Origin of the sequence: Chromobacterium haemolyticum (genome assembly GCF_009936155.1) — a bacterium.
In the GTDB taxonomy this organism is placed as follows: domain Bacteria; phylum Pseudomonadota; class Gammaproteobacteria; order Burkholderiales; family Chromobacteriaceae; genus Chromobacterium; species Chromobacterium haemolyticum.
Genome location: NZ_AP019312.1, coordinates 4,807,912 through 4,865,582 on the forward strand (window position 1 = coordinate 4,807,912; position 57,671 = coordinate 4,865,582).

Consider the following 57,671-nt stretch of genomic DNA (forward strand, 5'->3'; position numbering starts at 1 on the left):
GTCAGCATGCGTCAGTAAGCATGATTCCCGCTGGTGCGGGTGATGACTGGGGACTATTATTTCACATGAAGATAAACTAACTTCAAGCCGTGCTAATCTCTGCGCCCGGTAGTCATCCAGTTGTCACCCACACATCAGGAACCGTCAGTGATGCAACAAGCACCAGACCAGATTGACCGTATCGTCGCCCTGTGGCGCGAGGTTCGCCCGGACTTGGACCCGTCCTCCACCGAAGTGGTCGGCCGCATTGTGCGAATGGAGTATTTCGTCACCCGCCGCGTGCTGCACGATTTGGCGCGCCACAATCTGAATGTCGGCGAGTTCGACGTGCTCGCCGCGCTGCGCCGCGGCGGCGAACCGTTCCAGCTGTCCCCCAACCAATTGCAGGGCATGGTGCTGATTTCCTCCGGCGCGCTGACCAACCGCATCAACCGGCTGGAAGAAGCCGGCCTGGTGACCCGCTCGCCGGACCCGACCGACCGCCGCGGCGTTATCGTGACGCTAACGCCCAAGGGCTTCGAGGTGATCGAGGACGCCGTCGGCAATCATCTGTCGGCCGAGGCCGAACTGATCGAGATGCTGGACTCGGAAGAACGCGCCACGCTGGCGCGCTTGCTGAAAAAAATGCTGCAGACCCAGGAGGATTGAGATGCGCGCGTCCTCCTGTAGCTTGCCGCGCTGAGCGGACAAAAAAAAACCGGCCTGGATTCCAGAGCCGGTTTTATTACAGCCGCGCTTCAGCGCACCAGCGACGGTGCCGCGCCCGCCGCCGCCGTTTTCACCGGCAGCGGCGCCACCCAGTGCCAGCGGCCTTTCCAGGCCCCCATCACCAGATTGGGATATTCAGCCCGACCCAGGCTGCCGTTGTAACGGCCCAGCGCGCGGAACAGATTGCCGCGCTCGATATCCAGGTAGTAACGCAGAATGGTGCAGCCGTAGCGCAGATTGGTGGTGAGATCGAATAGGTTGTGCTGCGCATTCCCTATGCTGCGCACCCAAAACGGCATCACCTGCATCAGCCCGCGCGCGCCGGCACCGGAGATCGCGTACTTGTTGAAGCCGCTTTCCACCTGGATCAGGCCCAGCACCAGTTGCGGGTCCAGGCCGGCCCGTGTGGCCTCGTAGTGGATGGCGGTGAGCAGGCGCTCCCGCGTCCATTTGTCCGGAATCCGCTTGGCCAGCCGGCTGGACATTTCACCCAACCAGGCGTCGGCTTCGCGCTGGTCGTCGAACACCAGCCGAGGCGCGTTGGCGTCCGACACCGAACGGCGCATGGTGGAAGCGACGTTGGCGGCCAACGCCTCTTCCTTCTGCGCGCCGGCCCACGCTGGCATCGCTGCCAGCGCGGCCAACAATACAACGATGCCGGATCGGATCATAAGGCGGTCACAGCTCCAGTTTGGCTAGCACTTGTTCCAGCATAGCATCCGCTGCCAACGCGCTGGCTTCCGTGTCGCGACGATGCTGGTACTCGACCTTGCCTTCCTTCAGGCCGCGGTCGCCGATGGTGACGCGATGCGGCGCGCCGATCAGCTCCCAATCGGCGAACATCGCGCCCGGACGTTCGCCGCGGTCGTCCAGAATCACGTCCACGCCCTTGGCCAGCAGGCCTTGGTACAAAGCGTCGGCGGCGGCCTTCACCTCGGTGGAGCGGTCATAGCCCACCGGGCAGATCACCACGGTGAACGGCGCGATGGCGTCCGGCCAGATCATGCCCTTGTCGTCGAAGTTCTGCTCGATGGCCGCGCCCAGGATGCGGGTGACGCCGATGCCGTAGCAGCCCATTTCGAACGGTTTGGGTTTACCGTCCTCGTCCAGGAAGGTGGCGTTCATCGCTTCCGAATACTTGGTGCCCAAATAGAAGACATGGCCCACTTCGATGCCGCGCTGGATCGCCAGCTCGCCCTTGCCGTCCGGCGAGGCGTCGCCGGCCACCACATTGCGGATATCCATCACTTCCGGCTCCGCGCAATCGCGGCCGAAGTTGACGCCGGTATAGTGCTGGTCGTCCTCGTTGGCGCCGGTAATCATGTCGGCCATCTTGGCGACGGTGCGGTCGGCGATGACGCGGCCCTTGAAGCCCACCGGACCCAGCGAACCCGGATTGGCGCCGAAGGCGGCCTTGATCGCGCCGGGGGCGGCGAAGGTCAGCGGCGCCTTGATGCCGGCGATTTTCTCGGCCTTGACCTCGTTCAGCTCATGATCGCCGCGCACCAGCAGCAGCACAGGCTGATCGTCGTCGCCGTCCACCACTACCGCTTTGACGGTTTGCTTGATGTCGACCTTCAGGAAGTCCACCAAGTCGGCGATGGTCTTGACCTTGGGCGTATGCACCTTGGTCATGGCCGCGCCGGCGGCCGCGCGCTCGCCGGCCGGCGCCACGGCTTCGGCCAGTTCGATGTTGGCGGCGTAGTCGGAGTCCGGGCAGTAGACGATGGCGTCCTCGCCGGTGTCGGCGATCACCTGGAATTCATGCGAACGGTCGCCGCCGATCGCGCCGGTGTCGGCGGCGACGGCGCGGTAGCTCAGGCCCAGGCGGTCGAAGATGCGGCAGTAAGCGGCGTACATATTGTCGTAGCTGACGCCGGCGGCTTCGGCGCTGCGGTCGAAGGAGTAAGCGTCCTTCATCGTGAACTCGCGGCCGCGCATCACGCCGAAGCGCGGGCGGCGCTCGTCGCGGAACTTGGTTTGGATCTGGAAGAAATTCTTGGGCAGCGCGCGGTAGCTGCGCAGCTCGTTGCGGGCGATGTCGGTGATCAGTTCCTCCGCGGTGGGCTGCAAGGCGAAGTCGCGCTCGTGACGGTCCTTGAAGCGCAGCAGCTCCTCGCCCATTTTGTCCCAGCGGCCGGTTTCCTGCCACAAGCCGGCCGGCTGCACCACCGGCAGGCTGACTTCGATCGCGCCCGCGCGGTTCATCTCTTCGCGCACGATGTTTTCCACCTTGCGCACGCTGCGCAGGCCCATCGGCATCCAGGAGTAAATGCCGGCGGCCACTTTGCGGATGAAGCCGGCGCGCATCATCAGCTTCTGGCTGGCGATGTCGGCGTCGGCGGGGGCTTCCTTCAGGGTGGAAATGAAAAACTGCGATGCGCGCATGATGCGTCCTTGGTAATACGGTGTAATGAGGGCTTGATTGTAGCGTTTGCCGCGCCTCGCGGCCAAGCCTTGCGCCGGCATCGCCGTTTTGCGCTATAAAGATGCGTGTCCCGCCTCCCGCCGGCTACTCCAGATGCGCCCGCCGCGCAAGCGGACAGCCCGGATTCTGTCGTTTTACGAGAACACATCTCGGCTCTTGCGCGGCCTTTGCTTGGCTTACCCTGACCTCTGGAGTAATCTGCGCGCTCAAGAACCATCGATATTGCTGTGCAGCAATATACGGTGACGAACAATTCCATTGGATGCATATGCAGGATCACAACAAACAGGCCATGGCAGGCCTGACCCTGGCCGCCTTGGGCGTGGTATACGGCGACATCGGCACCAGCCCGCTGTATACCCTGCGCGAATGCTTCACCGGCCAGGGCATCCCCACCACGCCTGAAAACATCTTCGGCATTTTGTCGCTGATCTTCTGGTCGCTGATTTTCGTGGTTTCCATCAAATACGTGGCTTTCGTGCTTCGCGCCGACAACCGCGGCGAAGGCGGCATCATGGCGCTGATGGCGCTGGCCCGCCATTACACCACCCACGCCGCGCGTTGGAAGATCGTTCTGCTGGGCTTGTTCGGCGCGGCGCTGTTCTACGGCGACGCCATCATCACCCCGGCGGTGTCGGTCTTGTCCGCGGCGGAAGGCATGGAGCTGATTTCGCCGGCGATGGAAAGCTATGTGCTGCCGATGGCCATCGGCGTGCTGACCGGCCTCTTCCTGCTTCAACGCTTCGGCACCGCCAGCGTCGGCCTGCTGTTCGGCCCCATCATGCTGATCTGGTTTTCCGTTCTGGGCCTGCTGGGCCTGCATCAGATCGTGCAAGCTCCGCAGGTGCTGCAGGCGCTCAATCCCTATCACGCGCTGCACTTCATCGGCCACAACGGCTGGGGTTCCTTCCTGACCCTGGGCTCGGTGGTTCTGGCGCTGACCGGCGCCGAGGCGCTATACGCCGACATGGGCCATTTCGGCAGCTCGCCGATCCGCCGCGCCTGGTTCAGCCTGGTGCTGCCTGGCCTGGCTCTGAATTATTTCGGCCAAGGCGCACTGCTGATGCAAAACCCTGCCGCCATCAAAAACCCCTTCTTCCTGCTGGCGCCGGATTGGGCGCTGCTGCCCTTGATCGTCATGGCGACGCTGGCCACGGTGATCGCGTCGCAAGCGGTGATTTCCGGCGCCTACTCGCTGACCCGCCAAGCCATCCAGCTGGGCTACTGCCCACGGCTGGAGGTGCAACACACCTCGGAAAAAGAGATCGGCCAGATCTACATGCCCTTCATCAACTGGGCTTTGCTGATCGCGGTGATGGTGGTGGTGCTGACCTTCAAGACCTCGTCCAGCCTGGCCGCCGCCTACGGCATCGCCGTCACCGGCACCATGCTGATCACCACTTGCCTGTTCTTCGTGGTGGCGCGGGTCAACTGGCGCTGGCCGTTGCCGCTGGCGCTGGGCGTCACCCTGATGTTCGCCACCATAGATCTGGGCTTCTTTAGCGCCAACATCCACAAAGTGGCCGACGGCGGCTGGTTGCCGCTGGTGCTGGGCATGGTGATCTTCACGCTGATGAGTACCTGGAAGCAGGGCCGCGAGCTGCTGTTCACCCGCCTGCGCGACCAGGCGCTGCCGCTGGACAGCTTCATCGAAAACCTGGAAGCCTACCCGCCGACGCGGGTGCAGGGCACCGCGGTGTTCCTGACCAGCACCCTGCACGGCGTGCCGCACGCGCTGCTGCACAACCTCAAGCACAACAAGGTACTTCATGAGCGAGTGGTGTTGATGACGGTGCGCACCGAGGACGTGCCCTATGTAGCGGCGGAGGAACGGCTGGAAATCGTGCAGATGTCGGCCTCGTTCTGGCGCGTGGTGGCTCGCTACGGCTTCAAGGAAGATCCGAACGTACTGCAGGTGCTGGAAGATTGCACGGCCCAGGGTCTGGCTTTCGAGCTGATGGACACCTCCTTCTTCCTGTCGCGCGAGACCATCGTGTCCACCGAACGTCCAGGCATGTCGCGCCTGCGCGAAAAGCTGTTTGTGTGGATGAGCAAGAACGCGATGCGCGCTACCGACTTCTTCCAGGTGCCCACCAACCGGGTGGTGGAGCTGGGCGCGCAAGTCGAGCTGTAATCCCTCCCGCCCTGCTCACAAGCCGGACCGGCCTTGCCCGTCCGGCTTTTTCGCGGCTGGCTTGACTCTAACGCGACAGACCGCTATCCGCCTCCGCCCGCGGCCAATCGAAAAATGGCCCCGGATCCGTCTTGCGCCCCGGCGCGATGTGCTCGTGACCAATGATGGCGCTAAGCGGCAGCCTGCGCCGCAATGCCAGCGCCAAGGCTTTTAACGTCCGATATTGCGCCTCGCTGAATGGCTCGAAATCGCAGCCTTCCAGCTCCACTCCAATGGAAAAATCGTTGCAGCGTTCGCGCCCTCGCCAATTGGACACGCCGGCATGCCAAGCGCGCCGCGTCACAGGCACAAACTGCTGCAGCTCGCCGGAACGGCGGATAAAGAAATGGGAAGACACGCGCAAATGCTGGATTTCGGCGTAGAACGGGTGCTCGTCCGGGTTCAGCCTATTCTGGAACAACTGCTCCACGCCCAACCCGCCGTAGCGATACGGAGGGAGGCTGATGTTGTGGATCACCAGCAGTTCCGGCGCCATGTCCTCGCCGCGTTCGTCGTGATTGGGCGACGGTATCCAGCGCGCGCCGTCCAGCCAGCCGTCCTCCAATAGCTGGAAAGCCGGCGGCGGGGCCGGCTGATAATTCAGACGCCACAGCATCAAGCCGTCCGGCGTGGACCAGCGCTGCTCGGCGACGAAGCCGGCCTTGCGATACAAAGACAACGCGGCGATATTGACCTCGGCGGTATCGACGCTGACCTCGCTCTCGCCCACCAGCGCCCGGTTCAGCAAGCGGTAGCCCCAGCCGGCGCGCAACTGTTGCGGATCCACCACGACTCTTTCGATATGCAGCCCGCCATCCTCGCGGCGCGAGGCCACCAGCACCCCGCGCAGGCTCTCGCCCTCGAACGCGCCCCAAACCGCGTCGGCGCAGGCCTGCGCAGCGGCAAGGTCGGTCCACATCACTGGCAGATGCGGATAAGACAGCCATTCCGCCTCCAAACGGTGGGCGGCCAACTGCAGGCTCAAGGCGCGAGCGGCCAACGCCGCGTCGCTCAAATCCAGGCGTTTCACTTCAAACGGGGCTTGCATCCAACCTCCTGCGGCGCTGCGCTGGCGCGCGCAACATTCTAGTCATCGGAACAGTCCAATATCTCTCTTGTTTTCTGCCCGGCAGCGGGGTATCAAGAACAACCGGGGCAACCAAACCTCGGCATTCTACCGCTCCCGCGGAGCCGCCGGCGCGCGTTGCCTTGAGCCGGATCATGGCCGCCGCCCGCGCCATGCCGCAGAATGCAGCCCGTCACCCACTACAGGAGAACGCCGATGCTGACCCTGGACACCTTGAGCAGCGCCGCCGCGCCCAGCTTCGAACAGCCGCTGGAAATGCTGCAGGCCTGCCACGACAAGATTCGCCGCTTCTGCGACCAACTGGATCAACTGCCTTCTTACATTGAGCAGCACGGCGTCGACGAGGCCGCGCGCAACACGATAGACGGCTTGGTCCGCTACTTCGATCTGGCCGGCCCCGCTCATCACAGCGACGAGGAGGACGAATTGTTCCCGCTGATTCTGGAGCGGGTGCCCACCGCCGCCTCCCGGCTGGAGCAACTGAGCGCAGAACACGGCTATCTGCATTCCTGCTGGAACGCCATTCGCGACGATCTTCTGGCGCTGCGCGACGGCAAGATTCACAGCATCAGCCGCAACGAGTTGGAGGAGTTCGCTCGCCAGTACCGCGAACACGCCACCGCCGAGGAAAGCTGGCTGTTTCCCACCGCCGCCTCCGCCATAAGCGCCGAGGAGATGAGCGCCGCCGGACAGCGCATGGCGGCGCGCCGGATGCAGCAAGCCGCCTGAACGGCTGCCGCCGCCCGGCCGCAAACGCAAAAAAAAGGCTGACCAGCGCGGTCAGCCTTTTTATCTTTGCGCACTCAGAACCTGTTTACGATCTCGCGAGCAAGAGCGAGACAAGGCGAAAACGGCTGAAAAAGCGGAGTGTACACACCGTACATGAGCATTTTGAAGCCGCTTTCAACGCTGTATCGCCGACGCGCAGCAGATCGTAATCCGGTTCTCAGAACCTGTTTACGATCTCAGGTGGTCAGCTTCAGCAACTGCTCGAACGCGTCCTCGAACAGCTTCAAGCCATCCTGCTGCAGCTTCTCGCCGGCGGCGGCCAGATCCACGCCGGACGCGCCCACCGCGTGCAACAGGGTCTGCGCCTCGTCCATGCCTTCCGGCAACGTCAACGCCGCCTGGCCGTGGTCGCGGAAGGCCGCCAGCGTGCCGTCCGGCACGGTATTGACGGTTTCATCACCGATCAGGCTCTCCACGTAAAGCACGTCCGAGTAGGCGGCGTTCTTGGTGCCTGTGGACGCCCACAGCAGGTATTGCGGACGGGCGCCGGCGGCTTTCAACGCGGCGAACTCGGCGCCGTGGAAGCGCTCGAGATAGCGAGCGTAAGCAGCCTTGGACAGCGCGATGGCCACTTTGCCCTTGTGGGCCTCCGCCACTTGCGGGTCCAGCAGGCTGTCGACGCGGGACAGGAAGAAGCTGGCCACCGCCTTGACGCCGGACACGTCCTTGCCGTCGGCGTGACGAGCGGACAGGCCGGCGATGTAGGCGTCCCACACCGCTTCCACTTGCGGCAGCGAGAACAGCAGGGTGATGTTGACGTTGACGCCTTCGCGGGTCAGCGTCTGGAAGGCACGGATGCCGGCGGCGGTGGCCGGGATCTTGATCATGGCGTTGGGACGGGCGATTTCCGCCCACAAGCGCCGCGCCGCGGCGAGAGTCCCGGCCTCGTCGTTGGACAGCTCCGGCGACACTTCCAGGCTGACGTAGCCGTCGTTGCCCTGGCTGGCATCGTATTGGCCGCGCAGCAAGTCGCAGGCGGCCTGGATGTCCGGCACCACCAGCGCTTCGTAGCGCGCCTCGGCCGACAAGCCGGCGTCCGCTTTCAGACGGGCCAGGTCGGCCTGATAGCTGGCGTCGCCGCTGATCGCCTTATAGAAGATCGCTGGGTTGGACGTCACGCCGGCGATGCCGTCGTCGGCCAGCAGGCGCGCCAGTTCGCCGGAGGCGATCAGTTCGCGAGACAGATTGTCCAGCCAGACGCGCTGGCCGAACGGACGGATGGATTGCAGTCGATTCATGGTGGAACGATCCAGAATAAAGTCGGGACGGGCCCGGCATCGCCGAGCCGGCCGGTGGCCGCCGCGCCATAGAGCCTGTTCAGAGTCTCGCGCACAGGGGCGAGACAAGACGAAAACAGCCGAGGAAGCGAAATGCACATACGGTACATGAGCATTTCGAAGCGGATTTCAACGTCGTATCGCCGAAGCGCGGCAGACTTTGAACAGGTTCTAAAATCGGCGGGCTGAAACGGACATCCTAACCCGCTTGGAGCGGCGCGCCAAGAGCGCCGGCCCAAGCTTGCAAGAATACGCCTCATGCGGCCCCAGCGGCGCGGCGCTCAGGCCGCTTGCGAGCCGCTGCGGCGGTCGCGCGGGAACACCGCGGAGAACACGCTGCCCTTGTCCGGCTCGCTTTTGATCTCCAGCCGGGCGTGATGGCGGGCCAGCACGTGCTTGACGATGGCGAGCCCAAGACCAGTGCCGCCGCTGCCGCGCGAACGGCCGCGGTCCACCCGGTAGAAGCGCTCCGTCAACCGCGGAATATGCTCGCGCGGAATACCGATGCCGGTATCCGCCACGGAGAAGCGCAGCTGCTCGCCCTCTTCCCTCCAGCTCAGCGTGATGCAGCCGCCTTCCGGCGTGTAGCGCACCGCATTGGATACCAGATTGCCAAAGGCCGAATGCAGCTCTTGCGGACTGCCCCACAGCCAGGCGTCGCTGTGCCGGTCCAGCTTGACCTGATGGCGGCCGTGGGACAGGCCTTCGGCTTCCACCATCAGCGTGTCCAACATGTCCTGCATGTCCACTTTTTCCGATACCGTCGCCTTGGGGCTATTCTCCAGCTTGGACAGGGTCAACAGATCTTCAACCAGGCTTTGCATGCGCCGCGATTGCTCCAGCATCATCGGCAGAAACTGGCGGAAGGTGGCGTCGTCCACCTGCGGCAGATCGCCCAGCGTCTCCAGAAAGCCGCCCACCACGGTCAGCGGCGTGCGCAGCTCGTGCGAGACGTTGGCGACGAAATCCTTGTGCACGGTTTGCACCCGTTCCAACTGGGTGATGTCGCGGGTCAGCAGCAATTTGCGGGTGGAATCGAAAGGGACCATCTGCAGCGAGATCACCAGTTCGCGCGGCTGCACGAAATTGAGCACCAGCGGTTGGCTGAAGCGCGCCTCGTTCATATAGGCGTGAAAGGCCGGCTGGCGAATCAGGTTGAGGATCTGATTGCCGACATCCCGCTTGCGGTCCAGGCCCAGATGCTCCACCGCCATCGGGTTGATCCATTCGATGCGGTCATGCTCGTCCAGCACCACCACCCCGTCCGGCATCGCCTCGCCGGCGTTGATGAAACGCTCCAGCGCGTGGGTAAGCTTTTTCTGGCTCTGGCTCTGGGTGCGGGTGGTGCGGTACAGGGTCATGAAGATGGTGTGCCAGACGCCGAAACCGTCCGGCACCCGCTCCGGGGTCGGCCGCTGCAGCCAGCGCAACAACAACGCGACATGGTAGAGATTGAAGGCCAGCCAGCCGCCCAGGCAGATGGCCACCGCGATCAGTCCGTCTTCCGCCGACGATCCCAGCCAGAAGCCCAGGCCAATGACGGCGGTCGCCAGCAGCGAGGCCAGCGTGCGTTTCAGAAATTCAGGCATCAGGCCTCACTGCTGGGTGGAGAAGCGGTAACCAGTGCCGCGTACGGTCTGGATCAGCGCGTCGTGGCCAGTGCCCTCCAACGCGCTGCGCAGCCGGCGGATGTGCACGTCCACGGTGCGCTCTTCCACGAACACATGATCGCCCCACACCTGGTCCAGCAACTGGGAGCGCGAATGCACGCGCTCGGGATGGGTCATGAAGAAGTGCAGCAGGCGGAATTCGGTGGGGCCCAGATCAATGACGCCGCCGTTGCCGGTGACGCGGTGGGTGACCGGATCCAGCCGCAAGCCTTGCACGTCCACCGCGTCGTCGGTCATCTGCGGCGCGCGACGGCGCAGCACCGCTTTGATGCGCGCCAGCAGTTCGCGCGGCGAGAACGGCTTGGTGATGTAGTCGTCGGCGCCGGTTTCCAGGCCTGTGATCTTGTCCTGCTCGTCCGAGCGAGCGGTCAACATGATGATGGGCACGTGGCGGGTACGCTCGTCCGCGCGCAAGCGCTTGGCGATGTCCACGCCGCTGGCGCCCGGCAGCATCCAGTCCAGCAGCACCAGATCCGGCAGCGCGTTGCGCACCAGCGTCAGCGCCGCTTCGGCGGTGCTGGCTCGCAGCACATGGTGGCCGGCCTGCGCCAGGTTGAAGGCAATCAGCTCCTGGATTGCCGGTTCGTCTTCAACAAGCAAGATATTGGCTGGCATGGTTGATCCATTCCCGTTTGAGTGTGTGGCAAGGATAAAAACGGGTGATTACAAAAATATGACATTTCGTCAAACTTTCCCACTTTGGCGCAGATTATTTTAACGCGCCAGCCGTAGACGCCGCTGAAACCAAAAAAAACGGGCCTGTTGCTGTGAACAGGCCCGGAATGGTCGTCGTCAATACAGATTTGATCTGACTAGAGACCAGGGACAAAGAGATCACCAGGACAGTTTCAAATGAGAGCGTTTTGGGACAATTCTCATCCGCAACGGATCTGGACAGGCGAGCCGCGGGACAGTGCGGCCAACCCTGATACGGCCAGCATTTTACGTAGCAAACAGGCGTTTTGATTAGATGGTTGATTGGATTTTAAGCCATTTCACCTTATTTTATATGTTTGTTTCGTCATATTTCCTTACAATCGAAACATGGATAAATTTGATAGAAAAATCATCGCCGCGCTACATGAAAACGCCCGCATCAGCTTCGCGGAGCTGGCCCGAAGGGTGAATCTGTCGCCGCCGGCGGTGGCGGACCGGGTGAGCAAATTGGAGCGCGGCGGCGTGATCACCGGCTACCGCGCCACCATCGATCCCAACAAGGTGGGCATGCCCATCTGCTGCATGATAGAGCTGACGGTCAAACACCTGGAGTACTTCGCGGTGATAGAAGAAATCCGCACCATGCCGGAGATCATCGAATGCATGTCGGTGACCGGCACCAGCGGACTGATGATGAAGGTGGTGGTGGACAATATGCCCACCCTGCAGGCGCTGATCGCGCGGCTGATGCAGTTTGGCGACACCAAGACTTCTATCGTGATCGAGGTTCCAGTGCCGCCGCGGCTGCCGGATTTGCAACAGGACGAATAATCCGGCGCGGTTTTGGGCCTGACAATGAAAAACGGACAGGCAAGCCTGTCCGTTTGAAAGAGCGGAACGCCTGTCGGCGCTTACTTGGCGGCCTGCCAGGCCACTGCTGTATCGATCATGCGGTTGGAGAAGCCCCACTCATTGTCGTACCAGGCCAGCACTTTGACTTCGCGGCCGCCGATGACGCGGGTCAGCGTGGCGTCGAAGGTGCTGGACGCCGGGTTGTGCAGGAAGTCGCAGGACACCAGCGGCAGCGTGTTGACGCCAAGCACGCCCTTGAGCGGCCCCTTGGCGGCGTCGCTGATCAGCTGATTCACTTCTTCCTTGGTGGTGTCTCGGCCGGCGGTGAAGGTCAGATCCACCAGCGAGACATTGCTCACCGGCACGCGCACGGCGAAACCGTCCAGCTTGCCTTTCAACTGAGGCAACACCAGGCCCACCGCGGCGGCGGCGCCGGTTTTGGTCGGGATCATGGACACGGCGGCGGAACGGGCGCGACGCAGATCCTTGTGATCGGTGTCCAGCAACACTTGGTCGTTGGTGTAGGCGTGCACTGTGGTCATCAGGCCGCGCTCGATGCCGATGGTGTCGATCAAGGGCTGCACCATCGGAGCCAGACAGTTGGTGGTGCAGGAGGCGTTGGACACGATGGTCATCGCGCTGCTCAACTGCTGATGGTTGACGCCGTACACCACGGTGGCGTCCACGCCTTCGCCGCCAGGAGCGGAGATCAGCACTTTTTTGGCGCCCGCCTGCAGATGGGCGCCGGCTTTTTCGCGAGTGGTGAACAAACCGGTGCATTCCATCACCACGTCCACGTTCAATTCTTTCCACGGCAGCTCGGCCGGGTTGCGGATGGCCAGCAGCTTGATCTTCTTGCCGTTGACCACCAGGTGGTCGCCGTCCAACGCCACGGACGCGGCGAACGGGCCATGCACGCTGTCGTAGCGGGTCAGGTGTTCATGCAGCTCCGGCGAGGCCAGATCGTTGATGGCGACAATCTCGATGTCCTGATCGGCATAGCGCTCTTGCCATGCACGCACAATCATGCGGCCGATGCGGCCGTAACCATTGATAGCAACTCGCAACGTCATGATGCATCCTCCAAGTTGAAATGGCGCAAGGTCATCTTCCCGTGCCCTGCGCCACCACTGTCCGCCTGATTCGGCTTGTAATCAACTCGCTACATAAGTAGTGGGCGAATTACCAACATCGCCAGTGCGGAAATTCCGACCAAACTTGCCGTGCGTCAAATTCCGCCGGCCGTCGCCCGGCATCGAACAGCGCCTCAGCCCTGCAATACGGCGGCGTAATCGCCGGCGTCGCTATTCAATACTATATGCAATAGCGTGCCGGAAAAGGCGGTAACGCCGCTGGCGCCCAACTGCTGCAAGGCCGCCTGATCCACCAGGGCCGCGTCGGCCACTTCCACCCGCAAGCGGCTGCCGGCCACGGCTTCCACCTTGCGCACATTGTCCGCCCCGCCCAGCGCCGTCAGCCAGCGTTCGCGATCAATGCCCACCACTTCGCCCAAGGCCCGCGCCGGCGCCGCCTCGCTCGTTTGAACGGCGGCCGCGGTTTCAGCGGCGCCCAGCGCAACGCGGATTTCGTCGGCAATCAGATCCGCCTCCGGCCCCAGCACCACTTGCACGCTGCCGGCGGCCGGCTTGATCAGGCCGCGCGAGCCCAACGCCTTCAGCGCGGCCTCGCTCACTTTGTCGTTGCTGGCCACTTGCAAGCGCAAACGGGTGGTGCAGGCATCCACCGATTTCAGGTTGGCGGCGCCGCCCAGCGCGGCGATAAAGGCGCGCGCGCGTTCACTGCCGGCCGCCACCGCAGCCACAGTCACCATCGCGTCTTCGCGGCCAGGGGTCTTCAGATCGAATTTCTTGATGAAGAACACGAACAACACGTAGTAGAGCGCGAAGTAGCCGATGCCCACCGGGACCAACAGCAAGGGGTTGGTGGACAAACCGAAGTTCAGCATGTAGTCGAACAGACCGGCGGAGAAGCCGAAACCCAGCTTGATGTTGAGCGCGTGCATCAAGGCCATGGCCAAGCCCGTCAGCACCGCGTGGATGGCGTACAGCGCCGGCGCCAGGAACATAAAGGCGAACTCCACCGGCTCGGTGACGCCGGTCAGCATCGCGGTCAGCGCCATCGAGAACAGCAGACCGCCGACGGCTTGCTTGTTCTCCGGCTTGGCGGTGCGGTACATCGCCAGGCAGGCGGCCGGCAGGCCGAACATCATCACCGGGAAGAAACCGGACATGAACATGCCGGCCGTCTTGTCGCCGGCGAAGAAGCGGGTCAGGTCCCCGTGCACCACCTTGCCGGCGGCGGCGGCGAAATCGCCCACCTGGAACCAGACGATGGTGTTGAGAATGTGGTGCAGGCCGGTGACGATGAGCACGCGGTTGAGCACGCCGTAGACGAAAACGCCGATCTCGCCGGCGCCGATCAGCCAGCGCCCAACGCTATCGATGCCGACCTGCACCGGCATCCAGACATAGCCCAGCACCGCGCCCAGCAGCAGCATGGAGAAGCCGGTGACGATGGGCACAAAACGCTTGCCGCCAAAGAAGGCCAGGTAGCTGGGCAGCTTGATGTCCTTGTAACGGTTGTACAGCGCGCCGGCCACCAGGCCGGACAGAATGCCGGACAGCACGCCCATATTGAGCTTCTCGTCTATCACCTTGAGTACCGCGGTGATCACCAGATAGCCAATGGCGCCGGCGAGGCCGGAGGTGCCGTTGTTGTCTTTGGCGAAGCCCACGGCCACGCCAATGGCGAAGATCAACGCCAGATTGCCGAAGATGGCGTCGCCTGCCTGAGCCATCATCTTGATGTTGAGCAGGTCCGGCTGGCCCAGGCGCAGCAGCAGGCCGGCCACGGGCAAAACGGCGATCGGCAGCATCAGGGCTCGGCCCAGCTGCTGAATGCCAGCGAATTTATTGTCAGAGGTACTCACGTCTCGTCTCCCAGTGTATGGACGCCGATGGGGGCATGGCGCTCCAGGCTGCTACCTTCTTGTGTGTCTGTGCCGCTCGCCGCCGCGTGTCCCCGCGGCATGCGATTACTTCAAAATCACCTCAGAAACCTTGAACGGCCTTGCGCGCCGGACCGGTCAGGCCTCCGGCCACCATTCGGCGGCCTGCGCGCGCACTTCGGCGGCGGAATCCAGCCTCAACAGCTGCTCGACGCGCTTGAGGCAAGCCTGCTGATCCAGCGCCCTCACCCTGGCCTTGATCTCCGGCACCAGGCCTGGGCTGACTGATAGTTCGGCCACGCCGAGGCCGATCAGCACCGGCGTGGCCAGCGGGTCCGACGCCAAGGCGCCGCACACGCCCACCCATTTGCCGTGCAGGCTGGCGCCGGCCACCGTGCGTTCTATCAACCGCAGCAGCGCCGGGTGCATTGCGTCCAGGCTGGCCGCCAGCGAGGCATTGCAACGGTCCATCGCCAGCGTGTATTGAGTCAGATCATTGGTGCCGATGGACAGGAAGTCCGCCTCGGCGGCGAGTTGGTCGGCCAGCAGGGCGGCGGACGGCACTTCCACCATCACGCCCAGCTGCGGCCGTTCGCTCAGCCCCATTTCCTCGGCCAGCGAGTCGATGCGCCGACGCAAACGCCGCAGTTCGCCAACGTCGGCGATCATCGGCACCAAGATGCGCAACAGGGATAGAGGGCGCAGCATCAGCAGCGCGCGCAGTTGTTCATCCAGCATCTCCGGGTGGGCGAAGCCGGTGCGGATGCCGCGCAGGCCCAGCGCCGGGTTAGGTTCCGGCGGCAAGGTCAGATAGGGCACTTCCTTGTCTCCGCCCACGTCCAGCGTGCGGATGATGGCGACGCGGCCCTGCAATTCGTCCAGCACCGCCTGATAGGCGTTGGCCTGCTCGTAGCGGTCCGGCGCGTCCCGACGATCAATGAACAGGAACTCGGTGCGCAACAGACCCACGCTGTCGGCGCCGTGGCGCACCGCTTCGCGCGCGTCCTCTTCGTTGGCGATATTGGCGGCGACTTCAACGCGCACGCCATCCAGTGTCACCGCGGCGCCGTCGGCGTCGGCCCGCATGTCGGCGCGGCGGCGCTCGCGTTCGGCCATGGTCTGCCGCGCGGAGGCCAGCGCGGCGGCGCTCGGCGCCGGATCGCAACCGCCTTGGCTCGCGTCCAGCAGCACTTCGCTGCCGGCGTCTAGCCGCAATACCTGCGGCCCGCAGGCCACCAGGGCCGGAATGCCGAGCGCGCGCGCCAGAATGGCCACGTGGCCGGTGGCGCCGCCGGCGGCGGACAGTATGCCGGCCACTCGGTCGCGCGGTAGCCGGGTCAGTTCGGAAGGCGCCAGATCTTCGGCCACCAGGATGGAGGCCGGATACAATTCAGGCTCGCTTTGGGCGTCGCCCAACAAGGCTTTCAGCACCTGACGTTCAATGTCTTTGAGATCGGCCACCCGTTCGGCCAGCAAGGGGCTGCCCAGGCTGGACAACACCCGGCACTGCGCCCGCACCGCTTGGCGGAAGGCGTGGCCGGCGCTGTGGCCGGCGGCGATGTCTCGTTCCGCCGCGCCCCGTAATTCCGGATCGTCCACCAGCGCCAGATGGGCGGAGAAAATGTCGCTCTGCGAGGTTTGGCCGCGCCGCAGCGCGTCGTCAATGGCGGCGGCGATGCCGGCGCTGACCTCGGTCAGCGCGTGGTTCAGCTGATCGCGCTCGCTGTCGGCGTTGACCGCGAACTCCGCCACTTGCGGTTCGAAGGCGTCGAGGCGCACCACCTGGCCGATGGCCAGGCCCGGCGCCGCGCAAACGCCGCCTATCCAGCCGGCCGGCAGCGAACGCGACGAGACGCTGGCCAAGGGCGCGGGCGCGCCATGGCCGGAATCGGTGCGGGTTTGCAGCGCGGCGATCACCGCAGCGGCGGCCGCAGCGGCGTCCTCGCCCTGCGCCAACACCGCCACATCGTCGTCCTCGGCCACCCCCAGCCCCATCAGCGCCACTACGCTGCGGGCATTGGCGGCCTGACCGTTGAATTCCACCTGTACGCTGGAACGGTATTGACGCGCCGCGTTCTGCACCAGGGCCGCCGGCCGCGCGTGCAGACCACCGGCGTGACGCACCGTGGCCTGACCGCGGCTTTCCGCGCCACTGGCGCGGGGAAGATCGTCTACGGCCGCGCCGCCGGACAGCGTTAGAAACACGCTTTGCCCGGCCTGCTGCCAGCCCTCGGCCCGGCTTTTCAATGCGTAAGCCTCGCCGTTGGCGATCACCACCATGGTCAGCAAGGACGGCGCGCGCCGCGCCACTGCGTCCAGGTCCACTTCGATCAGGGGCTGGCCCTGACTGACTGAGTCGCCGGCCTTGATCAACGGCTTAAAGCCCTCGCCCTCCAGCTTGACGGTGTCGATACCGATGTGGATCAGCACTTCCGCGCCGTTGGCCGCGCGCAAGGTCAAGGCGTGGCCGGTGCGCGCCAATTGCGCCACCACGCCGTCACAGGGGGCCAGCAGGGTGCCGGACATCGGCTCGATCGCCAGGCCGTCGCCCATCATCAAACCGGCGAATACCGGATCGGGCGCACGGCTCAGCGGCACGGACGGCCCATCAAACGGGGCCAGGAGTTCGAGCGTAGCGGACATGGGGGGAGCGTCTCCATTCTTACTTATGTATCGTCTCCGCGGCCGGCGCCGGTTCCGCTGGGCGCCGTTCGCGACGCGCCCCGATTCGATGGCCGATCAGGACGCGGTTTCAAGCGTTGCCGGACTCAGCGCGTGCAAGTCACCTTGGACAGATGACGCGGCACGTCCGGATTCAGGCCGCGCGCCTCGGACAAGCGCGCCGCCATCAGATAGAAGCTCTGAATCGCCAGCAAAGGATCCAACGCTTCGTCGTCGGCCAACGCCAGGGTCAGATCCCGGCTGACGATATTTTCCGGCGCGGCCAGCAACACCTTGGCCCCGCGGCCGCGCATTTCCTCGGCCAGATCGATCAAGCCTTGTTGCTCCGGCCCGCGCGGCGCGAAGATCAGCAAGGGATAGCCGTCGTCGATCAAGGCCATCGGACCGTGCTTGATCTCGGCCCCGGAGAAGGCCTCGGCCTGAATCGCGCAGGTTTCCTTGAATTTGAGCGCGGCTTCCAACGCCACGGCGAAGCCCAACCCGCGGCCCACCACCATGATGCGTTCGGCGTCGCGCAAAGCGTCCACCGCCGGCGTCCAGTCCTGGCGCGTGGCTTCGGTCAAACGCTGCGGCAGGTTGGCCAGCGCGGCCAACAGGGCGTCGTCCGCCTGCCAGTGGGCCACCAGGCGCGCCACCGCGGACAAAGAGGTGATGTAACTCTTGGTGGCGGCCACGCTTTTTTCGTCGCCGGCGCACAAGGGCACCACCCATTCGCAGGCGGCGGCCAGCGGCGATTGATGCTTGTTGACCAAGGCCGCGGTGCGCGCCCCGGCGGCGCCCAGCGCTTTCATGGTGTCGATTAGGTCCGGACTCTGGCCGGACTGGGACAAAGCCACCGCCAGTTGGCCTTTCACCGCCAGCGGCGCGCGGTGCAGCGTCACCAGCGACATCGGCAGGGACACCACCGGCACGCCCAGCCGTTGCATCGCCAGATAGGCGAAGTAATTGGCGGCGTGATCGGAACTGCCGCGTGCAACGGTCAGCGCCAGGCTGGGGCGCTCCACCGCCAGCGCGCGCCCCAGCGCGGCCAGCGCTTCATCGGCGTACATGTGTTGCGCGGCCACCGCCTCGGCGGCGTACAGCGCTTCTTCAAGCATCAACGAGGCCAATTTGTTCTCCCTCTACGTAGACTTGCTGCAAATTCAAATCCGCATCCATCGCCACAATGTCGGCCCAGGCGCCGGCGGCGAGCCGGCCGCGGTCGGCCAGGCCCAGGTAGTCGGCCGGGTAAAGCGACAGCCTGTGCGAAGCGTCCGCCAGCGGCAGGCCGATGGACACCAGGTTGCGCAGCGCCTGGTCCATGGTCAGCGTGCTGCCTGCCAAAGTGCCGTCGGCCAGGCGTACGCCGCCCATGCATTTGGTCACCGAGTGCGAACCCAACTTGTATTCGCCGTCCGGCATGCCGGCGGCGGCGGTGGAATCCGTGACGCAGTACAGGCGCGGAATCGAGCGCAGAGCGGCGCGGATCGCGCCCGGATGGACGTGGAGCAGATCCGGGATCAGTTCCGCGTATTCGGCGTGGGCCAGCGCCGCGCCCACCATGCCGGGCTCGCGGTGGTGCAGCCCGCTCATCGCGTTGAACAGATGGGTGAAACCGGACGCGCCCTGCTCCAGGGCCTGCACGCCGTCTTCGTAACTGCCCAGAGTGTGGCCCAGTTGCACCTTGACGCCCTGCTCCGCCAGTTGGCGGATGATGTCCATGTGGCCGGCGATTTCCGGCGCCAGCGTGATCAGCGACACCGGCGCCAGCGAACGATACCAGTCCACCTGCTCCATCACCGCGCGGCAGGCGTCGTCGGGCTGAGCACCCAGTTTGCCGGGGTTGATGTAAGGGCCTTCCAGATGCACGCCCAGAATGCGGGCGCCGCCGGGCTGGCGTTCGCGACAGGAGGAACCGAGCGCGCGCAGCACCTGCTCAATGTCGATCGGCGGCGCGGTCATGGTGGTGGCCAGCAAGGAGGTGGTGCCGAAGCGGGCGTGCAGCCTGGCCACGCGCTCGGCGGCGCGGCCGCCCTCCATGATGTCGACGCCGCCGCCGCCGTGGACGTGAAGATCGATGAAGCCCGGCAGCAGATAGCGCTCCACCGCGCGCCCGGAGGCCAAGCGCGCGTCTATAGACTCGATGCGGCCATCGGCAGCCAGTTTCAATTCGCCGTCCATCCAGCCGGATTCGGTCAGGATGCGTCCTTGCAGCACTCGGTGTTGGGTCATCGTCTCAGTTCGGCAACAAAATCGTAGTAGTCGTTACGGCAATAGGTATCGGTCAATTCAATCGCGATGTTCTCAGCGTTGAAGCCGATGCGGGTAATCAACAGCATCGCCTCTCCGGGGCGGATGCCGGCCAACGTGGCGATGTCGCCAGAGGCGTTCACCGCGCGGATATGCTGCAACGCGCGCACCACCGAGTGGCCACTGGCATCCAGGTGGGCGTACAGCGAGGTGCCCACTTGCTGCGGCTCCGGCAGATAAGCCACCGGCAGCGTTGTCATCTCTATCGCCATCACCACCCCGTCGGCCAGCCGCTGGCGCTTCAGCCGCGACACCTGCGAGGTGGGCGACAGCCCCAGCTTGATCACTTCTTCATTGCTGGGCGCGAACACGCCGCGCTCCAGCCACACCGACGACGGCACGAAGCCGCGTTGGCGCAATTGTTCGGTAAATCCGGTCAAGCGAGACAGCGGCTGCTCCAGCCGCGGCGTGATGAAAGTGCCCGAGCCCTGGCGTCGGCGTATCAGGCCTTGCTCCAGCAGCACATCCATCGCCTTGCGCGCGGTAACGCGCGAAATGCCCAGTTCTTCGGAAAACGTGCGCTCCGACGGCAGCGCCTCGTCCGCCTGCCACCAACCGGCGTTGATGGCGTCGGCCAGTTTCCGCGACAGCTGCAGATACAGCGGCGTGGTCAGGGTTTCATCCGGTTTCAATGCAAGCCAGCGATTTTCCATGGGTTGTCTGCAAGTGGTCTGAAAACCCCAGTGTATAACCTGTCTCCCCGGCTGGCATCTTCCGCGCTGGCGCGTGTCGATTCCGGCCTTCCGGCTTACCGCGAACGTTAATACCACATTAATACCACGTCAATACCATTTTATTGACGCGCATTATTGTCGACTTGCTGCATGGCAGCAAAACGACAAACGAATGATTTGGCAGGGGAAAATGTGAAATCAATGTGTCGTGACCGGCGGGACAGGTCTGGGAATGAGCATTTTTTGCAAGAATCAAGCGGATACAAGACCACACAGTAAGTATGGCAATAGTACCTTTTGCCAAACTTACATTAAAAATAGTCGTCTTATTTTAAATCATATGTCATTCATATGATGATTGGACTGCCTGGCAAACTGCCAGGCACTTGCATACCACTCGTAGCTCAAAGGAGTCAGAATGAAACCACAACTGCGCCTTCCCGCCGCTCTCGCCCTGACCTGCCTCAGCGCGCCGCTCTGGGCCCACGGCACCATGGAAGTGCCGATCAACCGCACCTACAACTGCTTCAAGGAAGGCGCGGAATCACCGAAGTCCGCCGCTTGCCAGCAAGCCAAACTCGTAGGCGGCACCCAGGCCATGTACGACTGGAACGGCATCAACCAAAACCCCCAGGGCGACAATCACGCCGCAGTGGTGCCGGACGGCAAACTCTGCGCAGGCGGCCAGGACAAGTTCAAGGGCTTCAACCTGGGCCGCACCGACTGGCCGAAAACCAAGCTGGTGCCGGACGCCAGCGGTAACTACGAGTTCGTTTACCACGCCACCGCGCCACACTCGACCAAGTACTTCAAGTTCTACGTCACCAAGAACGGCTGGGATCAAACCAAGCCGCTGAAGTGGTCTGACCTGGATCCGCAGCCCTTCCACACCGTGACCGGCAATCCGCCGCTGGACGCCAACAAGCGCTACCACATGGTGGCCAAGCTGCCGGCCGGCAAGAGCGGCCCGCACATCATTTTCAATGTCTGGAAGCGCGCGGACAGCGAAGAAGCCTTCTACTCGTGCTCCGACGTGATCTTCGGTGACGGCACCAACCCGCCGGAACCGCCGCCGGTGACCAATCCGTGGAAGGAAATCGGCAAGGTGACCGCTTATGAAAACCTGCCGAACAACAGCACCGCCACCTTGCGCGTGTTCGACGCCAGCGGCCGCGACGCCGAAACCATCCCGGTCAAACTGGACGCCGTCAGCGGGCAAATGACCAACTGGCCGTATGAGCTGGGTGTGAAAGTGAACGCAACTTCCAAGGCGATTCGCATCGGCGTGATGAATCAGAAGCAACGCACGGTAAGCATCACCCCGGAACATAGCGCCACCGCCAACCGCGTGTATCTGAACGACAGCTACAAGGGCTACACCTACCAGATCGACCTGAAGAAGGGCGACGGCGGCATCAACCCGCCGCCGGTGGGCGATACCTGGAAAGAGGGCCTGTCCTACACCGCCGGCCAGATCGTCAGCTATCAAGGCAAAAAGTACCGCTGCCTGCAGCCGCACACCGCCTGGGCCGGCGCGGGCTGGACTCCGTCCACCCAACCCGCCTTGTGGGCGCCGGCTTAAGCCGTCCCGCTCGGCGCGGGCTAAGAACGTGTTTACGATCTCGCGAGCCAAGGCGAGACACGGCGAAAACGGCTGAGAAAGCGAAATGGTCAAGTGGTACATGAGCATTTCGAAGACGTTTCCAACGCTCTTGTCTAACAGTCCCGCCAACGCGCAGCAGATCGTAAACAGATTCTAAGAGCGTGACGCGCTGAACCGCCGGCCTTCCCCCTCTGGGCAGGCCGGCCTCCTCCACCTCTCCTGTCGCAGGCCCATTCTTTGAATGGCGGCCACCCCATGCCCGCAACGCAGGCAGGACGGCTGCCGCGCGTCGCCTGCCGGGATTCGCTAGAAAGCCGGTTCCGATGGAAACCTCGACCCAGACCTACCCGCCCCTCGCTGCCTGGCTGCACTGGATTTGCGCCGTCGTGATCCTGTGGGCGATGATCAGCGGCTTCGCTCTCGCCTCCGGCGCGCTGCCACCCGCCGTCTCCGCGGCGATTCCGCCGTTCAACGTCGCGCTGACCACCCTGCTCATGCCTGTCTTCCTGCTGCGCATCGCCTACCGCGCCAGCTTCCGCATGCCGCCGCCCGCCGACATCCCGCCGGCCAAACACCGGCTGGCGCGCCGCGCCCACGCACTGCTCTATCTGCTGAGCAGCCTATCGCTGGCCAGCGGCTGGCTGATGATGGAACGACCGGTCGACTTGTTCGGCCTGCTCACTCTGCAACCCAGCCTGGAACCAGGCGCGGCCACGCGCGCGCTGGCCAAGCTGCACTTCGCCAGCAATGTTCTGCTAGCCCTGCTGCTGAGCGCCCATATCGGCGCGGTAATCCAGCACCAGCGCCGGGGACGGCGTTTGTTGCGGCGCATGTCGCTGTTAACAAGCTAAAACCTCTCCGGCAAGAGTAAGAGCCTGTTCAAAGTCTGCTGCGCTTCGCCACGTATCACGAAGCGCGGCGGACATGGAAGCGCTGCTAGCGCCGCCAGCTGATCAAAACCACCGCCGCCACGATCACGCTCATCGCCAACATCTCGTGCAGACCGATATGCTCGCCGAGGAAGACCACGCCCAGCAGAACCGCGATCACCGGGTTGACGTAGGCGTAGCTGGTGGCGGCGGCCGGCGACACCGTTTTCAGCAGGTGCAGATAGGCGCTGTAAGCGATGATGGAGCCAAACACCGCCAGATAGAGCAAAGCCAGCCAGCCGGACAACGGCGGCATCGCCAACAATTTCTCGCCGTAGACCTGGCTGGCCAGCAGCAAAGCCGCGCCGCCGAAGATCATCATCCAGGCGCTGCCCATCGGTCCCTTGGGCTGAGTCAGATGGCGACTCCAGGCCGAACCCAGCGCCCAGCCGGCGGAAGCCAGCAACAGCAAGGCCGCGCCGCTGGGGCTGGCCTTCAGATTGGCCCCCATGTTCAACAGCACCATGCCGCACACCCCCAGGCCGATGCCGGCCCACTCCACCTTGCGCGCCTTCTGGCCGAACATGCGCGCGAACAGCAAGGTGAACAGGGGAACAGTGGCGATCACCAATGCGGCCACGCCGGAGGACACATCTTTCTCCGCCACCGTGACCAGGCCGTTGCCCACTGCCGGCATCAGCACGCCCAGCAAGGCGGCGCCGCCCAGTTCGCGCGCGTTAGGCATCGGGTATTTGCGCACGCACAAATAAGCCAGCATCAGCCAACCGGCCAAGGAAAAACGCAAGCCGGCCATCATCATCGGCGGCCAGGATTCCACGCCTATGCGTATGCCCAGATAGGTGGAGCCCCAGATCACGTACAGGGCGAAGAAAGCGGCTAGGGTCAGCGGGGGAATGCGCGAAAACGGCATGGTGCGGCTCAAGAAAGTGGAACCAAATACCATGCCGTATGGGAATGTCCGTGGCAAGCCCAATTTTGCCGCGGACGCGGCCTCACTTAGCGTGTGGCCAGGCGCTGCAGGATGTTGGAAAACTCTTCCATATAGCTGTCGAAACGGGTGGCCAGCCGATCAACGTCGGTGGCGAAGCGGTTGTAGGCCACCACCGCCGGAATGGCCGCGAACAGGCCGATGGCCGTGGCCACCAGCGCCTCGGCGATGCCCGGCGCCACGGTGGACAAGGTGGCCTGACCAGCGTTGCCCAGGCCGATGAAGGCATGCATGATGCCCCACACCGTGCCGAACAGGCCGATATAGGGGCTAACCGAGCCAACTGTGGCGAGGAAGGAGGTATGGCTGTCCAGAGCGTCCAACTCACGCTGTGCCGCCGCCTTCATCGCGCGACGCGAGCCGGCCATGATGTCCGACAGCTCGGTGCCGTTGCGGCCGCGAAGCTTCAAAAACTCGGCGAAGCCGGACTGAAAGATACGCTCCATGCCCACGGTGTCGCTGCGGCGGCTGGCGTCTTCATACAAGCGATTCAGGTCCGTGCCGCTCCAGAAATTGCGCTCGAACTCGTCGCTATTGCGCCGCGCCGCGCGCAGCACCGCGATCTTGTTGAAGATCAAGGCCCAGGACAGCACCGACATCAAGGCTAGGCCGGCCATCACCAGTTGCACCATTAGGCTGGCGTCCAGGATCAGGCTCAGGAAGGAAATCTGTTGCACGGCAACTCCTCTTGTAATCGCCAGGCTCAGCGCAATACGCGGCCTGTTTCCAAATCAATGATGGTGGACGGTTTGCGCCGCTTGCCGATGCGCCCCGGCAGGGTCAAAACCCGCCGGCTGAACGCCTCCCGGCAGGCGCGCGCGGTTTTCAGCGATTGCTGGCCGGCGCGGTTGGCCGAAGTGGACACCAGCGCCGTGCCCAAAGTGCGGCATAAAGCCGCGGCCTCGCCATGCGCGGTGACGCGCACGGCGATCTTGTCGTGTTTGCCGCGCAAGGCCGGCGGCACTCGACGCGAAGCCGGCAGCAAAAAAGTATATGGACCGGGCCAGTAGCGCGCCAGTTCCGCGTATTGGGCGGCGGTCAAAGGACGGATCAGGTGGCGGATCTGGGAAACATCGGCCGCGATCACGATCAGCCCTTTGTGATTAGGCCTGGCCTTGATCGCCAGAATTTTGCGGATGGCGCGCGCATCCAGCGGATTGCAGCCTAAGCCATAGCAGGACTCGGTGGAATAGGCGATGACCTCGCCTTGCTTCAGGGCCGCGCGGGCCTTCTGTTGCAGGGCGCGGCCGGGCAGACGGGGCAAGGGCCGCACCCGACCTGGCGTGAACTTCATGATGGACGGCGATGCGAAAGTAAAGCCGCATTGTACCGCTGTCCGAGGCGGCGACCTAGCGCTTCGACGCCGCGTCGTCGACATCCTCCGGCGCCGGCCGCCAAGCGTAGCAGCGCAGCGGCGGCCTGTCGCTGCGAAACTGCTGCAACCAATACGCCAGCCGGCGCCAGCAACGGCGCTCATGGCGTAGAAACTGCGCCAGTTGGCGGCGCCGGCTCCCAGGCTCCACGTCCTCTCCCTCGCTCACTCCAAGCATGACCTCTCCCTAGCGTATATACGCCGCACTCCATGCACGAACCGCGGCCCAAGCAATGCAATCAAACTTGATAGGGAAAGCCTACAAAATCGCATGTAAATATAAAATTTAAATACATTGTTTTTTCATTAAATCCTAGAAAACAAATACATATAAATAAATAGGTTAATTAATTTTAAATTGCAGTGAAAACACCAATAAAAACAGGGAAGAAACCCCGTTTTTTTTAGGACTTTTCCTAATGAGGATATTTCATGCCAATGCTAGCATCATGACAAAACACTAACACTGCGTCGGCCGACTGCACTTCCCAGCAAACTCGCCTGAACAATAACGCCGCAGCGCCGCGCTCCCTATTGGATAAATGCATGAATGCCCTTCAAACCGGAATACGCGTCTTACGCACGCAAGGACAGGCGTTGACTCGACAAGCCGACGCGCTGCCGCCGTTCTCCCGCGCCATCATGCGCCCATCGCCATTCTGCATTGCCGCCGACGCTCTGCAGTCGGAAGCGGAAGCGCTGATGAGCCAGCGCAAGATCACCGCACCGCTAGTCATCGATGAGCGCCAACGAATGGCCGGCGTCGTCAAATCATTCCATATCTGAAATGCGCAGCGGCTTCGACATCATGCGCGCCACCGTGCACGCGCTACTGCTGAGGGAGTTGAAAACCCGCTTCGGCGAGTATCGGCTGGGCTATCTATGGGCACCGCTGGAACCAGCGGCGCATATGGCCATCCTTCTGCTGGTGCTTGGCTTCATTGTGCAACGCGCGATGCCCGGCATGTCGTTTCCGGTCTTCCTGGCCAATGGCATCGTGCCTTATATGATGTTTCGCAACATCTCCCTGCGCTCCTTGAACGCCATCGAGGCCAATCGCGGCCTGTTCAACTACCGCCCGGTGCGGCCGCTGGACGCGGTGTTAGCCCGGACCTTGCTGGAGAGTCTGACCTATGCGCTGGTCTACGCCATGCTGATGAGCTGCCTTTGGCTTGCCGGCGAAACCATCCAGCTAGGCAAGCTCTCGCTGTTGATCGCGGCCTGGCTGCTACTGTGCTTGCTCTCCCTCGCCTGGGGCCTGATCTGCATGGTCGTGGGCCATGCGTTCAAGGCGGTAGACAAGCTGCTGCCCATCCTGATGAAGCTGCTCTATTTCCTCAGCGGAATCTTGTTCCCCCTCAGCCTGATCCCCGTCGAATACCGCTGGCTGGTGGAGTGGAACCCACTGCTGCACGCCTTCGAACTGATGCGGCACGCGGTCATGCCCGCCTACCCGAGCAACGACGACAGCCTGGCCTACCTCTCCGCCTGGACGCTGGCCCTGCTGTTTTCCGGCTTATCTCTCTATAAAGGCCGGGAACCGGCCATGTTGCGCTCATGATCCAGATACACAAACTCAGCAAGTCCTATAAGACGCCCAACGGACGGTTCCATGTCTTTAAAGACCTGAACCTCGAGATCCCGTCCAATGTCAGCGTCGGCCTGATCGGCCGCAACGGCGCGGGCAAATCAACCTTGCTGCGCATCATCGGCGGCATTGACCGGCCGGATTGCGGCAGCATCGTCACTCGCCACAGCATTTCCTGGCCAGTGGGTTTGGCCACGGGCTTTCAAGGCAGCATGACCGGACGTGAAAACGTCAAATTCGTCGCTCGGCTCTATGCCCGCAAACACGAGCTAAACGACAAGGTCGCTTTTGTCGAGGACTTCGCCGAGTTGGGCAACTATTTCGACATGCCGATCAAGACCTATTCCTCCGGCATGCGCTCCAGACTCGGCTTTGGCCTGTCTATGGCCTTCCCCTTCGACTACTACCTGGTCGATGAGATCACCGCAGTGGGCGATGCCGCCTTCAAGCGCAAAAGCGCGGCACTGATGCTGGAGCGGCGCCGACACAGCCAGTTCCTGATGGTGTCGCACTCCATGTCCGAACTGAAGAAATTCTGCGACGCCGGACTGTTGATCGGCCGTTACCAAGTCCGTTATTTCCAGCGCATTGACGACGCCATTCAGGCCTACCGGGAAGAAGAAAATGTTGAAGTGGTTTGACCGTTTCCTGCCCCAAGCCCTGCTCGCCCGCCTCGTCTCGCCATGGATCTGCATCGGACTGCCGCTGACGCTGTGCGGCGCATATTTCGTCCTGATCGCCCAGGATCGCTACGTCAGCGAGTCCAAGGTCATCGTCAAACGCTCCAGCGACGGCGGAGGAGATCTCAATCTGAGCACACTATTAGGCGCCGGCGCCTCCACGGTCCGGGAGGACGCCATGCTGTTGCAGCAGTACATCCATTCGCCGGACATGCTGCAACGGCTGGAAACACGGCTGGCGTTCAAGAAAGCCTTTGACGCCGCCGGTCTTGATTGGCCGCACCGGCTATCGGCATCGGCCAGCAAGGAAGACACGCTGGCCTTCTATCGCAACAAGGTGGGTGTGATGTTCGACGACAAAACCTCCTTGCTGACGATACGCAGCCAGGGCTTCACCCCGCGGTTCGCCCAGGGCTTGAACCTCGCCATCCTGCAAGAATGCGAGCGCTTCATCAACGGACTGTCGCAAACCATCAGCCGCAACGAGCTTGCCTTCGCCCAACAAGAAGCGGAACGCGCCTATCAAGGCCTGAACACAGCCAAAGAGGCCTTGCTGAAGTATCAGAACAGCCATGGCCAACTCGATCCGATCGCCCAGGCCCAGGCGGCAGGCCAACTGCTGGCGGAGCTACAGGCCAAGCAGGCGCAATTAGAGGCCGAATTGCGCAATTTGCAAAGCTATCTGCAAAGCGACGCCCCCCAGATCACGGCTCTGGCCGGCGCACTGGCGGCGCTGAAGGCCCAGATTCTCCATGAAAAAAGCAAGCTGGCCGCTCCTGAAGATGGACGGCTGAACCGTCAAGCCGCCCAGTATCAGGAACTGAAGGCCAAAGTCGATTTTCAGGCCGACCTGTACAAGCTGGCGCTGACCGCGCTGGAGAAAAGCCGCGTGGAAGCCAGCCACAAGCGCAAGAGCCTCGCCGTCGTGACCTCGCCGCAGTTGGCCGAAGACGCGGAATACCCGCGCAGACTTTATACCCTGGCCACGCTGTTGATCGCCTGCAGCCTGCTCTACGGCTGCGCGCGCCTGGCCCTGTCCATTATCGAAGACCACAAGATTTAACTTCACTATGCAACGCGCCAAGCTCATCCCGCTTCTCTGCCTGGTTCTGGGCCAGGCTCACGCGGTTTCCCTGCTGACCGGCACGCCGGCGGAACCGGAACCGCCCTCGCGACAGCAGCCCGCCGAGCGCGCCGCGCCGGCCGTGTCGCAGGAAATCCCGTTCGTCGTCCCGCCGCAAGCGCCTGGCAGCATGTTCGGCTCGCAGCTCTTTGGCGGCGCCTTCCGCAATAGCGCAGGCCAAGGCTTCAACCCCAACTATCAACTGAGCATCGGCGACCGCATCGCCTTGCGCCTATGGGGAGCCTTCAATTTCGACGCGCAACTGCTCGTCGACCCCCAGGGCAATATCTTCATCCCGAATATCGGTCCGGTGCCGGTTGCCGGCATTCGCAACGGCGAACTGAACGCGGCGGTGTCCAACCAAGTGCGCCGGGTCTACAAGGCCAATGTCAACGTGTACGCGGCTCTCGATATCGCTCAACCAGTCAAGGTCTTCGTCACCGGCTTCGTGAAACAACCCGGCCTCTACCCCGGCATTGCCGCCGACAGCGTGCTCAGCTATCTGGACAAGGCCGGCGGCGTCGACGCCGAGCGCGGCAGCTATGTCGACATTCAGATCAAGCGCGGCGACCTCGTGCGTCAACGCGTCAACCTTTACGACTTCCTGCTTCAGGGCAGGATGGACATGGTGCAGTTCTCCGATGGCGACGTCATCGTGGTGGGCCCGCGCCAACATACCTTCTCAGTCAGCGGTCAGGTATTCAACGCCTATGACTTCGAATTCGGGCAGAACAGCATCAGCCTGCAACAAGCCTTGCAAGTCTCTCGCCCCAAACCCGGAGCCACCCACGCCAGCATCATCCGTCGCCAAGGCACGCAGAAGCGCAGCGAATACTACCCGCTGGAACAGGCTGGAGACGTGGTTCTGCAAGACGGGGACCAGTTGCTGATCAGCGCCGACCGCTACGCCGGCACCATCCAGGTTCGAGTGGAAGGCGCTCATTCCGGCGAACACGCCATCGTGCTGCCCTACGGCGCCAGCATGGCCGACGTGCTGACCAAGATTCAAGCCAACAGCATGTCGCAGATGGGCGCGCTGCAGCTGTTCCGCAAATCCGTAGCCGAGCGGCAGAAAACCATGCTGACCTTGTCCTTGCAAAAGCTGCAGGAAACCGCGTTCTCCGCTCGCTCCTCCACCAAGGAAGAGGCGGACCTGCGCACCCGCGAAGCCGAACTGATCGAACGCTTCGTCTCCAAGGCCAGCAAGGTTGAACCACGCGGACAGGTCGTGCTTGACGAGAAAAACCTGCCGACCACTCTGCTGGAAGATGGAGATGTCATTCGCATTCCTGAAAAAACCAGCGTCGTGATGGTCCATGGCGACGTGCTGTTTCCCAACGCCGTCAATTGGCAAGCAGGCCTGACTATAGGTGACTACATCGCACGCGTCGGCGGCTACAACCAAACCGCGGACAAGTCCCGATTAATCTTGATGAAGCAAAACGGTAGCGCTCTCCCTGTCGGTGAACGCATCCAAGTGGATGCCGGTGACGAAGTCATGGTCATGCCTAAGCTCGAAACCAAGAATATTGAAATAACACGCGGCATTACGCAGATTCTTTACCAGATCGCAGTAGCGGCGAAAGTGATTTTCAATTTATGAGAAAACTGAAGAAATTGCTACGGCATCCCGGGATTTTTTTCCGAGACTATCTCAACAAACAATATCCAATCATTCGCAACGAGATCGCCTGTCCGCAAGATGAAGAAGCCATCTTGCTCAAGCACGACTTGGCACTGGAAAGCTTGCTGGACAATACATTGGAAATTGATGTGGTCTTTACTTGGGTCAACGGTGACGATCCTCAGTGGCAAGCCCGCCGCACAAAAACATTGGCAAGCCATAGCCCTGAACACCTAGGGCTATACGCCAACGACCCCGCCCGCTTCAACAATCATGACGAGCTGCGCTATTCCCTGAACAGCGTTCAGACTTACCTTCCATGGGTTCGCCGCATTTACATCGTCACTGACCAACAATGCCCTGAATGGCTGACTCCAAATAACCGTGTCCGCGTGATAGACCATCAGGAACTGATATCACCCTGTTACTTGCCTACCTTCAACTCTCATGTGATTGAAGCGCACTTGCACCGTATTCCTGAGTTAAGCGAGCACTTCATTTATTTCAACGATGATGTTTTTGTCGCACGTCCACTTCCCCCCGGTCATTTTTTTCGTAGCAACGGCATCGCATCACTTTTCCTATCACACAAAAGCCTCAAGGCCATGTGGGCACGAGGTATATCGACACCAACTTTACATGCTGCTACCCAGTGCGCCGCATTATTGGAAATGAGCTTTGGCTTAAAAATAGATACGCCTCTCATTCATAGCTACATACCTTTAAGAAAAAGCGCATTTGAAGAGTCATGGCACCGATTTAATTATAGAATTCTTCAATTTCTTAACAACCGATTTCGGCAAAACAATGATTTAAATTTGGCAACCTTTCTTGTGCCCTGGTTAATGTACACCCAAGCTCAGGCGTCGCCAGCTAGAGACATTTGCTATTACTTCAACATAAGCTCAGCGAGTGCAAATTCTTTCTGGCTGGACTTAAAAAAAAGAAAAGGAACACCATGCTCACCTCATTCATTTTGCGCAAATGATTTCAACTCTCAAACAAATAAACATAAACAACACCTTGCCATCAAGCAATACTGGCAATCGTAGCATATTTTATATTTTATTAAATCACCATTATTCCGGACCATGAAATGAACTACGCAATCTCCGTCATCATCCCCGTATACAATGTAGAAAAGTACATTGCCAAATGTCTAGACTCCGTTATTTCTCAAAAACTAGAAGGCCGTCCAGCAGAAGAGTGCATTGAAATTATCGTCGTAGATGATGGCACACCTGACGACTCCATAAAGATCATTAAACAGTACGTCCGAAAATATAAAAACATAACACTTTTACGGCAACCCAATTCCGGGCAATCCTCAGCCCGAAACAATGCCTTAAAAATTGCCAGCGGCGAGTACATCTACTTCCTGGATTCTGACGACTTACTTCCACCCAATGCGCTAACGCCGCTATATAAATTAGCAAAAGAAACTCAATCCGAAGTCGTCATTGCTCAAAGCAAGGCTTTCAACAATAGACGTAGCTGGTTTATTGACGATCATGCCGAAGTTGCAAGTGCGGCATTCAGAAAGGTCAAATTCACCCATAGATCCATATTAATAAAAACCAGTCCGCCATGGGCAAAGCTATTCAAGAAACAGCTTATCGAAAAATACAACATCACTTTTCCTGAAGGGATCAAATTAGCTGAGGACTGGATTTTTGTCATCCATGCACTTTATCGTGCAAATCATATCTCGACAACTCCAGACATTACCTATCTCTACCAAGGAAGAGACGATGAAAACAATCCTTCGTGCACACAGATTGTCAATGAAAAAGTCTTTAACGACTTGCTCATTGTTTACGAGCTGACCAAGCAATTCAATCTTCCTGACCCTCAAATTCGATATATAAAGATTTTTATATTAAAAAGTTTACTCTATCGGCTGGGGAAATTTTCAAAAGACAATAGCTTTACAGTCACAAAACCTATCTACAAATCCGTCAGGAGTTTCATAAAAAACGAAATTGGTTACTCAATGATAGGTATATTTACTCCTGAACGGCGCTTACTGCTCACTTTGATATTTCATGGTTTTTACAGTGAGGCTTATCGGGTTGCAAACGAGAAAATAAAGAGAAGCTGTTTGAGACGAGGCAAGAAAATAAACGACGCCACCATCATAAAAGACTACTTAAGCATAGTAAGAAAAAATCGTTTCACTCTGACAAGAGAAATAAAAACCAATATTCTAAACAAATATCGCTTGCTGGGATGGTGGTTAAAATTCAATATCGCAAAATTCATTGCGGCCAAGTCTGTGCAGAAGAACAATATCGTCTTGGTCGGAGAACGCCTGGGCCAAACTGCAAACGACACCAGCTACTACTATTTCAAACACACGCAAGAAAAAAAATCTACCGATTTAGCGCACTATTTCGTTATAGAAAAGAACGCCGAAACAATAAAAAATCTAGCGCCATACAAAAACGTTGTCCACTATGGCAGCTTGAAGCATTTTATTATTTTCCACAAAGCTGCCGCCTATATATTTAGTGACTCTATGAGAGATGTATTGCATCAATGGAGGCGCGTCAGCCATCAATTCTCCGACAAAAAGAAAGTATTTCTGCAGCATGGCATATTCGCCACCAGTCGTGCCAAAGGTTATTACGACAAAAATTCTATGCAAAGAAGAAATGAGCTACCCGATAAGTTTATCGTCAGTTCCGATTTTGAAAAAAAACTCATTTGTGAGCAGTTTGGTTTTGAGAACAATGAAGTATCCGTGACTGGTTTATCAAGATTTGACAGCCTGCCAAAATTCAGAAAAAAAACAAACAATCAAATTTTAATATTATTGACATGGCGAGACTGGCTATCTCAAAAAAATGCTACCGAGTTTGAAAAGTCTCAGTATTTCAAAAAAATATACGAATTGATCACTCATCCAAAATTAATTTCATTCATCCAAACCCATAAAACAAAAATAATTATGTGTTTACATCATAAGATGCACAAACATCTCAACATGCTCGACAAAAGCATCGAAATAGAAATGGTGCAAATGAACAACACTGACATTCAACAACTAATTATAAAATCCGACTTAATGGTGACAGACTACTCATCCGCATCATTTGACATGTTATATCAAAAAAAACCAGTCCTCTTTTATTGGTTCGATCAGCAACAATTTTTTGCCTCTCGTGGAGGGCCTCTAGTATGCCCTATCAATGGCATACCTGGCCCCATACTCAACAATGCCAACGATCTGATAAATACCATCATAGAGTATAAGAATAATAATTTTAAGATTTCTCAAGAACAATTGCGCACTTCCCGTAAATTTTTTTCACACATAGACAACAACAATTCCATGCGCATAGAAAAAACCGTTTCCGGTTTAATACTAGAGCACACCTAAATTTAATTCTTAAATTATATCAACCGATACACAAAACACCATGGCAACCATAAAATCATTTTCAAACCTCCCCTCCAATATATCTATTGGAATCAATTGCAAAATAGAGCATGGTCACATCGAAATTGATGCCAACAGTCACTTTGAATGCGGTGATGGCTTTATTTTAAATGGCTTTATTTCAATAAAAGAAAACAGCTTTGTCAAGTTTGGCAATGCTTGTAAAATCAAAGGCAGCTTCAACGCTTCTCAGTCATCAAAAATAGAAATAGGCCATGGACTTGCCTGCAACGGCAACGTATCCATAACAGCACGGGAATATAGCGACATAAATATTGGAAACGACTGTTTATTCGACAACACAATAATCAGCACAACTGATTTTCACAGCATATTCGACTTGCAGTCCGGCACTCGATTAAACCCTGCCAAATCTATAAAAATTAACAATAGGGTATGGGCTGCAAAGAACAGCATGATATTAAAAGGCTGCACGATTGGCTCTGACTGTGTGGTTTCCGCAGGTGCTGTCGTTACTCGCTCTCACGAGAGCAACTGTGTTATTGCTGGGCAGCCTGCACAGACCATCAAGCATGGTATTGTTTGGAGCCGAGCACTCTGCCAGCATGCGCCGCTACAATTTGAAGATGACTTCTCAATCTCAAACTTCCTATCTGACTCTCAAAACAAAAAATATAAAAGTGCAATCTCACAAGGAATTAAATACATTCATTTATGGAGAGAGTGCTCCATCGAAAATTATTCCCTATTTTATTATTTGGCCTGCGCCATATATTACGAGCATCTATGCACCCATTCAAAAACAACCATCAATGGAATACTTGTCACACGACAAGACATCTATTCTATTTTCAAACTATGTTTTGAAATATCTAAAAACAGCAACATCCCTGCCGGGGCGCTCACCATTGCTTTAGGAGAAACCATCAACATGGACACGACCATTGAACGATCAATCATTGAAAAAAATAACACGGGCAAGTCATTGCTATATAGGTTAAAGCATGAAATCAAAAATTAGAAAAGCCATTTTCCCAGTAGCAGGCATGGGCACCCGCTTTTTGCCTGCCACCAAGGCCAGCCCCAAGGAAATGCTGCCGATTGTCGACAAGCCGCTGATTCAATACGCGGTGGAGGAGGCGATTGCAGCCGGCATGACTGAGCTGATTTTCATCACCGGCCGCAACAAGCGGAGCATCGAAGACCATTTCGACAAAGCTTACGAGCTGGAAACCGAACTGGAGCTGCGCAACAAACACAAACTTTTGCCACTGGCGCAAGGCATCCTGCCGCCGCATGTCTCCTGTCTATATATCCGCCAAGCCGAGGCGCTAGGACTGGGACATGCCGTATTGTGTGCCCAGCCCGCGATAGGCAATGAACCATTTGCCGTAATTCTGGCGGATGACCTGATAGACAGCGAGCCCGGTGCCTTGGCGCAAATGGTAAAGCTGTATGAACAGCAACCCACCTCCATCCTGGGCGTGGAAAACGTGCCGCGCGAAGCCACTAGTTCTTACGGCATTGTGGAAACATCCATGCAGAATGAGGGCGTGCAACGTATCACCGGCATTGTGGAGAAGCCCCACCCCTCCATCGCGCCTTCCACGCTGGCCGTAGTGGGACGCTATATCCTGACACCAGGTGTTTTTGACAGGCTTAGACACCTGAAACCCGGGGTAGGCGGCGAAATTCAACTGACCGATGGCATCGCGGCCCTCATGAAGGAGGAAGCAGTACTGGCGCTCCCGCTGCAAGGCATTCGCTATGACTGCGGCTCCAAACTGGGTTATCTGCAAGCTACAGTAAAATTTGGCTTGAAACATCCTGAAACGCATCAAGCATTCTCTGCTTTTTTGGCGGAAAATCTGCGGTGACGATTGCCGTCCTTTCACCCGGCATTGCCCGTATTCCTCGTCTGCGGGCGCTGATCGGTCTGCCGGTATGCCATCTCCGCTGGTCATCGCTGCCCTCAACCAGGCCTCTGACGGCCGTGGCCGGCTGGGGCTTGCGTTCGTCCGCTCGTCGCGCCCGCGCCTTCGCCCAGCAACGCGGCCTGCCTTATATCGCGCTGGAAGACGGTTTTCTGCGCTCACTCGGCCTAGGCGTCAACGGCGAGCCGCCGGTGTCGCTGCTGATCGACGAGCTAGGCATCTACTACGACGCCACCCGCCCATCTCAATTGGAACAGCTGATTGCTTCCACATCGCTATCCGGCTCCGAGCGGCAGAACGCTCAAAGCGGTCTGGAACGGATGCGCCGTGACCGGCTCTCCAAATACAACCACGCGCCAACCATTGCCCTGCCTCCACGAAGCGGATGCCCACGCGTGCTGGTGCTGGATCAAACCAAAGGCGACGTGTCCGTGCGACTGGGCGGTGCGGACACATGCACTTTTCAAGCCATGCTGGAAGCCGCCTACCGCGAGCATCCCGCAGCGGAAATCTGGGTAAAAACGCATCCCGACGTGATCGCCGGCAAAAAACGAGGCTATCTGCCTCTCCCTCCGCCCGACGTGAAGTTGATCGCTGAGGACGCCTGTCCTCAATCGCTGCTGTCCCAGGTGGATGTGGTCTACACCGCCACCTCGCACATGGGATTCGAAGCCTTGATCGCCGGCTGCCAGGTCGTCTGCTTCGGCATGCCCTGGTATGCGGGCTGGGGGCTGACCGATGATCGTCATCCGGAGATGCCGACATTGAAGCTGCGCCGGTACTGCCATCGATCCTTGGAACAGCTGTTTCACGCCGCCTACCTGCGCTATGCCCGCTACATTCATCCGGAAACCGGCGAACCCGGCACCTTCTTCGACGTCGCGGAGTGGATTCATCTGAATCGGAACTTGCGACAGCAAACTGGCGGCGTGCTGTGGTGCGTCGGCATGAGCTGGTGGAAACGCGCGGTGGTGTGGCCCTTCCTGAAGCACCCCGGCAACCAAGTCCGTTTTATCTCGAAACCAGGCAAGCTGCCGCCGCGGCTTCCTCCGGACAGCAAGCTGGTGGCCTGGGGCATGGCGCCGGACGCCGCCTCCCTGGCGGCGCGGCATGGCCTGCCTTTGCTGAGGATGGAGGACGGCTTTGTGCGCTCGCTGGGGCTGGGCTCCGATTTGCAGCCGCCCTTGTCCGTGGTGGTGGACGACGCCGGCCTCTATTACGCCCCGGCGCCGGCTTCGCGCCTAGAACGCTTGCTCTGCGAACTCGAGCTGGACCCGCAGCAGATGCTTCGCGCCCAGCGCCTCAGCTTACGGCTGTTGGAGCTGCGACTCAGCAAATACAATGTGGGCGCGGCGTTCGAGCTCGCCGCAGCGGCCACCGGGAAAACCATAGTCCTGGTTCCCGGCCAAGTGGAAGACGATGCATCCCTCCGTGAGGCCTCCCCTTGGCTCAACAGCAATCTGTCGCTGCTGCGGGAGGTGCGCCGGCTGCGGCCGCACGCCTGGTTGATCTACAAACCGCATCCCGACGTAACGTCCGGCAACCGGCATGGGGCGGTCTCTGAGCAGGAGCTTGCATGCTTGGCGGACCAAGTGGCGGACAACGCCGACATCATTGCCTGCCTGAGCGTCGCGGACGAGGTCCACACCATGACCTCCCAGGCCGGTTTCGAAGCCCTGCTGCGCGGCAAGCCGGTACATTGCTACGGCATGCCCTTCTATGCAGGCTGGGGCCTGACTCACGATCATCTGCCCGTGTTCCATAGACAACGCCGGCTCACGCTGGAGCAGTTGGTCTATGGCGTGTTGATTGCCTACCCCCGTTATATGATCCCGGGCCAGCCGGGCTTCGCCAGAGCCGAAGCTGTGGTTGAACACCTATGGCGGCGCAAACAGCAACTCAAGCCTGGACGCACCCGTTCGCACTGGCTGGCGAGACAGTGGCGCAAGGGCCTGGGCCTGTTGCGCACGCTGCGCTGAGCACGCGTCCATGCTCGCCGCTCAAGCCCTGCTCTCCCATCACCGCCTACTGCTATTGCAAGGACCGATGGGCCACTTCTTCAACCAACTGGCCTGTTGGTTGCGCCGCCATGGCGCTCACGTGGCCAAGATCAATTTCAACGGCGGGGATCGGCTTTATCACCGGCATCTGGACGCCACCGACTACCGTGGACGCCCTGAGGATTTCACCCCTTGGCTGCGGGCGTTTCTACAGGCTCATCGCATCGACGCCGTCGTCTGCTTTGGCGATTGCCGCCATTACCACCGCGCGGCGGCCCAAATCTGCAAGGAACAGGCCATGGCTTTCTATGCCTTCGAGGAAGGCTATCTGCGGCCAGACTACATCACCCTGGAGCAGAACGGGGTCAATGCCCATTCTCGCTTGGCCGCCGATCCGGCCGTCATGCTGCGCTATGAGGCCGGCAAGCTCCCCGCCCCCATCCCCACCAAAGCCTCTTTTCGCCGGATGGCCTGCAGCGCCGCTGCCTACTATGTCGCGGGCTGGTTTTGGCGCGCGCGCTACCCGCACTATCGTCATCACAAGGACTTTTCGCCTTTTCGCGAGTTCTTCTGCTGGCTGCGCGCCGGTTGGCGCAAAGCACTGTATCAAGCGCTTGAGCACAAGCTGCGCCGCCGTATCCTGCGGGAGTGGGACCAACGCTATTTTCTAGTGCCTTTGCAAGTCTTCAACGACAGCCAGGTGCTGCATCACAGCCCTTATCGGGATGTGCGTGACTTCATCGCGGAAGTGATCTTTTCTTTTTCGCAATACGCCCCCGAACATGCCGCTCTGGTGCTGAAACATCACCCGTTGGACCGCGGACACAGAAACTACGCCGCCTATATCCGTGGGTTGGCCCGTCAAAACAACGTCGGATCCCGCGTGTTCTACATCCACGACGGCCATTTGCCCAGCCTGCTGAAACATAGCTTAGGCGTGGTCACCATCAATAGCACCGTCGGCTTGTCCTCCTTGCATCACGACAAGCCTTTGATCACCATGGGACGAGCGCTATACGATATTCCGGGCCTGACTTGCCAAACCGAGCTGCATCGATTCTGGCGCAGGCCAACACCTCCCCAAGCCAGGCTGTACCGGAAACTGCGTTCCTACCTCGTCAAACATACCCAGTTGAACGGCGCTTACTTTGGCTACTCTCCATGGCTTGAACATCCCAACGCCTTTAAGCTCGGAGCGGAACCAATAGAGCCTGCCGACCCCAAAACCAAATAGGGTTTGCAAGCTGTCATAGTTCAAGCCCGCTACTGGAACTAGTTCGCTAAACATTTATCGTTTAGGTCATTAAAACAGTTTCACAGGCTTTCGTATTTTTTCCGCTCGCGCGACAATGGGCCGATTCTCAAGATACGTATTGAACTCGCTGAGCTTTAAACTCAAAATCAGGAGCCGCGCTCCATGTTCGGGCAAATCCATCCCGGATACATGCCCCTAGAGCATAGAACCACACTCCCATTACTGGTACAGATTCTGAGCACGCAGCAACACTGAAAGAACAATATGAGCATTTTGGTCACTGGCGGCGCCGGCTTCATCGGCGGCAATTTCGTGCTGGACTGGCTGGCGCAGAGCGATGAACGCATCATCAACCTCGACGCGCTGACCTATGCCGGCAATCTCGACACTCTGAAAACGCTCGAACAAGACTCGCGCCACGTCTTCGTGCGCGGAGACATCGGCGACCACGCTCTGGTCAGCGCCCTGCTGGCCGAACACCAGCCGCGAGCGGTGATCAACTTCGCCGCGGAAAGCCACGTCGACCGCTCCATCCACGGGCCGGGCGACTTCATCCAGACCAATGTGGTGGGCACCTTCAATCTGCTGGAAAGCGTGCGCGGTTACTGGAACCAGCTGCCCGCCGAGGAGCAACGGGGCTTCCGCCTGCTGCACGTATCCACCGACGAGGTCTACGGCACGCTGGGGCCCGACGACGCGCCGTTCTCCGAACGCCACCGTTATGAGCCCAACAGCCCCTACTCAGCTTCCAAGGCCGCGTCCGACCACCTGATACGCGCGTGGCACCACACCTACGGCCTGCCGGTGCTGACCACCAATTGCAGCAATAATTACGGCCCTTATCATTTCCCGGAAAAGTTGATTCCTCTGGTCATTCTCAACGCGCTTGCCGGCAAGCCGCTGCCCATCTATGGCGACGGCAGCCAGGTGCGCGACTGGCTCTACGTCAAAGACCATTGCTCCGCCATCCGCCGCGTGCTGGAAGCCGGCGTGCCCGGCGAAACCTATAACGTCGGCGGCTGGAACGAAAAAACCAATCTGGACGTGGTGAAGACCATCTGCGCGCTGCTGGACGAACTGGCGCCTCAAGCCGACCCGGCTCGCCGCTACGCCGAGCAGATCGCCTTCGTCGCCGACCGCCCCGGCCACGACCGCCGCTACGCGATAGATGCGCGCAAGCTGGAGCGCGACTTGGGCTGGAAACCACAGGAAACCTTCGATAGCGGCATCCGCAAAACCGTGGCCTGGTATCTGCAACATCAAGACTGGGTGGCCAACGTCAGCAGCGGCGCCTACCGCGACTGGGTGAACCGGCACTATGGCTGAGCGCGAACCCACCATATTGCTGACCGGAGTCAACGGCCAGCTCGGTCATCAGCTGCGAACCGCGCTGGCGTCGCTGGGCAATATCGTCGCGTTGAACCGGACCGAACTGAACCTGAGCCAGGCCGACAGCATCCTCCAGGCACTGGAACGCCACCAGCCCGACATCATCGTCAACCCCGCTGCTTACACCGCAGTGGACCGCGCAGAAAGCGAAGTGGAGCAGGCCCGCTCGGTCAACGCCGCCGCGCCGGCGTTGCTGGCGCAATGGGCGGCGAGGCGACAAGCGCTGCTGCTGCATTACTCCACCGACTACGTGTTCGACGGCGCCGGCGAACGGCCTTGGCGCGAGGACGACCCGGTCCAGCCGCGCTCGGTCTACGGTCAAAGCAAATGGGAAGGAGAGGAGGCGGTGCGCGCTGCCGCGCCTCGGCATTTGATTCTGCGCACCAGTTGGGTGTTCGGCGCCCACGGCGGCAATTTCCTGAAAACCATTCTGCGACTGGCCCAAGAGCGCGACAACTTGCGGGTGGTCGCCGATCAGATCGGCGCGCCCACCTCCACCGCCCTGATCTCCGAAGTCACCGCGGCGCTGCTGCGCGACTATCTGCGCAAGCCGACCGACTTCGCCTACGGCAGCTACCACCTGGCGGCGCAGGGTGAAACCAGCTGGCACGGCTACGCCCGCTTCCTGGTCGCCGAGGCGGAAAAACTGGGTTTCACGCTGCGGCTGTCGCCCGCCGACATCACGCCCATCGCCACCGCCGACTATCCATTGCCGGCTCCCCGCCCCGCCAACTCCCGGCTCGACTGCGCCAAGCTGCAGCGGACCTTCGGCCTCGCGCTGCCGCGCTGGGAAAGCGGCGTCGAACAAGTGCTGGCCGAACTCGCCGCCCAGCCGCTACAGAAAGACATCCAATGACTCAGGCACGCAAAGGCATCATCCTGGCCGGCGGCTCCGGCACCCGGCTCTACCCGGCCACCATTTCGGTCAGCAAGCAATTGCTGCCCATCTACGACAAACCGATGATCTACTATCCGCTGACCACGCTGATGCTGGCCGGCATCCGCGAGATCCTGATCATCTCCACCCCTCAGGACACGCCGCGCTTCGAACAGTTGCTGGGCGATGGCAGCCAATGGGGCATCCGGCTGCAATACGCGGTGCAGCCCAGCCCGGACGGCCTGGCCCAGGCCTTCATCATCGGCGAGGATTTCCTGGCCGGAGCGCCGTCCGCTTTGGTGCTGGGCGACAACATCTATTACGGTCACGACTTTTCCGCCTTGCTGCAGGACGCCAACGCCACACGCAGCGGCGCCAGCGTATTCGCCTATCGCGTCAACGACCCGGAGCGCTACGGCGTGGTGGACTTCGACGCCGACGGCAAGGCGCTGTCGATCGAGGAAAAGCCGGCGCAGCCCAAATCCAATTACGCGGTGACCGGCCTGTACTTCTACGACGAGCAGGTGGTGGACATCGCCAAGTCCATCAAACCCTCCCCTCGCGGCGAGCTGGAGATCACCGACGTCAACAACGTCTATTTGCAACAGGGACAGCTATCGGTGCAAACCATGGGCCGCGGCTACGCCTGGCTGGACACCGGCACCCATGAATCGATGCTGGAAGCCAGCCAATTCATCGCCACCATTGAAAGCCGTCAGGGCCTGAAAGTGGCCTGCCCGGAAGAGGTGGCTTACCGCTCCGGCTGGATAGGCGACGAACAGGTGCGCCAACTAGCCAAGCCGCTGCAGAAAACCGGCTACGGCCGTTATCTGCTGGCGATGCTGGATCAGCCAGTCTATTGATACCGACGAGCAGCGCATGAACATCATCGACACCACTATTCCCGACGTCAAAATCATCGAGCCCGCCGTGTTCGGCGACGAGCGCGGCTTCTTCTTCGAAAGCTTCAATCAGCAGCGCTTCGAAGCCGCCGTCGGCCGCTCAGTCCACTTCGTTCAGGATAATCACAGCCGTTCGGCCAAAGGCGTGCTGCGAGGCCTGCACTACCAATTGGCGCCGCACGCTCAAGGCAAGCTGGTCCGGGTGGTCGAAGGCGAGGTCTTCGATGTCGCCGTCGACATCCGCCGCGACTCGGCCAGCTTCGGTCAATGGGTGGGCGTGCGCCTGTCCGCCGCCAACAAGCGTCAGCTATGGGTGCCGCCGGGCTTCGCCCACGGCTTCCTCACTCTGTCGGACAACGCCGAGTTCCTGTACAAGACCACGGATTACTGGTTCAAGGACTTGGAGCGCGCCATCGCCTGGAACGACCCGGAGCTGGACATCGCCTGGCCGCTGGACGAAGAGCCCCAACTATCGCCTAAGGACGGCGCGGCGCCTGGCCTGCGCCTGGCCGAATTAGGCTGAGCCGGACCCAAGCCCGGAAATGAAAACAGCGCCGCTTGCGGCGCTGTTTCTTTATCAAACGGCAAGACGCTAATGTTTGCGGCCAATCGCGCGCGCGCCGATGTCCCGCCGCAGCTGCTTGCCGGCGAACTGGATCTGGTCGGCCAGCGCGTAAGCCTTGCCCTGCGCCATCTTGACGCTGTCGCCCAGGCCCACCGCGCACAGCACGCGCCCGCCGTTGCTGCGCAGTTGCTTGTCCGCGTCCAGGCTGACGCCGGCGTGGAACACCATGCCGTCCTCGCTCTCCGGCGGAAGACCGCTGATCAGGTCGCCCTTGCGCGGCGCTTCTGGATAGCCTTCGGCCGCCAGCACCACGCCCAAGGCCACGCGTCGGTCCCATTCCGCTTCCACCTGGTTCAAGCGGCCGTTGACGCCGGCTTCCAGCAGCACGGTGAAATCGGACTTCAGCCGCGCCATGATGGGCTGGGTTTCCGGATCGCCGAAACGGCAGTTGAACTCGATGGTGTAGGGATTGCCTTGGGCGTCTATCATCAGCCCGGCGTAGAGAAAGCCGGTATAGCTGTGGCCGTCCTTCTTCATGCCCAGCACCGTGGGCAGGATGATTTCGCGCATCACCCGGTTGTGCACCGCCGGCGTCACCACCGGCGCCGGGCTGTACGCGCCCATGCCGCCGGTGTTCGGGCCCTGATCGTTGTCCAGCAGCCGCTTGTGGTCCTGGCTGGTGGCCATCGGCAGCACGTGGTCACCGTCCACCATCACGATGAAACTGGCCTCCTCGCCCTGCAGGAAATCCTCGATCACCACTCGCGCGCCGGCGCTGCCCATCTTGTTGCCCACCAGCATGTCGTCGATGGCGGCGTGCGCCTCGTCCAGCGTCAGCGCCACCACCACGCCCTTGCCGGCGGCCAGGCCGTCGGCCTTGATCACGATGGGCGCGCCCTTGGCGTCGACATAGGCATGGGCGGCGGCGGCGTCGCTGAAGGTTTCATACGCGGCGGTGGGGATGCCGTGGCGCTTCATGAAGGCCTTGGCGAAATCCTTGGAGCTTTCCAGCTGCGCGCAGTATTGAGTGGGGCCGAAAATCCGCAGCCCCTCGGCGCGGAAGGCGTCGACCACGCCGGACGCCAGCGGAGCTTCCGGACCCACCACCGTCAGTTCGATCTTCTCCTGCTTGGCGAAAGCAACCCACTCCGCCACGCTGCCGAGCTCGACGTTGGTCAGGTTGGAGTCCAGCGCGGTGCCGGCGTTGCCGGGCGCGACAAAGACCTTGGACACCCGGCGCGACTTGGCGATGCGCCAGGCCAGCGCGTGTTCGCGCCCGCCGGAGCCGATAACCAGTACTTTCATGTGCGATGCTCCACTCGTTTTTGCGGCGCGCCGCAACGCGCCGGATTCTTCACTCAACTCAACTGCCAACGCAGCCAGGCGAACAACACATTGCCGTTGTTGTGCCCGCCCGGGATATAGGTGGCCTGCAAGGCCAGCCGGCGGTATTCCACCGACACCAGCGGCAACACCGCCGGCAGCGGCGCATAGCTGTAGTCCGAGCGCGCGGTGACGCCGGCGGTGAAGCCCGCGCCCAGCCGCCAGCCGTCCAGCGGACGCCATACTTTCTGGAAGGCGTAGCCGACGAAGGGCTCGACGTCATTGTGCGAATCGAGAAAGGCCATCGCGTACACCGCGTGCCAGTCGCCGTCGGCGTCGTAGCGATAGCGCCCCGCTCCCAGGCCCCACGGCCGTTCGTTGAACTGCTGGATCTTCTCTCTATCGTAGAAAGCGCGGTTATGCCACGTCACCGCCGGCACGTACAGCTCATACTGGTCGGAACGCCAGGCCGCCTCGATATTGGCGCGGCCGCGTTGCCAGAAACCTTGCGACTCGGCGGCGGACTCTTCGGCCCGCGCCGTCAGACTGCCGAACGCCAACAAGCCGGCGCCCAGCCAACAGACAATTGCTCTCATCGAAAAACAACAAACCCATGCAAAGAAGCCGGCGTGCCGGCCTCCTCCGGTTAATCGGAACCACTCAGTGGCGGAAGTGACGCACCCCGGTGAGCACCATCGCGATGCCGTGCTCGTCGGCGGCGGCGAACACTTCCTCGTCGCGCATCGAACCGCCTGGCTGGATGATGGCCTTGATTCCCTGCTCGGCGATGACGTCGATACCGTCGCGGAACGGGAAGAAGGCGTCGGACGACGCCACCGCGCCCTGCAGGCTCAAGCCTGCGTCTGCCGCCTTGCGCGCCGCGATGCGGGTGGAGTCGACGCGGCTCATCTGACCAGCGCCAATACCGGCAGTCTGACCATTTTTACAGAAAACAATTGCATTCGACTTCACATATTTCGCCACGCGCCAGGCGAATAGCAGGTCGGACAGCTCCTGCTGCGTCGGTTGACGTTGGGTCACCACACGCAACTCGTCCAGGCCCACATTGCGGATGTCCGGCGTCTGCACCAGCACGCCGCCGCCCACCCGCTTCAGCTCGAAGCGGTTAGAGCCGGCTTCCAGCGGAATTTCCAGCACGCGCACATTTTTCTTGGCGGCGATGACGGCCTTGGCTTCCTCGGTGAAGGCAGGCGCGATCAACACCTCCAGGAACTGGCCGGTCACCGCTTCCACCGTGGCGGCGTCCACCGGGCGGTTGAAGGCGATGATGCCGCCGAAAGCGCTGGTGGTGTCGGTGGCGAAGGCCAGCCGGTAAGCGCTCAGCGTGTCGCCCGCCACCGCCACGCCGCAGGGATTGGCGTGCTTGACGATGACGCAGGCGGTATCGTCGAAGGTCTTCACCGCCTCCCAGGCGGCGTCGGCGTCGGCGATATTGTTGTAGGACAGTTCCTTGCCCTGCAGTTGGCGATAATTGGCGATGGAGCCGGCGGCCGGGTCCAGGTCGCGGTAAAAAGCGGCCGCCTGGTGCGGGTTCTCCCCGTAACGCATGTCCTGAACTTTGACGAACTGAACGTTGAGGCGTTTTGGGAAGGCCACGCGTTCCGGCTTGCCCGCCAGCGCGCCGTCAGCCAGGCTGGTCAGATAGTTGGAAATGGCGCCGTCGTAGGCGGCAGTGTGAGTGAAGGCCTTCTTGGCCAACTCAAAGCGAGTGGCCTTGGACAGCGCGCCGCCGTTGGCGCGCATTTCATCGACCAGCGCCGCGTAGTCGGCGGCGTCGGTGACGATGGCCACGTGCGCCCAGTTCTTGGCGGCGGAACGCACCATGGTCGGCCCGCCGATGTCGATGTTCTCGATCGCGTCTTCCAACTCGCAGTCCGGATTGGCGATGGTGGCTTCAAACGGGTAGAGGTTGACGCAGACCAGATCGATGTTGCCGATATCGTGCTCGGCCATCTTGGCCACGTGTTCCGGCAGATCGCGACGGCCCAGGATGCCGCCGTGCACTTTCGGATGCAAGGTCTTGACCCGGCCGTCCAGCATTTCCGGGAAGCCGGTGTAATCGGACACCTCGGTCACCGGCACGCCGGCGTCGGCCAGCAGTTTGGCGGTGCCGCCGGTGGACAGGATGTGCACGCCTTGGGAGGCCAGGGCCTGGGCGAATTCCAGAATGCCGCTCTTGTCGGAGACGCTGATCAGCGCGCGTTCGATTTTGCTCATGGTTCTCTACCGCGTTAACTAAAAAGGAACACAAAAAAAACCGGCCACCCTGTTCGGTATGGCCGGTTTGTCTTCATATCAAATCATAAGACTTCATCTTTTTGCGCAGGGTGTTGCGGTTCAATCCCAGCAACTCCGCCGCCCGGGTCTGATTGCCCTGGGTGTGTATCAGCACCACCTCGAGCAATGGCTTTTCCACGCAAGCCAACACCATGTCGTAGATGGCGGAGGGGTTCTCGCCATCCAGGTCTCTGAAATACTGTTCCATCGCCAGCCGCACCGACTGCGAGATATGGTCATTGTTCTGCATGGTTATTATTCTGTCCAAGTCTGATTGGAATTAGCCATCCACCACCGTCTCCGAGTCGTGGTCCAACGCTTCCCCAGCGCCATCCAAATACACCAGCCGTTCGGAGTCCCCCGCCAAACGGTCTAAATAAGCCGCCACAGCCAAGCGCTGTTCCGCCGTGGACTCGAGTTGGTACATTTGCTGGCGGAACGCATTTCCGCCCTGCAGCCCCTTGGTGTACCAGGCGATGTGCTTGCGGGCGATGCGGCAGCCCGAGTATTCGCCGTAAAACTGGTATAGCTCATCCAGATGCCCCAGCAAGAGCTGGCGGATCTCGCTCACCTTCGGCGGCGGCAGGCATTCGCCGCTCTCCAGAAAATGCTGAATTTCGCGGAAAATCCACGGACGCCCCTGGGCCGCCCGTCCTATCATGATGGCATCGGCGCCGGTATGTTCCAGCACCCACTGTGCTTTCTGCGGGGTATCGATGTCGCCGTTGGCGATCAACGGAATCCGGATGTGCCGCTTCACCTCGCGTATCGTGTCGTACTCGGCCGCGCCGCGATACATGTCCTCGCGAGTACGGCCGTGCAAGGCCAGCGCGGCAATGCCGCAATCCTCCGCCAGCCTGGCCACTCTCAACGCGTTGCGGTGCTCAGGGCTCCAGCCGGTCCGCGTCTTCAGCGTCACCGGCACATCCACCGCCTTGACCACCGCCTCCAGGATACGACCCACCAGCGCCTCATCGCGCAGCAGCGCCGAACCGGCGGCCACATTGCACACTTTTTTGGCTGGACAGCCCATATTGATGTCGATGATCTGCGCGCCGCGCTCCACGTTGAGCCGCGCCGCCTCGGCCATTTGCGCCGGATCGGAACCCGCGATCTGCACCGAGATCGGCTCCACCTCGCCGGCGTGATCCGCGCGGCGCAAGGTCTTGGCCGTGGTCCACAGCGCCTTGTTGGAGGTGATCATTTCCGATACCGCCATGCCGGCGCCCAACTGCTTGCACAGCATGCGGAACGGTCTATCCGTCACTCCGGCCATGGGCGCCACGATCAGCCGGTTTTTCAATGTGTACGAACCAATGCGCATGCTTGCGAAACTCTGGGATAACTGACTGAAGGGCCGGTATTGTAAAGCTTTTTCCCAGGGACGTGGATTTTTTTTGCTTATTTTTTGAGCAAACCCCATAGCGGCAAGCCATGGGATCGCGGGGATGAGGTGGAAGTTGGCCGATAAGCCGGGTCTTGTCGTTGGACAGTCATTCCTCTAGGCCTGCCGTTACCGACAGGCTCAAGCGACCTACCCGGGGATATACGCGAGCAACGTCAATTCCCCCTATTTGGTCTTGCTCCGGATGGGGTTTTGCCTGCCGTCCGTGTTACCACGTCCGCGGTGCGCTCTTACCGCAGAATAGGGCACCACACCCTACCTGTCCGACCGGGCTCTCACCCGGCCAGTACACCTTTTCACCCTTGCCTGATCCGTCCCGCCGCTTGCGCGGCGAAATAAAGAATCCGCGCCCTTGCGGGCGCTTCTTCCGGCCATCGGCGGTTCAGCTCTCTGCGCCACTTTCCATCGCCTCACGGCGTCCGGCCGTTAACCGGCATCCTGCTCTACGGAGCCCGGACTTTCCTCCCCGCTCCTTCTTGCGAATTCGCGCGGCGACTGTCTGGCCAACTTCCGGCCGCCATTCTACCCGATTCCGCCCCGGCCGGCCCGACATTTTGCCATGACAAACGCGATAATCCCTTATACTGGCGGGTCCACCGAGCGATAACGACAAAAACATGGAGCTGAATCAGGCCAAGCTGTCCCGTCTGCAATTGTTTGGCACGCTCGCTATTGTGTTCATGCTGGCGCTGACCTTGTCCAGCTACTTCCTGCTGAGCAGTTGGAATGACTTCCAGACCCGCCAGCACACCATACGTCAGGACGCTTACGCGCGCGCGCGCGACTACCTGCGCTCCTATGCCGATCACGCCGCCCAAACCTTGTCCGCGCTGCGCGAACGCACCAACGATACCCTGAAGCAAAGACTGCGCGAGCAAGTGGACCAGGCTTGGAACCTGGCCGACGCCGTCTGGCGCCAGGAGCGCCTGCGCCGGCCTCCGCGCCAAGTACAGCGGCTGATCGCGGAAGCGCTGCGGCCGCTGCGCTATTTCGACGGCCGCGGCTACTTCTTCATCGACGGCCTGGACGGGCGCTGCGTGCTGCTGCCCACCGCGCCGCAGTTGGAAGGTGGCTCGCTGCTGGCCAACCGCGACGACCAAGGCCGCTACATCATGCGCGCGCTGATCGAGTCCGTGGACAACCCTCAACAGCGCGGCTTCAGCTCTTACCGCTGGTACCAGCCGGGCCGCGGCGAGATGAGCGAGAAAGTCGCCTACGCCCGCCGTTTCGGGCCCTACAACTGGCTGATAGGCAGCGGCGAATATCTGAACAACGTCGAAACCGATATGCAGAAGCAAGGCCTGGAGATGCTGGCGCGAATGCGCTTCGGCCACGACAGCGGCGACTTCATGATCATAGACCGCCACGGCGTGATCCTGCTGGACCCGTCCAATCCGACGATGAACGGCAAGCACTACTCCGCCCTGCCCGGCGCCGACCGCGGACGCATTGCCGAACTGATCCGCCGCGGCAAGCAAGGCGGTTTCATGGAATACCTGATCAGCAGCCTGGACGCGCCGCAAGGCGAGCGCTATCTGTCCTACGCGCGCCAACTGCCCGGCTGGGACTGGACCCTGGTCACCAGCCTGCGCGTGCAGTCCATCGAGGACAGCAGCCAGCGGGCGCGACAGGAACTGGAGCGCAGCCTGCGCGAACGCATCGTCGCCACCTTGCTGCTGACCCTGGCCGCCCTGTTGGTCGCCGCGGCTTTCTGCTGGTTCTTCCTGCGCTGGCTCAACGCGCTGGTGCAGCGCTACCGCCAGGACCTGCAGCAAAGCCACCTCTCGCTGGAACAGCGCTCGCGCGACCTGCGCCTCAGCCACTTCATGGTGGACAACGCCACCGATCTGATCGCGCTGCGCAACGCCGCCGGCGACATCGTCTACTGCAACCAAGCGGCGCGCCAACGGCTGGATTGCGGTTGCGACGCCGCGACGCTGACCCGCGCGCTGTTCCGTCCGGCCACGGACGCCCTGCCCCGCACCTTCGACACCCGGCTGCAGTGCTGCGGCGAAGAGCAATGGCTGGAAGTCACCGTCAGCCCGCTCAACTACCAGGGCGAAGACTATCTGTGCGCCACCGGCCGCGACATCACCGCCCGCCGTCAGACCGACCGCCAACTGCGGCTGGCCGCCAAGGTGTTCGAATCCAGCAACGAGGCCATCCTGGTCACAGACCCGGACAACCGCATCCTGGCGGTCAACCGCGCCTTCTGCGCGATCACCGGCTACGAAGAGAGCGAGGCGCTGGGCCAGACTCCGGCTCTGCTCGCCTCCGGCCGTCACGAACCGGCCTTCTTCGAAAACATGTGGCAGCAGCTGACCCAGCGCGGCCAATGGTCCGGCGAGATCTGGAACCGCCGCAAGAACGGCGACATCTTCCCGGAATGGCTGAACATCAGCGTGCTGCAAAACGAACAGGGCGAAATCAGCCATTACGTGGCGCTGTTCACCGACATCTCCGAACGCAAGGAGCAAGAGGCGCGGGTCCAGCACCTGGCCGAGTACGACGCGCTGACCGACCTGCCCAACCGCGTGCTGATCAACGACCGGCTGCAGCAGGCGATCCGCCAGGCCGAGTTGCGTCAGGGCCAGTTGGCGGTGCTGTTCGTCGATCTGGATCACTTCAAGAACATCAACGACACCCTGGGCCACGGCTTGGGCGACGAGCTGTTGAAACAGGCGGCCGGCCGCCTAGGCGCCGCGGTGGGCGCGCTGGACACCGTCGGCCGCACCGGCGGCGACGAGTTCGTGCTCATCCTGCCGTCCATTGATCAGCCCGGCGAGGCCGCTCAAGTGGCCGAACGCGTGCTGGCCGCGATGCAACGCCCCTTCGACATCGGCGCCCACCAGCTTACCGTCAGTTGCAGCATAGGCATCAGCCTGATGCCGGACGACGGTCGCGACCTTCAGAATCTGCTGATGAACGCCGATCTCGCCATGTACCACGCCAAGGCGCACGGCCGCAGCACCTTCCGCTTCTACACCCGGGAAATGAACGTGGAAGTGGCCGAACGGCTGCATCTGGAAACCCGGTTGCGCCGCGCCATCGAACATGGCGAGCTCTATCTGGTTTATCAGCCGCAATTCAATATGAGCGGCGAGCGCCTGCTCGGCTGCGAGGCGCTGGTGCGCTGGCGTGATCCGGAACACGGCTTGATCATGCCCTCTCGCTTCATTCCCATCGCTGAGGACACCGGCCTGGTGGTGCCGCTGGGACGCTGGGTGCTGGGCGAAGCTTGCCGCCAGGCGGCGCAATGGTACGACAGCGGCCTGCGCCCGGTGCGCATGGCGGTGAATGTCTCGGCGCGGCAACTGACGCGACCGGACTTCGTCGACGACGTGCGCGACGCGCTGCAAAGCAGCGGCCTGCCCGGCTACTGCCTTGAGATCGAAGTCACCGAAAGCACGTTGATGGAGGACGCGGACTTCGCCGCGCGCCAATTGGCGGTAATCAAGGCAATGGGCGTGCGCTTGTCGATAGACGATTTCGGCACCGGCTACTCCAGCCTGGCCTATCTGAAGCGCTTCGCGCCGGACACCATCAAAATAGACCGCTCCTTCATCATCGATCTGCCGCAGGACGAGGAAAACGCGGCCATCGTCTCCGCCATCGTTCACCTGGCCAACGCGCTGGGCATGGACACCCTGGCCGAGGGCGTCGAACACCCCCAGCAGCAAGCCTATCTGGGCAAGCTGGGCTGCTCGGCGATGCAAGGTTATCTGCTAGGCGCGCCGCTGTCGGCCGAGGCGATGGAGCAAAGGATGGATACGCTGCGGCAGCGCCTGTCAGTGTGAATCCGACCCGGCTTTTGCCGGGCCGGGCCCCGCAGGCTTCAGTCCAGCGGCCGGTTCGCCGTTTCCGGCACCATCGCCAGCCCGATCAGCGATATCAGCATGCACAACACCGCGTACAAGGCCGGCGCGTTGGGGTCACCGGTCAACCGGACCAGACCGGCGGCGAAAAACTGAGCGAAGCCGCCGAAGATCATCACGCCGATACAATACACAATGGACATGCCGCTGGCGCGGATACGGCGTGGGAACAGTTCCGGCAACACCGCGATGCTCGGCACCGAGGTATACACCAGCGGCACCGTCAACACCGCCACCACCAAGAACAGCATCGGCCAGCTCGGTACCGCGTTGACCAGCATGAAGCCCGGATAGATCAATAACATTAACAACAAACGCGGCCACAGAATGGACTTGCGTCTGCCGATGCGGTCGCTCCAGCGCCCGGCTGACACCGACAGCATCACCTGCAACAGCGCCGCGGTTGAAGCCGCCCACATCGCTACCGCCAGTGACATGCCCAGCACCGTCACCGCATGATTGGCAAGATAATGGACAATGATGAAGTTGGGCGCAGTGCCGCCTATGGTCAACAGCACTCCGGCCAACAACAGCCGCCAGTGACGCCGCAGCAAGGCGCCGGCCGGTTCCGTCGTCGTTGCCGCCTGCGGCGCGACCGCAGCGGCGGCGGTTTCATCCAGTTGACTGCGGATGTACTCGCCCACCGGGATTGCCAGGACCCCGATGGCGAACACCAGCCGCCAACCCCAGTCCTCCATTGCCGCAGCGGACAACAGCCCGCTTAACACGCTCACCGTCAGCATCCCGGCCAAGCCACCCAACCCCTGGCTGAGCAGTTGCCAGCTACAGTAGTAGCCCCGCGACTTATCGTCGGCGTACTCCATCAGCATGGAGGTCGCCGCGCCCACCTGGCCGCCGACGGCAAAACCCTGCACCAGCCGCCCCAGCACTACCAGCACCGGTCCGAACAAGCCGGCCTGCGCGTAAGTGGGCGCCACCACGAACAGCATCGAGCCTATCGCCATCAGCCACAGGCTCAACCGCAAAGCTGGCTTGCGCCCCTTCCGATCCGCATACAGGCCGATGACGATGCCGCCTATCGGCCGGCTGATGAAGCCGGTGCCGAACACCGCGAACGACAGCATCAATTGCAGCAGCGGCTCGTCGCTGAACGGAAAGAACAAGCGCCCCATTAAAGTGGCCAACGCGCTGTAGACGATAAAATCGTAGAACTCCAACGCATTGCCCACGGTGATGGCGGTGATCGCGCGCCGGCTGGGCGCGGCCGGCCGCGCGGCCGCCCATTGCGCCGCCGTCATTGCCCATCCCCAGCCGCGCCGCCCAGATAACGCTCCACCAGTTTGACCCAGTAGCTGGCTCCTACCGGCAAGACATCATCGTTAAAGTCGTAGCCTGGGTTGTGCACCATGCAGCCGCCCTCTCCATCGCCGTTGCCGATGATCAGATAACAGCCCGGCACCTGCTCCAGCCAGAAGGCGAAATCCTCACTGCCGGTCAGCGGCGGCATCTCCGCCGCCACCCCATCCTCGCCCAGCCAGTCCAGCGCCACCTGCCGCGCCAGCGCGGTGGCCGATGCATCGTTGATCAATACCGGATAGCCATATTGATAATCCACCTCGGCGCGCGCGCCGAAACCGGCGGCCTGCGCTTCGGCCAACGCTTCGATCCGCTGCCGCAGCAAAGCGCGCACCTCCGGCCGCAAGGCGCGTATGCTCAGCCTCATTTCCGCGCTCTCCGGGATCACGTTCGGCGCCTCCCCAGCCAGAATCGCCCCCACCGTCACTACAGCCATGTCCAGCGGCGACACATTGCGCGCCACTACGCTTTGCAAGGCCATCACCAACGAAGCGGCCACCACCACTGGGTCCACCGCCTTGTCCGGCACCGCTCCGTGACCGCCTGTGGCGTGAATGCGGATTACCGCGGTGTCTCCAGAGGCCATGAACGGCCCGGGTCGGAACCCCAGTTGCCCCACCGGAAAGCCCGGCATATTGTGCATGGCGAAAATGGCGTCGCAGGGAAACAGCCGGAACAGGCCGTCGTCCAGCATGCGCTTGGCACCGCCCTTGCCCTCTTCCGCCGGCTGGAAGATCAGATGCACGGTGCCGCTAAAGCTGTCGCGCCGCGCCAGCTCGCAGGCTGCGGCCAGCAGCATCGCGGTATGGCCGTCATGGCCGCAGGCGTGCATTTTCCCCTCTACGCGACTGGCCCAGGGCAGGCCGGTAGTCTCCTGGATCGGCAGTGCGTCCATATCCGCGCGCAGGCCTATACGCGGCCCCTCGCCGCGGCGCAGGGTGCCCACCACGCCGGTGACGCCCAATCCTTCGTGGATCTCGTAGCCCCAGTCGCGCAGGCAGCGGATCACGTGGCGGCGGGTTTCCACCTCCTCGAACCCCAACTCCGGGTGGGCATGTATCTTATGTCGCAGTTCTGTCATCGCCGGGGCGATATCTCGGATGCCGGGCAGAATGTGAGCGTTCATGGCGTCGTCTCCTTATGGTGTCTATGAGCCTCTTGTCGCACACTGTCTTGGCGACGATGGATACGACGCCGCGACAGCGATCACAGACTAGCGGCAATAGTTAACAGGTGAATAGACTTGAGAAAGTGGTCGAGAACACTTCTGGTTGTCCACTTGGAGAAGAGATGAAACTGCAGCAACTGCAAGCGCTGATCGCGCTGGCCGACGGCGGCGGCATTCGCGCCGCCGCGCGCATGCTGGGTCTGTCCCAGGCCGCAGTCAGCAAGACGCTGCGCGAGCTGGAGCAAGAACAGCGGCTGCCCCTGTTGCAGCGTCACGCCAGCGGCGCGAGGCTGACCGAGGCGGGCCAGGCGCTGCTGATCCATGCTCGCCAGGTGGCGATGCAGCTGGAACGCGCCCACGGCGAAATGGAGGCGATGCGCGGCCAACGCGACGCCAGGCTATGCATAGGCGTCACGCCCTGGCTGGTGCCCACGCTATTGCCGGAAGTAGTGTTGCGCTTTCGCCAACGTCTGCCGGAAATCCGGCTGGAATTGTTCGAAGGCTTGCTGGCGGTGGCGCTGCCGCGCTTGCGCGACGGCCAGATGGATTTCGCCATCGCTCCGCTGTTCGAGCCGCTGGCGCAGGAATTCCATTGCCAGCCGCTGTTCAGCCACGGCGGCCGTGTGTTCGCCCGCAACGGCCATCCTGCGTTGCGCGCACAATCCTTGTCCGCGCTGCTGGAGCAGGATTGGGTGGTCAATTACAGCCCGGCCAGTTACCGCCACGTGCTGGACCAGCTGTTCACCCGACACGGCCTGGCTATCGCGCCGGAACGGCTGATCTGCGCGCAGTCGATGGCGCTGCTGGCCGGCCTGGTGCAGGCCGGCATGCTCAGCTATGGCCCGGAACCCTTGTTGCTGTGCCCGGAATTCGCCGGCAAGGTCCAGGCCTTGTCGCTGCGGGAAGACATGGAAGAGATCGTCATCGGCGTGATCAGCCTGCAAGGGCAGGCTCACGGCTACGCCGCGCGCGGCTTCATCGACTGTCTGCGGCAGACGCTGCGCCAACGCATGGGCTCGGCCCGGCCGGAGGACCGGGCGCTGGCGCGCATGCTGACGCTGCGGTTTTAGAACCCGTTCAAAGCCGCGAAGATTCGTCGGTACGGCATTGACCGGCGATTGCCTCGCTCAATCAAAGCGCAAGGTGTAACGCGACTCCACCGAGGCGTCGGTACCCGCCCGCAGCACCATCGACCAGCCCTTGCTCAGTTGATAGGCCAGCTTCACCGCCTGGTTCGCGCTGGTTACGCCGTACTCGTAGCCCAAATACAGTTCGCGGGTCAGCTGACGGCCCACCGTCACCACCTGCTCCGCCGGGCTCACCGTGCCGTTGGCCAAGGTTTTTTCCTTGCGGCTGGACACGCCCAAGTCATCGAACAGGCCGATCTGGTCGTTGAGCGAACCGGCCAACATCATGCCGGCGGAGGCCGCCAGATCGTTGTCGTCGCGCTCGCCGCTCGCCGCCCGGCCCAACACCAGCCAGGCCAGCTTGTCCTTTTCCGACATCGGCTCGTCCGCGATCAGACGCACCTTGGGCACCGACACCGAACCGCTGACTTCCACGCCGGCGCCCACCGGCGACAGGCGGCGCTTGGCGCGCACATTGAGCAGCGGATTATCCAGCGGGCCGTTGAAGGTGATCGCGCCGTACTCGATGTCCAAGTCCTGTCCGTAAGCCTTGTAACGGCCCTTGACCACACGCACCTGGCCCTTGGCGCCCGGCGCTTCGCCCGGATTGGCGCTCACGCGCACCGAGCCGGTCAAGTCCACGTTCAAGCCCTGGCCGGAGAAGCGGAAGTGATCTCCCAGGTCCAGATCCAGCGCCACTGTCAGCGGCATGCTGGCGAAGGCCGACGGCTCCGGCCCGGGCCGGCCCTTGACCATCACGTCGTCGCTCAAGCTGGGCGCACCGAACTTGGGCAGGCCGATGCGGCCCTGATCCGCGCGGATATGGCCGGTCAGCGACAATTTGCCAGCCACCATCGCCAGTTCCGTGCGGCCGGACACTACCAGGCGGCGGTTGGGACGGTCGAACACGCCAAACTTGCGCAACTCCACCGCTACCCGCGCATCCGGGGTGTCGCCGCTGAGATCCAGCGCTCCGCTAGCCGCCACCTCGCCTTCGCCGCCGGCGAAACGCAAGCGCTCCAACACCAGCTTGCGGCCGTCCAGCCGAGCCAGCAGGCTGCCGTCGCCCAGGCGGATGCCGGTGCGGCGGTCGGCCAGCAATAATTTGTCGCCGCGTATCGTCCCTTGCGCCATCGGCAGGCTCAGCGCGCCGGTCAGCGCCAGATTGGCGCCGATCTGACCGCCCAGTTCCAAAGACGGGCCGGCGAAGCTGGCCAGCGTCGCCAGCGAGGGCACGCTGGCGCTGACGGTGGCGTTGAGCGGGGTTTTGGCGTCGATGGCGCCGCCGTTCCACGGCACGGAACCCTTGCCTTGCAGCTGGGCGTAGCGGCTGTCCAAATTCAGATCGAACAAGGCGCGGCCGCCGTCCAACGTCAGGGTGGCGACCGCGGTCTTCAAGCCCAGCGCCACGTCCTTGCCCTTGTCTCCCGGCAATTGCACATCGCCGCCGGCGCGGCGCAGCACGAATTGGCCCTTGGCGTTGGCCGCCAGATTCAGATTCCAGTCCGAGTCGAAGCTCAGATCCTGCTTCACCGGCAGGCTGAGCAAGGGGCCCAGCTCCGCCAGCCTCAAACCGCGCGCGGAGCCGCGGGTGCTGAGCGCTCCGTTGGCCCCGCGGTTGAGTTCCGCCAGGGTAATGCTGCCGCCCAGCGCGGCCAAGCGGGCGTTGCCCACCTTGATCTGCTCGCCCAGCTCCAGCGCCACCGGTGCCAGCAGGCTGAGGCCGGGACGACCGCTCAACTCCAGCTTGCTCAAGGTGCCGGCCCAAGGCCCGGCCTCGCCGCGCAAGCCGCCGCTGGCCGCCAGTTGCAGCGCGTAGGGGTGATCGGCCAGTCGGAAACGTCCATCCAGCTGCAGGGCGTGGCGCGCGCGGGTGCCGTTGGCGCTGACACGCAATTGCTCGGCGCGGAAACCGCCGGCCTGCAGCGCGGCCACATCCAGTTTGAGCTGGAACGGGCTGTTCTGGTCCGCTTTGACGTTGCCGCTGAATTGCATGCTCTGCACAGCGATATTGCCCGGCAGCTTCAGACGGTCGGCTTGCAGATTGGCGCTGATCAACGGCGCCTTGGGCGTGCCAGCCAGTTCTCCCTGCCCCTTGACCACACCGGAGAAGCCGGGGCCGATCAGACCGAGGTTGGGCGCGTCGATCAAGAGTTTTAACTTGTCGCCGGCGGCGCCGTAAGCGCCGTTGGCCTGCAGCCGGTTCTGCGCCAGCCTCAGGTCGGCGCTGAGCGATTTCAGGCGTTCGCCCTGCAGTTGCAGGTCGGCGGCGCCGCTTAGCGGCGCGCCGGACAGTTTGCTGGGGGCGAATTGCAGCTTGGCCGCCACATTCAGCGGGCTGACCAGTTGGCCCTTGGCCTGCAGACTGGCGTTGAGGTCGCCGCTGGGCAAGCCGGGCTTGAGCTTGGACGGGTCTGCGCGATTGAGCTTGCCGTTGAAATCGAACAACTGCTTGCCATCCAGCCCCAATTGGCCGGATAGAGCCAGGCTGCCCACGCCGGCGGTCAATTCCGCCTGCCGGATCAGCAGCGCCGGGTGCGGTGCCGGCGCAAAACCGACATTGGCCTTGGCCTGCAGGGTTTTGCCCTTGAGCTGAGCCAGGATGTTCGGACCGCTCAGAGGGCCGTCCAGCGTCACTCGGCCGTCCAGACTGTCGTCCGGCGCGTCGGCGTGCAATTGCCGCAGGCCCAGCTTGGAAATATCCAACGCCA

At 61.5% G+C, this 57,671-nt stretch carries 48 protein-coding genes, 1 other RNA gene and 1 pseudogene (2 of these 50 only partly in view); 24 read left to right on the forward strand and 26 right to left on the reverse strand.

Annotated elements, in window-relative coordinates; genetic code table 11:
- Together GYH29_RS22210 and GYH29_RS22215 are read left to right on the forward strand one after the other, a co-directional pair.
- A protein-coding gene (locus tag GYH29_RS22210) for a carboxymuconolactone decarboxylase family protein (protein ID WP_043589518.1) crosses the window boundary here: on the forward strand, nt 1-18 show its end. It extends 411 nt beyond the left edge of the window; the window shows 18 of its 429 coding nt (coding positions 412-429); its start codon lies beyond the left edge, outside the window; its stop codon occupies nt 16-18.
- 132 nt (nt 19-150) lie between these two features.
- Entirely contained in the window at nt 151-648 is a 498-nt protein-coding gene (locus GYH29_RS22215) for a MarR family winged helix-turn-helix transcriptional regulator (protein WP_019102182.1), read from the forward strand.
- Nucleotides 649-737: 89 nt separating this feature from the next.
- Here GYH29_RS22215 and GYH29_RS22220 read toward each other — a convergent pair whose 3' ends face one another.
- Nucleotides 738-1,379, reverse strand: a complete 642-nt coding sequence (locus GYH29_RS22220) for a lytic transglycosylase domain-containing protein (protein ID WP_081574776.1) — start codon at nt 1,377-1,379, stop codon at nt 738-740.
- A 7-nt stretch (nt 1,380-1,386) separates the two neighbouring features.
- Nucleotides 1,387-3,096, reverse strand: coding sequence for a proline--tRNA ligase (locus tag GYH29_RS22225; protein WP_081574835.1), 1,710 nt, complete (start codon nt 3,094-3,096; stop codon nt 1,387-1,389).
- Between the two features lie 308 nt (nt 3,097-3,404).
- On the opposite strand from GYH29_RS22225, the gene kup reads away from it, so the two are divergent.
- On the forward strand, nt 3,405-5,270 hold the full coding sequence (gene kup / locus GYH29_RS22230) for a low affinity potassium transporter Kup (RefSeq protein ID WP_043589962.1): 1,866 nt from the start codon (nt 3,405-3,407) through the stop codon (nt 5,268-5,270).
- Between the two features lie 67 nt (nt 5,271-5,337).
- Here the strand turns inward: kup and ampD are convergent, their stop codons facing one another.
- Complete coding sequence (gene ampD / locus GYH29_RS24925) at nt 5,338-5,925, reverse strand: 1,6-anhydro-N-acetylmuramyl-L-alanine amidase AmpD (protein WP_232060620.1); 588 nt, start codon at nt 5,923-5,925, stop codon at nt 5,338-5,340.
- A 15-nt stretch (nt 5,926-5,940) separates the two neighbouring features.
- Nucleotides 5,941-6,357: pseudogene (locus GYH29_RS24930) on the reverse strand (GNAT family N-acetyltransferase); the annotation flags it as partial.
- Between the two features lie 234 nt (nt 6,358-6,591).
- Here GYH29_RS24930 and GYH29_RS22240 point away from each other — a divergent pair.
- Nucleotides 6,592-7,125 (forward strand): hemerythrin domain-containing protein, encoded by a 534-nt coding sequence (locus GYH29_RS22240; protein WP_161524416.1) that lies wholly within the window; start codon nt 6,592-6,594, stop codon nt 7,123-7,125.
- A 236-nt stretch (nt 7,126-7,361) separates the two neighbouring features.
- On the opposite strand, the gene tal is transcribed toward GYH29_RS22240, so the two are convergent.
- The 3 genes from tal to phoB all read right to left on the reverse strand — a co-directional run bounded on the left by tal (nt 7,362) and on the right by phoB (nt 10,747).
- Nucleotides 7,362-8,423, reverse strand: a complete 1,062-nt coding sequence (gene tal / locus GYH29_RS22245; RefSeq protein WP_161524417.1) for a transaldolase — start codon at nt 8,421-8,423, stop codon at nt 7,362-7,364.
- 320 nt (nt 8,424-8,743) lie between these two features.
- A complete protein-coding gene (phoR, locus tag GYH29_RS22250) occupies nt 8,744-10,051 on the reverse strand; it encodes a phosphate regulon sensor histidine kinase PhoR (RefSeq protein ID WP_019101331.1) in 1,308 nt (435 codons plus the stop codon).
- A 6-nt stretch (nt 10,052-10,057) separates the two neighbouring features.
- Entirely contained in the window at nt 10,058-10,747 is a 690-nt protein-coding gene (phoB, locus tag GYH29_RS22255; protein ID WP_019101332.1) for a phosphate regulon transcriptional regulator PhoB, read from the reverse strand.
- Between the two features lie 429 nt (nt 10,748-11,176).
- Between phoB and GYH29_RS22260 the strand changes: the two genes are divergently transcribed.
- Nucleotides 11,177-11,620, forward strand: coding sequence for an Lrp/AsnC family transcriptional regulator (locus GYH29_RS22260; RefSeq protein ID WP_019100282.1), 444 nt, complete (start codon nt 11,177-11,179; stop codon nt 11,618-11,620).
- Between the two features lie 80 nt (nt 11,621-11,700).
- Here GYH29_RS22260 and gap read toward each other — a convergent pair whose 3' ends face one another.
- From gap to GYH29_RS22290, 6 genes are all read right to left on the reverse strand, one after another.
- Nucleotides 11,701-12,714 carry a type I glyceraldehyde-3-phosphate dehydrogenase gene (gene gap / locus GYH29_RS22265; RefSeq protein ID WP_019100281.1) on the reverse strand — a complete coding sequence of 338 codons (1,014 nt, stop codon included), beginning with the start codon at nt 12,712-12,714 and terminating at the stop codon, nt 11,701-11,703.
- Nucleotides 12,715-12,908: 194 nt separating this feature from the next.
- Nucleotides 12,909-14,591, reverse strand: a complete 1,683-nt coding sequence (nagE, locus tag GYH29_RS22270) for an N-acetylglucosamine-specific PTS transporter subunit IIBC (protein ID WP_043589508.1) — start codon at nt 14,589-14,591, stop codon at nt 12,909-12,911.
- A 156-nt stretch (nt 14,592-14,747) separates the two neighbouring features.
- Nucleotides 14,748-17,252, reverse strand: coding sequence for a phosphoenolpyruvate--protein phosphotransferase (gene ptsP, locus GYH29_RS22275; protein WP_161524418.1), 2,505 nt, complete (start codon nt 17,250-17,252; stop codon nt 14,748-14,750).
- Between the two features lie 125 nt (nt 17,253-17,377).
- Nucleotides 17,378-18,400, reverse strand: coding sequence for an SIS domain-containing protein (locus GYH29_RS22280; protein ID WP_043589504.1), 1,023 nt, complete (start codon nt 18,398-18,400; stop codon nt 17,378-17,380).
- Nucleotides 18,381-19,502: an N-acetylglucosamine-6-phosphate deacetylase gene (gene nagA, locus GYH29_RS22285; RefSeq protein WP_107732092.1), complete on the reverse strand. Its 1,122-nt coding sequence runs from the start codon at nt 19,500-19,502 to the stop codon at nt 18,381-18,383. Before nagA ends, GYH29_RS22280 begins: the two co-directional genes overlap by 20 nt.
- The gene (locus tag GYH29_RS22290) at nt 19,499-20,233 is read right to left on the reverse strand and encodes a GntR family transcriptional regulator (RefSeq protein WP_019101073.1); all 735 of its coding nucleotides are present in this window, start codon (nt 20,231-20,233) and stop codon (nt 19,499-19,501) included. Before GYH29_RS22290 ends, nagA begins: the two co-directional genes overlap by 4 nt.
- A 439-nt stretch (nt 20,234-20,672) precedes the next feature.
- Here GYH29_RS22290 and GYH29_RS22295 point away from each other — a divergent pair, with 439 nt between their 5' ends.
- Both GYH29_RS22295 and GYH29_RS22300 read left to right on the forward strand, forming a co-directional pair.
- Nucleotides 20,673-21,836: a lytic polysaccharide monooxygenase gene (locus GYH29_RS22295; RefSeq protein ID WP_019101074.1), complete on the forward strand. Its 1,164-nt coding sequence runs from the start codon at nt 20,673-20,675 to the stop codon at nt 21,834-21,836.
- Nucleotides 21,837-22,180: 344 nt separating this feature from the next.
- The gene (locus GYH29_RS22300) at nt 22,181-22,708 is read left to right on the forward strand and encodes a cytochrome b (RefSeq protein ID WP_052051870.1); all 528 of its coding nucleotides are present in this window, start codon (nt 22,181-22,183) and stop codon (nt 22,706-22,708) included.
- An 85-nt stretch (nt 22,709-22,793) separates the two neighbouring features.
- Here the strand turns inward: GYH29_RS22300 and yedA are convergent, their stop codons facing one another.
- From yedA to GYH29_RS22320, 4 genes are all read right to left on the reverse strand, one after another.
- Complete coding sequence (yedA, locus tag GYH29_RS22305) at nt 22,794-23,657, reverse strand: drug/metabolite exporter YedA (protein WP_043589959.1); 864 nt, start codon at nt 23,655-23,657, stop codon at nt 22,794-22,796.
- Between the two features lie 86 nt (nt 23,658-23,743).
- Nucleotides 23,744-24,412 carry a protein TolQ gene (tolQ, locus tag GYH29_RS22310; protein ID WP_161524419.1) on the reverse strand — a complete coding sequence of 223 codons (669 nt, stop codon included), beginning with the start codon at nt 24,410-24,412 and terminating at the stop codon, nt 23,744-23,746.
- A gap of 26 nt (nt 24,413-24,438) precedes the next feature.
- Nucleotides 24,439-25,029 (reverse strand): L-threonylcarbamoyladenylate synthase, encoded by a 591-nt coding sequence (locus GYH29_RS22315; RefSeq protein WP_081574770.1) that lies wholly within the window; start codon nt 25,027-25,029, stop codon nt 24,439-24,441.
- Between the two features lie 55 nt (nt 25,030-25,084).
- Nucleotides 25,085-25,285, reverse strand: a complete 201-nt coding sequence (locus GYH29_RS22320; protein ID WP_019101079.1) for a hypothetical protein — start codon at nt 25,283-25,285, stop codon at nt 25,085-25,087.
- 368 nt (nt 25,286-25,653) lie between these two features.
- Here GYH29_RS22320 and GYH29_RS22325 point away from each other — a divergent pair, with 368 nt between their 5' ends.
- The 15 genes from GYH29_RS22325 (at nt 25,654) to rfbC (ending at nt 42,405) form a co-directional block, all read left to right on the forward strand.
- On the forward strand, nt 25,654-25,893 hold the full coding sequence (locus tag GYH29_RS22325) for a CBS domain-containing protein (protein ID WP_141113137.1): 240 nt from the start codon (nt 25,654-25,656) through the stop codon (nt 25,891-25,893).
- Between the two features lies 1 nt (nt 25,894).
- Complete coding sequence (locus tag GYH29_RS22330) at nt 25,895-26,668, forward strand: ABC transporter permease (protein ID WP_043589500.1); 774 nt, start codon at nt 25,895-25,897, stop codon at nt 26,666-26,668.
- Entirely contained in the window at nt 26,665-27,336 is a 672-nt protein-coding gene (locus GYH29_RS22335) for an ABC transporter ATP-binding protein (protein ID WP_019101180.1), read from the forward strand. Before GYH29_RS22330 ends, GYH29_RS22335 begins: the two co-directional genes overlap by 4 nt.
- Complete coding sequence (locus GYH29_RS22340; protein WP_043589498.1) at nt 27,320-28,438, forward strand: hypothetical protein; 1,119 nt, start codon at nt 27,320-27,322, stop codon at nt 28,436-28,438. Before GYH29_RS22335 ends, GYH29_RS22340 begins: the two co-directional genes overlap by 17 nt.
- Nucleotides 28,439-28,445: 7 nt before the next feature.
- The gene (locus GYH29_RS22345; RefSeq protein WP_161524420.1) at nt 28,446-30,101 is read left to right on the forward strand and encodes a polysaccharide biosynthesis/export family protein; all 1,656 of its coding nucleotides are present in this window, start codon (nt 28,446-28,448) and stop codon (nt 30,099-30,101) included.
- Nucleotides 30,098-31,174: a stealth family protein gene (locus tag GYH29_RS22350; RefSeq protein ID WP_081574768.1), complete on the forward strand. Its 1,077-nt coding sequence runs from the start codon at nt 30,098-30,100 to the stop codon at nt 31,172-31,174. Before GYH29_RS22345 ends, GYH29_RS22350 begins: the two co-directional genes overlap by 4 nt.
- 44 nt (nt 31,175-31,218) lie before the next feature.
- Nucleotides 31,219-33,504 carry a bifunctional glycosyltransferase/CDP-glycerol:glycerophosphate glycerophosphotransferase gene (locus tag GYH29_RS22355; protein WP_081574767.1) on the forward strand — a complete coding sequence of 762 codons (2,286 nt, stop codon included), beginning with the start codon at nt 31,219-31,221 and terminating at the stop codon, nt 33,502-33,504.
- Nucleotides 33,505-33,544: 40 nt separating this feature from the next.
- Nucleotides 33,545-34,546, forward strand: a complete 1,002-nt coding sequence (locus tag GYH29_RS22360; protein ID WP_081950242.1) for an acyltransferase — start codon at nt 33,545-33,547, stop codon at nt 34,544-34,546.
- On the forward strand, nt 34,530-35,402 hold the full coding sequence (gene galU, locus GYH29_RS22365; RefSeq protein ID WP_043589490.1) for a UTP--glucose-1-phosphate uridylyltransferase GalU: 873 nt from the start codon (nt 34,530-34,532) through the stop codon (nt 35,400-35,402). The genes GYH29_RS22360 and galU overlap by 17 nt, the downstream gene beginning before the upstream one ends.
- A complete protein-coding gene (locus GYH29_RS22370) occupies nt 35,399-37,438 on the forward strand; it encodes a capsular polysaccharide biosynthesis protein (protein WP_118268436.1) in 2,040 nt (679 codons plus the stop codon). Before galU ends, GYH29_RS22370 begins: the two co-directional genes overlap by 4 nt.
- Nucleotides 37,439-37,559: 121 nt before the next feature.
- A complete protein-coding gene (locus tag GYH29_RS22375; RefSeq protein WP_198001613.1) occupies nt 37,560-38,693 on the forward strand; it encodes a capsule biosynthesis protein in 1,134 nt (377 codons plus the stop codon).
- 285 nt (nt 38,694-38,978) lie between these two features.
- A complete protein-coding gene (gene rfbB, locus GYH29_RS22380) occupies nt 38,979-40,040 on the forward strand; it encodes a dTDP-glucose 4,6-dehydratase (protein WP_019100925.1) in 1,062 nt (353 codons plus the stop codon).
- The gene (gene rfbD / locus GYH29_RS22385; protein ID WP_043589475.1) at nt 40,033-40,959 is read left to right on the forward strand and encodes a dTDP-4-dehydrorhamnose reductase; all 927 of its coding nucleotides are present in this window, start codon (nt 40,033-40,035) and stop codon (nt 40,957-40,959) included. Before rfbB ends, rfbD begins: the two co-directional genes overlap by 8 nt.
- Nucleotides 40,956-41,843 (forward strand): glucose-1-phosphate thymidylyltransferase RfbA, encoded by an 888-nt coding sequence (gene rfbA / locus GYH29_RS22390; protein ID WP_043589473.1) that lies wholly within the window; start codon nt 40,956-40,958, stop codon nt 41,841-41,843. Before rfbD ends, rfbA begins: the two co-directional genes overlap by 4 nt.
- Nucleotides 41,844-41,859: 16 nt before the next feature.
- Complete coding sequence (gene rfbC / locus GYH29_RS22395; protein WP_043589471.1) at nt 41,860-42,405, forward strand: dTDP-4-dehydrorhamnose 3,5-epimerase; 546 nt, start codon at nt 41,860-41,862, stop codon at nt 42,403-42,405.
- A 69-nt stretch (nt 42,406-42,474) separates the two neighbouring features.
- On the opposite strand, the gene purD is transcribed toward rfbC, so the two are convergent.
- The 6 genes from purD to rnpB all read right to left on the reverse strand — a co-directional run bounded on the left by purD (nt 42,475) and on the right by rnpB (nt 47,984).
- Entirely contained in the window at nt 42,475-43,752 is a 1,278-nt protein-coding gene (gene purD, locus GYH29_RS22400; protein WP_019100929.1) for a phosphoribosylamine--glycine ligase, read from the reverse strand.
- 53 nt (nt 43,753-43,805) lie between these two features.
- Nucleotides 43,806-44,366, reverse strand: coding sequence for a lipid IV(A) palmitoyltransferase PagP (pagP, locus tag GYH29_RS22405; protein ID WP_039754322.1), 561 nt, complete (start codon nt 44,364-44,366; stop codon nt 43,806-43,808).
- 64 nt (nt 44,367-44,430) lie between these two features.
- Nucleotides 44,431-46,008 carry a bifunctional phosphoribosylaminoimidazolecarboxamide formyltransferase/IMP cyclohydrolase gene (gene purH, locus GYH29_RS22410; RefSeq protein ID WP_081574758.1) on the reverse strand — a complete coding sequence of 526 codons (1,578 nt, stop codon included), beginning with the start codon at nt 46,006-46,008 and terminating at the stop codon, nt 44,431-44,433.
- Between the two features lie 73 nt (nt 46,009-46,081).
- Nucleotides 46,082-46,318, reverse strand: coding sequence for a DNA-binding transcriptional regulator Fis (gene fis / locus GYH29_RS22415; protein ID WP_019100932.1), 237 nt, complete (start codon nt 46,316-46,318; stop codon nt 46,082-46,084).
- A gap of 30 nt (nt 46,319-46,348) precedes the next feature.
- Nucleotides 46,349-47,392, reverse strand: coding sequence for a tRNA dihydrouridine synthase DusB (gene dusB / locus GYH29_RS22420; RefSeq protein WP_081574757.1), 1,044 nt, complete (start codon nt 47,390-47,392; stop codon nt 46,349-46,351).
- A 128-nt stretch (nt 47,393-47,520) separates the two neighbouring features.
- Nucleotides 47,521-47,984: RNase P RNA component class A (gene rnpB / locus GYH29_RS22425), an RNA gene on the reverse strand.
- Nucleotides 47,985-48,090: 106 nt separating this feature from the next.
- Here rnpB and GYH29_RS22430 point away from each other — a divergent pair.
- Nucleotides 48,091-51,270 carry a bifunctional diguanylate cyclase/phosphodiesterase gene (locus GYH29_RS22430; RefSeq protein WP_019100934.1) on the forward strand — a complete coding sequence of 1,060 codons (3,180 nt, stop codon included), beginning with the start codon at nt 48,091-48,093 and terminating at the stop codon, nt 51,268-51,270.
- Between the two features lie 38 nt (nt 51,271-51,308).
- Here GYH29_RS22430 and GYH29_RS22435 read toward each other — a convergent pair whose 3' ends face one another.
- The gene (locus GYH29_RS22435) at nt 51,309-52,607 is read right to left on the reverse strand and encodes an MFS transporter (RefSeq protein ID WP_019100935.1); all 1,299 of its coding nucleotides are present in this window, start codon (nt 52,605-52,607) and stop codon (nt 51,309-51,311) included.
- Nucleotides 52,604-53,791: a M20 aminoacylase family protein gene (locus GYH29_RS22440; RefSeq protein ID WP_019100936.1), complete on the reverse strand. Its 1,188-nt coding sequence runs from the start codon at nt 53,789-53,791 to the stop codon at nt 52,604-52,606. Before GYH29_RS22440 ends, GYH29_RS22435 begins: the two co-directional genes overlap by 4 nt.
- A 164-nt stretch (nt 53,792-53,955) precedes the next feature.
- Here GYH29_RS22440 and GYH29_RS22445 point away from each other — a divergent pair, with 164 nt between their 5' ends.
- On the forward strand, nt 53,956-54,903 hold the full coding sequence (locus GYH29_RS22445) for a LysR family transcriptional regulator (RefSeq protein ID WP_019100937.1): 948 nt from the start codon (nt 53,956-53,958) through the stop codon (nt 54,901-54,903).
- 57 nt (nt 54,904-54,960) lie between these two features.
- Here the strand turns inward: GYH29_RS22445 and GYH29_RS22450 are convergent, their stop codons facing one another.
- On the reverse strand, nt 54,961-57,671 hold the 3' portion of the coding sequence (locus tag GYH29_RS22450; RefSeq protein WP_161524421.1) for a translocation/assembly module TamB domain-containing protein. The gene runs 1,102 nt beyond the window's last position; the window shows 2,711 of its 3,813 coding nt (coding positions 1,103-3,813); its start codon lies beyond the right edge, outside the window; it ends in the stop codon at nt 54,961-54,963.

Excerpts from the sequence above, each read along its gene's own strand:
- GYH29_RS22215 (WP_019102182.1), top strand. The coding sequence starts at position 151 with ATGCAACAAGCACCAGACCAGATTGACCGTATCGTCGCCCTGTGGCGC.
- GYH29_RS22220 (WP_081574776.1), bottom strand. The coding sequence starts at position 1,379 with ATGATCCGATCCGGCATCGTTGTATTGTTGGCCGCGCTGGCAGCGATG.
- GYH29_RS22225 (WP_081574835.1), bottom strand. The coding sequence starts at position 3,096 with ATGCGCGCATCGCAGTTTTTCATTTCCACCCTGAAGGAAGCCCCCGCC.
- kup (WP_043589962.1), top strand. The coding sequence starts at position 3,405 with ATGCAGGATCACAACAAACAGGCCATGGCAGGCCTGACCCTGGCCGCC.
- ampD (WP_232060620.1), bottom strand. The coding sequence starts at position 5,925 with ATGCTGTGGCGTCTGAATTATCAGCCGGCCCCGCCGCCGGCTTTCCAG.
- GYH29_RS22240 (WP_161524416.1), top strand. The coding sequence starts at position 6,592 with ATGCTGACCCTGGACACCTTGAGCAGCGCCGCCGCGCCCAGCTTCGAA.
- tal (WP_161524417.1), bottom strand. The coding sequence starts at position 8,423 with ATGAATCGACTGCAATCCATCCGTCCGTTCGGCCAGCGCGTCTGGCTG.
- phoR (WP_019101331.1), bottom strand. The coding sequence starts at position 10,051 with ATGCCTGAATTTCTGAAACGCACGCTGGCCTCGCTGCTGGCGACCGCC.
- phoB (WP_019101332.1), bottom strand. The coding sequence starts at position 10,747 with ATGCCAGCCAATATCTTGCTTGTTGAAGACGAACCGGCAATCCAGGAG.
- GYH29_RS22260 (WP_019100282.1), top strand. The coding sequence starts at position 11,177 with ATGGATAAATTTGATAGAAAAATCATCGCCGCGCTACATGAAAACGCC.
- gap (WP_019100281.1), bottom strand. The coding sequence starts at position 12,714 with ATGACGTTGCGAGTTGCTATCAATGGTTACGGCCGCATCGGCCGCATG.
- ptsP (WP_161524418.1), bottom strand. The coding sequence starts at position 17,252 with ATGTCCGCTACGCTCGAACTCCTGGCCCCGTTTGATGGGCCGTCCGTG.
- nagA (WP_107732092.1), bottom strand. The coding sequence starts at position 19,502 with ATGACCCAACACCGAGTGCTGCAAGGACGCATCCTGACCGAATCCGGC.
- GYH29_RS22290 (WP_019101073.1), bottom strand. The coding sequence starts at position 20,233 with ATGGAAAATCGCTGGCTTGCATTGAAACCGGATGAAACCCTGACCACG.
- GYH29_RS22295 (WP_019101074.1), top strand. The coding sequence starts at position 20,673 with ATGAAACCACAACTGCGCCTTCCCGCCGCTCTCGCCCTGACCTGCCTC.
- GYH29_RS22300 (WP_052051870.1), top strand. The coding sequence starts at position 22,181 with ATGGAAACCTCGACCCAGACCTACCCGCCCCTCGCTGCCTGGCTGCAC.
- yedA (WP_043589959.1), bottom strand. The coding sequence starts at position 23,657 with ATGCCGTTTTCGCGCATTCCCCCGCTGACCCTAGCCGCTTTCTTCGCC.
- GYH29_RS22315 (WP_081574770.1), bottom strand. The coding sequence starts at position 25,029 with ATGAAGTTCACGCCAGGTCGGGTGCGGCCCTTGCCCCGTCTGCCCGGC.
- GYH29_RS22320 (WP_019101079.1), bottom strand. The coding sequence starts at position 25,285 with ATGCTTGGAGTGAGCGAGGGAGAGGACGTGGAGCCTGGGAGCCGGCGC.
- GYH29_RS22325 (WP_141113137.1), top strand. The coding sequence starts at position 25,654 with ATGAATGCCCTTCAAACCGGAATACGCGTCTTACGCACGCAAGGACAG.
- GYH29_RS22330 (WP_043589500.1), top strand. The coding sequence starts at position 25,895 with ATGCGCAGCGGCTTCGACATCATGCGCGCCACCGTGCACGCGCTACTG.
- GYH29_RS22335 (WP_019101180.1), top strand. The coding sequence starts at position 26,665 with ATGATCCAGATACACAAACTCAGCAAGTCCTATAAGACGCCCAACGGA.
- GYH29_RS22340 (WP_043589498.1), top strand. The coding sequence starts at position 27,320 with ATGTTGAAGTGGTTTGACCGTTTCCTGCCCCAAGCCCTGCTCGCCCGC.
- GYH29_RS22345 (WP_161524420.1), top strand. The coding sequence starts at position 28,446 with ATGCAACGCGCCAAGCTCATCCCGCTTCTCTGCCTGGTTCTGGGCCAG.
- GYH29_RS22350 (WP_081574768.1), top strand. The coding sequence starts at position 30,098 with ATGAGAAAACTGAAGAAATTGCTACGGCATCCCGGGATTTTTTTCCGA.
- GYH29_RS22355 (WP_081574767.1), top strand. The coding sequence starts at position 31,219 with ATGAACTACGCAATCTCCGTCATCATCCCCGTATACAATGTAGAAAAG.
- GYH29_RS22360 (WP_081950242.1), top strand. The coding sequence starts at position 33,545 with ATGGCAACCATAAAATCATTTTCAAACCTCCCCTCCAATATATCTATT.
- galU (WP_043589490.1), top strand. The coding sequence starts at position 34,530 with ATGAAATCAAAAATTAGAAAAGCCATTTTCCCAGTAGCAGGCATGGGC.
- rfbB (WP_019100925.1), top strand. The coding sequence starts at position 38,979 with ATGAGCATTTTGGTCACTGGCGGCGCCGGCTTCATCGGCGGCAATTTC.
- rfbD (WP_043589475.1), top strand. The coding sequence starts at position 40,033 with ATGGCTGAGCGCGAACCCACCATATTGCTGACCGGAGTCAACGGCCAG.
- rfbA (WP_043589473.1), top strand. The coding sequence starts at position 40,956 with ATGACTCAGGCACGCAAAGGCATCATCCTGGCCGGCGGCTCCGGCACC.
- rfbC (WP_043589471.1), top strand. The coding sequence starts at position 41,860 with ATGAACATCATCGACACCACTATTCCCGACGTCAAAATCATCGAGCCC.
- purD (WP_019100929.1), bottom strand. The coding sequence starts at position 43,752 with ATGAAAGTACTGGTTATCGGCTCCGGCGGGCGCGAACACGCGCTGGCC.
- pagP (WP_039754322.1), bottom strand. The coding sequence starts at position 44,366 with ATGAGAGCAATTGTCTGTTGGCTGGGCGCCGGCTTGTTGGCGTTCGGC.
- purH (WP_081574758.1), bottom strand. The coding sequence starts at position 46,008 with ATGAGCAAAATCGAACGCGCGCTGATCAGCGTCTCCGACAAGAGCGGC.
- fis (WP_019100932.1), bottom strand. The coding sequence starts at position 46,318 with ATGCAGAACAATGACCATATCTCGCAGTCGGTGCGGCTGGCGATGGAA.
- dusB (WP_081574757.1), bottom strand. The coding sequence starts at position 47,392 with ATGCGCATTGGTTCGTACACATTGAAAAACCGGCTGATCGTGGCGCCC.
- GYH29_RS22430 (WP_019100934.1), top strand. The coding sequence starts at position 48,091 with ATGGAGCTGAATCAGGCCAAGCTGTCCCGTCTGCAATTGTTTGGCACG.
- GYH29_RS22435 (WP_019100935.1), bottom strand. The coding sequence starts at position 52,607 with ATGACGGCGGCGCAATGGGCGGCCGCGCGGCCGGCCGCGCCCAGCCGG.
- GYH29_RS22440 (WP_019100936.1), bottom strand. The coding sequence starts at position 53,791 with ATGAACGCTCACATTCTGCCCGGCATCCGAGATATCGCCCCGGCGATG.
- GYH29_RS22445 (WP_019100937.1), top strand. The coding sequence starts at position 53,956 with ATGAAACTGCAGCAACTGCAAGCGCTGATCGCGCTGGCCGACGGCGGC.